At 64.5% G+C, this 55254-nt stretch carries 58 protein-coding genes (1 of these 58 cut by a window edge); 24 read left to right on the top strand and 34 right to left on the bottom strand.

Annotation, left to right across the window (positions count from 1 at the left end; genetic code table 11):
- From fliP to SKA58_RS02790, 13 genes are all read right to left on the bottom strand, one after another.
- On the bottom strand, positions 1–618 hold the 5' portion of the coding sequence (gene fliP, locus SKA58_RS02850; RefSeq protein ID WP_009820837.1) for a flagellar type III secretion system pore protein FliP. It extends 150 nt beyond the left edge of the window; 618 of the gene's 768 nt are visible here — the first part of the coding sequence; it begins with the start codon at positions 616–618; its stop codon lies beyond the left edge, outside the window.
- A gap of 97 nt (positions 619–715) precedes the next feature.
- The gene (locus tag SKA58_RS02845; RefSeq protein WP_009820836.1) at positions 716–982 is read right to left on the bottom strand and encodes a FliO/MopB family protein; all 267 of its coding nucleotides are present in this window, start codon (positions 980–982) and stop codon (positions 716–718) included.
- Positions 983–1069: 87 nt separating this feature from the next.
- Positions 1070–1405, bottom strand: a complete 336-nt coding sequence (fliN, locus tag SKA58_RS02840) for a flagellar motor switch protein FliN (RefSeq protein WP_009820835.1) — start codon at positions 1403–1405, stop codon at positions 1070–1072.
- Positions 1402–2289, bottom strand: a complete 888-nt coding sequence (locus SKA58_RS02835; protein ID WP_009820834.1) for a flagellar motor switch protein FliM — start codon at positions 2287–2289, stop codon at positions 1402–1404. The genes fliN and SKA58_RS02835 overlap by 4 nt, the downstream gene beginning before the upstream one ends.
- Before the next feature lie 55 nt (positions 2290–2344).
- Positions 2345–2965 carry a flagellar basal body-associated FliL family protein gene (locus SKA58_RS02830; RefSeq protein ID WP_009820833.1) on the bottom strand — a complete coding sequence of 207 codons (621 nt, stop codon included), beginning with the start codon at positions 2963–2965 and terminating at the stop codon, positions 2345–2347.
- Positions 2966–2993: 28 nt separating this feature from the next.
- Entirely contained in the window at positions 2994–5888 is a 2895-nt protein-coding gene (locus SKA58_RS19085; protein ID WP_009820832.1) for a flagellar hook-length control protein FliK, read from the bottom strand.
- 3 nt (positions 5889–5891) lie between these two features.
- Positions 5892–6317, bottom strand: a complete 426-nt coding sequence (locus tag SKA58_RS02820; RefSeq protein WP_009820831.1) for a hypothetical protein — start codon at positions 6315–6317, stop codon at positions 5892–5894.
- Positions 6314–7642: a FliI/YscN family ATPase gene (locus SKA58_RS02815; RefSeq protein WP_009820830.1), complete on the bottom strand. Its 1329-nt coding sequence runs from the start codon at positions 7640–7642 to the stop codon at positions 6314–6316. The genes SKA58_RS02820 and SKA58_RS02815 overlap by 4 nt, the downstream gene beginning before the upstream one ends.
- Positions 7639–8277 (bottom strand): FliH/SctL family protein, encoded by a 639-nt coding sequence (locus SKA58_RS02810; protein WP_009820829.1) that lies wholly within the window; start codon positions 8275–8277, stop codon positions 7639–7641. Before SKA58_RS02810 ends, SKA58_RS02815 begins: the two co-directional genes overlap by 4 nt.
- The gene (gene fliG / locus SKA58_RS02805) at positions 8270–9286 is read right to left on the bottom strand and encodes a flagellar motor switch protein FliG (RefSeq protein WP_009820828.1); all 1017 of its coding nucleotides are present in this window, start codon (positions 9284–9286) and stop codon (positions 8270–8272) included. Before fliG ends, SKA58_RS02810 begins: the two co-directional genes overlap by 8 nt.
- Entirely contained in the window at positions 9279–11039 is a 1761-nt protein-coding gene (gene fliF, locus SKA58_RS02800; RefSeq protein WP_009820827.1) for a flagellar basal-body MS-ring/collar protein FliF, read from the bottom strand. Before fliF ends, fliG begins: the two co-directional genes overlap by 8 nt.
- Positions 11040–11042: 3 nt before the next feature.
- Positions 11043–11402, bottom strand: a complete 360-nt coding sequence (gene fliE, locus SKA58_RS02795; RefSeq protein WP_037542053.1) for a flagellar hook-basal body complex protein FliE — start codon at positions 11400–11402, stop codon at positions 11043–11045.
- Positions 11403–11416: 14 nt separating this feature from the next.
- Entirely contained in the window at positions 11417–12685 is a 1269-nt protein-coding gene (locus SKA58_RS02790; protein ID WP_009820825.1) for a sigma 54-interacting transcriptional regulator, read from the bottom strand.
- Between the two features lie 316 nt (positions 12686–13001).
- Between SKA58_RS02790 and SKA58_RS02785 the strand changes: the two genes are divergently transcribed.
- The 3 genes from SKA58_RS02785 to mdoH all read left to right on the top strand — a co-directional run bounded on the left by SKA58_RS02785 (position 13002) and on the right by mdoH (position 17473).
- The gene (locus SKA58_RS02785; RefSeq protein ID WP_037542052.1) at positions 13002–13817 is read left to right on the top strand and encodes a flagellin N-terminal helical domain-containing protein; all 816 of its coding nucleotides are present in this window, start codon (positions 13002–13004) and stop codon (positions 13815–13817) included.
- Positions 13818–14028: 211 nt separating this feature from the next.
- On the top strand, positions 14029–15528 hold the full coding sequence (locus SKA58_RS02780) for a glucan biosynthesis protein (RefSeq protein WP_037542479.1): 1500 nt from the start codon (positions 14029–14031) through the stop codon (positions 15526–15528).
- 64 nt (positions 15529–15592) lie between these two features.
- Complete coding sequence (gene mdoH / locus SKA58_RS02775) at positions 15593–17473, top strand: glucans biosynthesis glucosyltransferase MdoH (protein ID WP_009820822.1); 1881 nt, start codon at positions 15593–15595, stop codon at positions 17471–17473.
- Positions 17474–17516: 43 nt separating this feature from the next.
- Here mdoH and SKA58_RS02770 read toward each other — a convergent pair whose 3' ends face one another.
- From SKA58_RS02770 to SKA58_RS02735, 8 genes are all read right to left on the bottom strand, one after another.
- Positions 17517–18248: a sigma-70 family RNA polymerase sigma factor gene (locus SKA58_RS02770; RefSeq protein ID WP_009820821.1), complete on the bottom strand. Its 732-nt coding sequence runs from the start codon at positions 18246–18248 to the stop codon at positions 17517–17519.
- A gap of 18 nt (positions 18249–18266) precedes the next feature.
- Positions 18267–20399, bottom strand: coding sequence for a flagellar biosynthesis protein FlhA (flhA, locus tag SKA58_RS02765; RefSeq protein WP_009820820.1), 2133 nt, complete (start codon positions 20397–20399; stop codon positions 18267–18269).
- Positions 20400–20408: 9 nt separating this feature from the next.
- On the bottom strand, positions 20409–21242 hold the full coding sequence (locus SKA58_RS02760) for a flagellar protein FlgJ (protein ID WP_037542050.1): 834 nt from the start codon (positions 21240–21242) through the stop codon (positions 20409–20411).
- A gap of 145 nt (positions 21243–21387) precedes the next feature.
- Entirely contained in the window at positions 21388–21696 is a 309-nt protein-coding gene (locus tag SKA58_RS02755) for a hypothetical protein (protein WP_009820817.1), read from the bottom strand.
- A gap of 12 nt (positions 21697–21708) precedes the next feature.
- Positions 21709–21984: a flagellar biosynthesis anti-sigma factor FlgM gene (gene flgM, locus SKA58_RS02750; RefSeq protein ID WP_009820816.1), complete on the bottom strand. Its 276-nt coding sequence runs from the start codon at positions 21982–21984 to the stop codon at positions 21709–21711.
- 45 nt (positions 21985–22029) lie between these two features.
- Positions 22030–22611 (bottom strand): flagella basal body P-ring formation protein FlgA, encoded by a 582-nt coding sequence (locus tag SKA58_RS02745; RefSeq protein ID WP_009820815.1) that lies wholly within the window; start codon positions 22609–22611, stop codon positions 22030–22032.
- 63 nt (positions 22612–22674) lie between these two features.
- Positions 22675–23169: a flagellar motor protein MotB gene (locus SKA58_RS02740; protein ID WP_009820814.1), complete on the bottom strand. Its 495-nt coding sequence runs from the start codon at positions 23167–23169 to the stop codon at positions 22675–22677.
- Positions 23166–23834, bottom strand: coding sequence for a MotA/TolQ/ExbB proton channel family protein (locus SKA58_RS02735; RefSeq protein ID WP_037542048.1), 669 nt, complete (start codon positions 23832–23834; stop codon positions 23166–23168). Before SKA58_RS02735 ends, SKA58_RS02740 begins: the two co-directional genes overlap by 4 nt.
- Positions 23835–24078: 244 nt before the next feature.
- Here SKA58_RS02735 and flgB point away from each other — a divergent pair, with 244 nt between their 5' ends.
- The 14 genes from flgB (at position 24079) to SKA58_RS02665 (ending at position 35181) form a co-directional block, all read left to right on the top strand.
- Positions 24079–24450 (top strand): flagellar basal body rod protein FlgB, encoded by a 372-nt coding sequence (flgB, locus tag SKA58_RS02730; protein ID WP_009820812.1) that lies wholly within the window; start codon positions 24079–24081, stop codon positions 24448–24450.
- A gap of 2 nt (positions 24451–24452) precedes the next feature.
- Entirely contained in the window at positions 24453–24863 is a 411-nt protein-coding gene (gene flgC / locus SKA58_RS02725) for a flagellar basal body rod protein FlgC (RefSeq protein WP_021228793.1), read from the top strand.
- The gene (locus SKA58_RS02720; RefSeq protein WP_009820810.1) at positions 24860–25519 is read left to right on the top strand and encodes a flagellar hook assembly protein FlgD; all 660 of its coding nucleotides are present in this window, start codon (positions 24860–24862) and stop codon (positions 25517–25519) included. Before flgC ends, SKA58_RS02720 begins: the two co-directional genes overlap by 4 nt.
- A 37-nt stretch (positions 25520–25556) precedes the next feature.
- Positions 25557–26402, top strand: a complete 846-nt coding sequence (locus SKA58_RS02715; protein ID WP_009820809.1) for a flagellar hook-basal body complex protein — start codon at positions 25557–25559, stop codon at positions 26400–26402.
- 33 nt (positions 26403–26435) lie between these two features.
- Positions 26436–27179 carry a flagellar basal body rod protein FlgF gene (locus tag SKA58_RS02710; protein WP_009820808.1) on the top strand — a complete coding sequence of 248 codons (744 nt, stop codon included), beginning with the start codon at positions 26436–26438 and terminating at the stop codon, positions 27177–27179.
- A 116-nt stretch (positions 27180–27295) separates the two neighbouring features.
- Positions 27296–28084 (top strand): flagellar basal-body rod protein FlgG, encoded by a 789-nt coding sequence (gene flgG / locus SKA58_RS02705; protein WP_009820807.1) that lies wholly within the window; start codon positions 27296–27298, stop codon positions 28082–28084.
- 9 nt (positions 28085–28093) lie between these two features.
- Complete coding sequence (locus tag SKA58_RS02700) at positions 28094–28774, top strand: flagellar basal body L-ring protein FlgH (RefSeq protein ID WP_009820806.1); 681 nt, start codon at positions 28094–28096, stop codon at positions 28772–28774.
- Between the two features lie 38 nt (positions 28775–28812).
- The gene (locus tag SKA58_RS02695; RefSeq protein ID WP_009820805.1) at positions 28813–29895 is read left to right on the top strand and encodes a flagellar basal body P-ring protein FlgI; all 1083 of its coding nucleotides are present in this window, start codon (positions 28813–28815) and stop codon (positions 29893–29895) included.
- On the top strand, positions 29895–30227 hold the full coding sequence (locus SKA58_RS02690) for a rod-binding protein (RefSeq protein ID WP_009820804.1): 333 nt from the start codon (positions 29895–29897) through the stop codon (positions 30225–30227). Before SKA58_RS02695 ends, SKA58_RS02690 begins: the two co-directional genes overlap by 1 nt.
- Positions 30224–31561, top strand: a complete 1338-nt coding sequence (flgK, locus tag SKA58_RS02685) for a flagellar hook-associated protein FlgK (protein ID WP_009820803.1) — start codon at positions 30224–30226, stop codon at positions 31559–31561. Before SKA58_RS02690 ends, flgK begins: the two co-directional genes overlap by 4 nt.
- Positions 31562–31579: 18 nt before the next feature.
- Positions 31580–32425 carry a flagellin gene (locus tag SKA58_RS02680; RefSeq protein ID WP_009820802.1) on the top strand — a complete coding sequence of 282 codons (846 nt, stop codon included), beginning with the start codon at positions 31580–31582 and terminating at the stop codon, positions 32423–32425.
- Between the two features lie 125 nt (positions 32426–32550).
- Positions 32551–33414 (top strand): flagellar motor stator protein MotA, encoded by an 864-nt coding sequence (gene motA / locus SKA58_RS02675; RefSeq protein WP_009820801.1) that lies wholly within the window; start codon positions 32551–32553, stop codon positions 33412–33414.
- Between the two features lie 3 nt (positions 33415–33417).
- On the top strand, positions 33418–34470 hold the full coding sequence (locus SKA58_RS02670) for a flagellar motor protein MotB (RefSeq protein ID WP_009820800.1): 1053 nt from the start codon (positions 33418–33420) through the stop codon (positions 34468–34470).
- A 276-nt stretch (positions 34471–34746) separates the two neighbouring features.
- Positions 34747–35181 (top strand): DUF7684 family protein, encoded by a 435-nt coding sequence (locus tag SKA58_RS02665; RefSeq protein ID WP_009820799.1) that lies wholly within the window; start codon positions 34747–34749, stop codon positions 35179–35181.
- An 80-nt stretch (positions 35182–35261) separates the two neighbouring features.
- On the opposite strand, the gene SKA58_RS02660 is transcribed toward SKA58_RS02665, so the two are convergent.
- From SKA58_RS02660 to SKA58_RS02645, 4 genes are all read right to left on the bottom strand, one after another.
- Positions 35262–35465: a hypothetical protein gene (locus tag SKA58_RS02660; RefSeq protein WP_009820798.1), complete on the bottom strand. Its 204-nt coding sequence runs from the start codon at positions 35463–35465 to the stop codon at positions 35262–35264.
- A gap of 351 nt (positions 35466–35816) precedes the next feature.
- Positions 35817–36620, bottom strand: coding sequence for a LytR/AlgR family response regulator transcription factor (locus SKA58_RS02655; RefSeq protein WP_009820797.1), 804 nt, complete (start codon positions 36618–36620; stop codon positions 35817–35819).
- On the bottom strand, positions 36617–37723 hold the full coding sequence (locus SKA58_RS02650; RefSeq protein WP_009820796.1) for a sensor histidine kinase: 1107 nt from the start codon (positions 37721–37723) through the stop codon (positions 36617–36619). The genes SKA58_RS02655 and SKA58_RS02650 overlap by 4 nt, the downstream gene beginning before the upstream one ends.
- Positions 37724–37766: 43 nt before the next feature.
- Positions 37767–38249, bottom strand: a complete 483-nt coding sequence (locus tag SKA58_RS02645) for a winged helix-turn-helix transcriptional regulator (protein ID WP_009820795.1) — start codon at positions 38247–38249, stop codon at positions 37767–37769.
- A 110-nt stretch (positions 38250–38359) separates the two neighbouring features.
- Here SKA58_RS02645 and SKA58_RS02640 point away from each other — a divergent pair, with 110 nt between their 5' ends.
- The 5 genes from SKA58_RS02640 to SKA58_RS02620 all read left to right on the top strand — a co-directional run bounded on the left by SKA58_RS02640 (position 38360) and on the right by SKA58_RS02620 (position 45762).
- Positions 38360–40465: a RelA/SpoT family protein gene (locus SKA58_RS02640; protein WP_009820794.1), complete on the top strand. Its 2106-nt coding sequence runs from the start codon at positions 38360–38362 to the stop codon at positions 40463–40465.
- A 335-nt stretch (positions 40466–40800) separates the two neighbouring features.
- Positions 40801–43020 carry a hypothetical protein gene (locus SKA58_RS02635; protein WP_009820793.1) on the top strand — a complete coding sequence of 740 codons (2220 nt, stop codon included), beginning with the start codon at positions 40801–40803 and terminating at the stop codon, positions 43018–43020.
- Positions 43021–43732: 712 nt separating this feature from the next.
- Positions 43733–44248: a 50S ribosomal protein L10 gene (gene rplJ / locus SKA58_RS02630; RefSeq protein WP_037542042.1), complete on the top strand. Its 516-nt coding sequence runs from the start codon at positions 43733–43735 to the stop codon at positions 44246–44248.
- A 69-nt stretch (positions 44249–44317) separates the two neighbouring features.
- Entirely contained in the window at positions 44318–44695 is a 378-nt protein-coding gene (rplL, locus tag SKA58_RS02625) for a 50S ribosomal protein L7/L12 (protein ID WP_009820791.1), read from the top strand.
- 170 nt (positions 44696–44865) lie between these two features.
- On the top strand, positions 44866–45762 hold the full coding sequence (locus SKA58_RS02620; protein ID WP_037542475.1) for a tyrosine recombinase XerC: 897 nt from the start codon (positions 44866–44868) through the stop codon (positions 45760–45762).
- A gap of 5 nt (positions 45763–45767) precedes the next feature.
- Here SKA58_RS02620 and SKA58_RS02615 read toward each other — a convergent pair whose 3' ends face one another.
- From SKA58_RS02615 to rsmI, 4 genes are all read right to left on the bottom strand, one after another.
- Positions 45768–46367, bottom strand: coding sequence for a DedA family protein (locus SKA58_RS02615; RefSeq protein WP_009820789.1), 600 nt, complete (start codon positions 46365–46367; stop codon positions 45768–45770).
- Between the two features lie 61 nt (positions 46368–46428).
- Positions 46429–47403 carry a glutathione synthase gene (gshB, locus tag SKA58_RS02610; protein ID WP_009820788.1) on the bottom strand — a complete coding sequence of 325 codons (975 nt, stop codon included), beginning with the start codon at positions 47401–47403 and terminating at the stop codon, positions 46429–46431.
- A 46-nt stretch (positions 47404–47449) separates the two neighbouring features.
- Positions 47450–47803 carry a YraN family protein gene (locus SKA58_RS02605; protein WP_009820787.1) on the bottom strand — a complete coding sequence of 118 codons (354 nt, stop codon included), beginning with the start codon at positions 47801–47803 and terminating at the stop codon, positions 47450–47452.
- Positions 47800–48642, bottom strand: a complete 843-nt coding sequence (gene rsmI / locus SKA58_RS02600; RefSeq protein ID WP_009820786.1) for a 16S rRNA (cytidine(1402)-2'-O)-methyltransferase — start codon at positions 48640–48642, stop codon at positions 47800–47802. Before rsmI ends, SKA58_RS02605 begins: the two co-directional genes overlap by 4 nt.
- Positions 48643–48653: 11 nt before the next feature.
- Between rsmI and SKA58_RS02595 the strand changes: the two genes are divergently transcribed.
- A complete protein-coding gene (locus SKA58_RS02595; RefSeq protein ID WP_009820785.1) occupies positions 48654–49859 on the top strand; it encodes a penicillin-binding protein activator in 1206 nt (401 codons plus the stop codon).
- 75 nt (positions 49860–49934) lie between these two features.
- Entirely contained in the window at positions 49935–51161 is a 1227-nt protein-coding gene (locus SKA58_RS02590; RefSeq protein ID WP_009820784.1) for a dicarboxylate/amino acid:cation symporter, read from the top strand.
- Between the two features lie 10 nt (positions 51162–51171).
- On the opposite strand, the gene SKA58_RS02585 is transcribed toward SKA58_RS02590, so the two are convergent.
- From SKA58_RS02585 to SKA58_RS20210, 5 genes are all read right to left on the bottom strand, one after another.
- Positions 51172–51780 (bottom strand): peptidylprolyl isomerase, encoded by a 609-nt coding sequence (locus SKA58_RS02585; RefSeq protein WP_009820783.1) that lies wholly within the window; start codon positions 51778–51780, stop codon positions 51172–51174.
- Positions 51781–51822: 42 nt separating this feature from the next.
- Positions 51823–53223, bottom strand: coding sequence for a chromosomal replication initiator protein DnaA (gene dnaA, locus SKA58_RS02580; protein ID WP_009820782.1), 1401 nt, complete (start codon positions 53221–53223; stop codon positions 51823–51825).
- A gap of 408 nt (positions 53224–53631) precedes the next feature.
- Positions 53632–53895, bottom strand: coding sequence for a 30S ribosomal protein S20 (gene rpsT / locus SKA58_RS02575; RefSeq protein WP_009820781.1), 264 nt, complete (start codon positions 53893–53895; stop codon positions 53632–53634).
- A gap of 117 nt (positions 53896–54012) precedes the next feature.
- On the bottom strand, positions 54013–54825 hold the full coding sequence (gene mutM / locus SKA58_RS02570) for a bifunctional DNA-formamidopyrimidine glycosylase/DNA-(apurinic or apyrimidinic site) lyase (protein ID WP_009820780.1): 813 nt from the start codon (positions 54823–54825) through the stop codon (positions 54013–54015).
- A gap of 17 nt (positions 54826–54842) precedes the next feature.
- Positions 54843–55254: trehalase family glycosidase (locus SKA58_RS20210; RefSeq protein ID WP_269572083.1), on the bottom strand; the 412-nt coding region annotated here is incomplete at its 5' end.

The following is a 55254-nucleotide window of genomic DNA, read 5'->3' as shown; positions in this document are numbered from 1 at the left end:
GATGATGAGGAAGGGCAGGAAGATCATGAAACCGATCTGAAACGCGGTCTTCAATTCGCTGGTAACGAAGGCCGGCAGCAGGATCGAAAAGGGAATGTCGGCGGGCGTTCGGAAGGCGGGGGCCTGCGCCAGATTGGCAAACAGCTTCAAATCGCTTTCGCGCGTCTGCTTGCTCATGAAGCCGTGCAGCACCTTGGCCGATCGGCCAACCGCTTCCTCGATGCTGATCTGCCCCTTGCCATAGGGATCGAAGGCCTGCGCGTTAATGGTGTCGATCGCGGGCCGCATAACGAACAGCGACAGGAACAGCGCCAGCCCCACCAGCACCTGATTGGGCGGCGTCTGCTGCAAGCCCAGCGCCTGGCGCAGCAGCGAGAGGACGATGATGATGCGGGTGAAGCTGGTCATCATGAGCACGAGCGACGGCAGCACCGTCAGCAGGCTCATGAGGATCAGGATTTGCAGGGATAGCGAGAGCGACCGGCCATCGCCCGACACCTGCCCCAGCGCACGGGTCAGCGCGCCGCCATTGTCGACCGGCGGCGCTGCCGCGGGAGCGGCCTGGGCGAAGGCGGGAACGGCGAAGAGGAACAGGGCCAGAAACACAAAGACCGTCATTCCCGCGAAAGCGGCAATCCATTTTGGGCCATTATATCCGGCCGCCACCGTCGGAAGATGGGTCCCTGCTTTCGCGGGGATGATGGGTAAGGGCTGGTCAGCGCAAACGGGCATGATCGCCTTCCGCGATCTTTTCGATGCGGCCGCGCGTTACCGCGACGAGGATCTTCTTGCCCTCAAATTCCACCACGGCGAGCTTGCCGAACGTGCCCATCGGCAGCGCTTCGAGCAGCTTGAGCGAGCGATCGCCCTGCCCCGCGCCGATCATGCCGGGCTGATATTTGCGCCACAGCCACAATGCGCCGAACGCCATGCCGCCCACCAGCGGCAGCAGGATCAGCAACTTGACGAAATACCAGACCATATCGAGCCGCCCGCTATCATGGTTAACCCCGCCAGTGCGATCCGCAGTTTCGCGGGCAAAGGCAAGGGCAAATTGGCCAGCGTGCGATCAGCCGCGCCGTTCGATCCCGGCAAGCCGGTTTTCGGTCGCCGCAATATCGACGATGCGGATGCCATAGCGCCCGTTCACCGTCACCACCTCGCCCTTGGCGATCAGCGCGCCGTTGACCATGATGTCGAGCAGGTCGTCGGCCTGGCGATCCAGTTCCACGATGGAGCCTTCGGCCAGGTCCATGACTTCGGCCAGGCGCAGCGATGTCGACCCCACCTCCACCGACATGCGCACCGGAATGTCGGCCAGCAGCTTGAACTGGCGGTTATTGGTCATCTTGCTCACCGGGTCTTCGGGCCGCTCCATCCGGGGGGCTTCGCTCATGTCGCTCATTGGTCGGTTTCCTGTGCAAGCTTTTCGATCTGGAAGGCGGCGCGGCCATCCTGTTCACCGATCGTGCCATGGGCAACGATGCGGTTTCCAACGATCAGCGGCAGCGCGCGGCCGATCGTCACGGGGATTACATCACCAACCTTGAGTTCCATCAGGTCGGCGAGCGAGAGATTGGGGCGGGCCAGCACCGTGCGGGCCGGCAGGCGGATGTCGCGCATGCGCCGCGCGATGCGTCCCTGCCACACCGGATCGGCCTGGTCATCATCGGCGGGAACCTTGGCGCCGGTCAGCGCCTCGACCGCGCGCAGGGCGGACAGGGGGAACAGCAGGTCGATCGGCCATTCCTGATCGCGCGTCAGCGTGACGACGAAGCGTTGCAGCACCATCTGGTCGGCAGGTTGGGCGGCGGCGGCATAGCCCACACCCGTTTCGCGCAGGATCAGCGACGCGTCGAGCGGCAGGACATCGGCCCAGCTTTCGACCATCCGCACCATCAATGTTTCGGAAATCCGCGCGATCAGGCGGTCTTCGGTCGGCGTGAATTCACCGCGCACGGGCAGCGGACGGTTGCCGATGCCGCCATAGAAGCAATCGACCAGCGTCGATATCATGCCTGCGTCCAGCCGCAGCAGCATCTGCCCCTTGAGCGGCAGGATGCGATAGAGCGAAATGCTGGTAAAGGAGGGGACTTGCGCGCTCCAGGCGGCGAAGTCCAATACGCGGGCGTCTTGCGCCTGCACATTGGGGCGCACGCCCGCAATCGGTTCGATCAGCGCGCGAATGCGCCGGCCGAGCTTGTCGCCCAGCCGGTCCAGCCCGGACAGCATCACGGGCGCCTGCAATTCCCCGCGCCCGAAGGCGAAGGATTGAACGTCGGTCGTCATCTTGGTCCCCTGCCCGCATCAGGTCAGGGGACATCCCGACCCTCTTCAGGCGCCCCTATTGAATAACGAAATTGGTAAAATAAACGTTATCAACGCCGCCATAGCCGGTTTTCTGCTTCAAAATATCGTTGATGATCGTCCTGATCTTGCCTTGCAGCATCTGCTTGCCCTTGGGGGTGTCCAACACCTCCTGCGGCTGCTGGGCGAGCATCATCAGCACCTGGCTGCGGATCGCCATTTCATGCGTCTTGATCGCATCGATGACGCGCATGTCATAATAGGTCGATACCGCGACCGAAATCTGGGCGAAGGCGTCGGTATCGCTCATGTTGGAGGTGAAGGGCGCCTGCAACTGGAAATAGGTCGCCTGATAGGCGGCCGGATTGGCCGGGGTAGGCAGGTCGATGCCCTTGCCATGCGGCATGGCGTGGAGAGCACCGGCTTCCCCATGCGGGGCGGCATGGGCCTTGGCAATGTCTTCCGCGCTTTCGCCGGCCAGCACCAGCACGGGCTTGTTGGGGTCCTCCTTGGGGCCTTCCTCCTTCGCGCCGAAGAAGCCGGCAGCATAAAGACCGCCCGCCGCGCCCGCACCGCCGACGATGACGCCGACGACCAGCAGCAGGATCATCTTCATGCCCCCGCCCTTTTTCTTCTTCGCCTTGGGTTCGTCGCTCATGCTCTAGGTCCCCTGGGATGGGCGCGGATCACGCATAGCGCGCGCGCACTGTGTCGCGGGCGCTGTTGCCCGCCTCCTCAGAGTCCATAACGACCGGACCGTCCCCATTTTTATGCAGCTGCGCGATATTTTCGCGACCCTGCCGGCCCTGCATCTGCGATTGGCCCGATCCCTGCCCCTGGGCCTGCCAATGGCCGGCGGACGGCTGCTGCTGTGGATCGGATTGCGAACCATTCTGGTTCGCGGCGTTATCGGCACGAGCCGGTTCGGTGATATGCGCGGACCGCTCCACCCGCACGTCATGAATGCGCCCGGCGGCAAAGGCGGGGTCCCGTTTCAACTGGTCGCTATCCTGGCGCAACGCCAGTTCAGCCGCTTCGCTGGCGACGGTCAAGCTCACCGCCACGCCGTCCGCGCCCTGGCGAATGTCGACCTGAACGGGGCCAAGCTGGTCAGCGTTGATCTGGAACCGGCCCTGCGCGCCATTGGCCGATAGGCCGGCAATGTCACGCGCCAGCCCGTCGATCCATTGGCCCGAAACGCCCATATCGACCATCTGCGCGCCAAGGCTGGCGGACAGGTCGCTGACGGGCATGGCGAGCGGTGCGATCTGAGCCGTCGCTTGCGGCGCGGGAGTCAGAAGCGGTGCGGTCGCGGCGCTCGCCGGCACAGACGCTGCCGCTGGCGCGGCGGATGGGGCATCGGTCATCGGCGCGGCCGCGCTGTCGCCCCGTGGCTCGGCAACCTGCGGGGCGCGGCCGATCATCTGGTCGCGCACCAGCTGGAGCAAGGAAACGGCCTCCGCCCGAACCCGCTGGACCATGGGCCGCGCGACGTCGGACACCATGTCCGGCGGCGTTACGACCGCATCATCCTGGGCCGCGGCGGGCTGATCGGCCGCTGCCTGCGCCGCCATGGCCGGGGTCGTCGGGAAACCCGTCACGACGGCACCGCGCCCGGCACTAGCTGGAGTTGCCGGTTCCGCTGGCACGGGTGGACTAACGATCTCACTCGGCGCAAGGACCGGAGGCGGCTCCCGCACTGCGGATGGGGTGGATGCCTCGGCCGGCGTTGCAGGGGCCGACACGGATGGTGCGGCACTCCGAGCTACAGCAGCCCCGGATCCAGCCGCATGAAGGGCCGGCGCTGGCGGGGCCTCGGCTGGCGGGATGTCTGAGGGCGGCGTCCTTATCGCGACGGATGGCGCGGCCGGCCCATCGGCCGAAGCGGCCATCATGGCGGGCCGTGGCATGACGGAACCGACGGAAGGCGCAGCGGACGCGTCCTTAATCGCGCGCTCGTCCGCACCCTCGCGCGCGACAGGCATCGGCGCCGCGGCCAAGGCCGGGTCAAAAGCTGACGCGGCCGTGGCGTGCCCGACCGGCGCGCGCGCGGTCGGAGCGGCCGTCACAGGCTCGCTCCTGTTCGGTGTTTGCGCGACGGCGGGATGTGGCTGATCGACCGGCAGCATCGGGTCTGTGACAAGGGCTTCGGCACCTGCGGACACAGAAGGCCGAATCTGAGGCGCTACGCCGGCCAACGGTATTGGCTGGACCGCATGGGTGGCCTTGGCCGGTTGCGGGACCGGCGATGGCGGGTATGCCGCGTCGGCAGGGGCGACGCTGCGTGCGCCCGCATCGACAGGAGCGCTGATCGCGGCCGCCTGCGGTTCAGCCGAAGGGGGTGCCATTGGTGGCGCTGGGACAGCCCTGTTTTCGACCGGCACCGTTGACGACGCGACAGGCGCATGATCGGACGCCACGGGATGATCGGCCATCGGCACGGCCGGGTCGATGGGCGCGGCAATGGGCTGCGGCGGGAGGCCCGCGCTCTGGGGTGACATAGTCGTGGCGATGTTCGGGGCACCCGCATCGACCGGCGCGGCATCGGGCTGCGGCGGGGACGGATGCGATGGCATGGCGGGCTGCAACAGGCTGGTGGCAGGCGCGACCGGCGCAGCGGCAACAGGCGAAGGCGCGCTGTCAGCGACGGGGGCCGGGGACACCGGCACGGGAATCGGCATCGCCAAGGCGGAAACCGAAATCGGGGCGTCTTCGGCCCGATCCGCGCGCGTCTTCGCTTTCGGAGCGTCCGGTTGCGCCGCTTGTTCGTCTTCGCCGCCTTCCGCAGGAACCACCGGCGTCTCCGCACGCTCCGCTTCGTTCGGCACGACGGGCTTCGCGACGCTGTTGTCCATCGGGGCCAGCATGGCAGCTTCGGGCGCGGCGGACGCGACCGCCATGGCTTGGCCCTCCTGGGTCAGGTTCGCAACCGGCGGCTCCGACGGTCCCATGTCGGCCGGTGCCGCGATCGCTGGAGAAGGCGATGGCCCATCCCGATCCGCGACAGGCTGCAACGGGTCAGCCACGTCCTCCCCCGGCCCGGCGAGGGACGGACCCGGTCGGCCCAGCGCGACGGTTGGCGATTCGTCCTGACCTGCCGTGGGGAGCCGCACAACCGCAGGCGATCCTTCCGGCACGTCAGTGGACGCATGGGGCCGTTTCAGCAGCTCTGGATCAGCGCCGTCCGCATCCGGGACGCGCGAGGGCTGAGCCGTTGCCGGGCCGGCTGTCGGCGCCGCCTCGATCGGTGCGGGCACTGCCCCCTGCCCCGGCATCGGCTCGAGCGCCGGTTGCGCCCCGGCGTCGCCTTGTACCAAGGGAGCAGGCACGGCGGAGCCCGCCGGCGCCATCGCCTTATCGCCACCATGCGAATATTCTTGTCCGACGAGGGTTGCCGACGTCCGGGCGGCAAAGGCTGCGACATCGTCCGCCGCCGGAGGGCTGGCAGGCTTATCTGCCTGCGCTGCGCCCAGAAATTGCGCAAAATCCGCGCTGCGTTCGGCCGGCAGGGCGATGGCTTGCGCTCCGCCAGGCGCGACCGTGGGAAACAGCAGAGCCTTGAGGCTGGTCAACATGGTCATGGCTCACTGTCCCTCGTTGCGCTGCATCCGCCGATAGCGCGGCAAAGCGGCAAGCTTGTTCTCCTGCCACTCCTCCATGGTCGCGCGGGCGCGGTCCTTGAGGCGGCTGGCAATTTCCTTCTCGCGGTTCGCTGCAAGAGTCATGCCTTCTTTGGCCTCGACATTGCGGCGCGCGTCATAGAGCGCGCCATCGAGCTGGCGACTGGCCTGTTCCAGGCGCGTCGCAAGTTCCTGCATCGCGGCGAAGGACGCGCCATTGGCCATCCCCTGCGTGTCGAACAATTCGTCGCGTACGGCACGCAGCCGCTCCAGATTATGGGCGATGCCATTGGCCTCGTCCCGCGCCCGCGCGGTTTCGGCGACCGCCATCGAATGCTGGACCGCACGCACGCGCAGCACGCGATGGCGGCGATTGACCAGCCCCTTCACGCGCCAAAGCCGGCGATGAGCGCAGCGGCGCTGGTGTCGAGGTCGATGCGGCTTTTCTGATCCTGCCGGATGAAGTCGAGGATTTCCTGCCGGCGCTTGACCGCTTCGTCGATCACCGGGTCATTGCCGGGACGATAGGCGCCCATCAGGATAAGATCGCGATTTTCCTCATAGGCGGCCCACAGACGGCGATAGCCGGCGGCGGCCTGGCGATGGTCGTCGGGGACGACGTCCGCCATGACGCGCGACAGGGACTTGCCGATGTCGATGGCGGGGAAGATCGCCTGTTCCGACAATTGGCGCGACAGCACGAAATGCCCGTCGACAATGGCGCGGGCGGCATCGACGATTGGATCGTCGGTGTCGTCGCCATCGGCCAGTACGGTGTAGAGCGCGGTGATCGACCCGCCGGTGCGCGCGTCGACGCCGGCGCGCTCGACAAGCCGGGGAATGAGCGCGAGCGCCGAGGGCGGATAGCCCTTCATCGCCGGCGGCTCACCCAGCGCCAGCCCGATTTCGCGCTGGGCATGGGCGCAGCGGGTCAGGCTGTCGATCAGCAGCAGCACCTTCTTGCCACGGGCGCGGAAATATTCGGCGATGGCGGTCGCGCGGGCGGCAGCGCGCAGCCGCAGCACCGGCGGATGATCGGCCGGCACGGCGACGACGATCGACTTGTGCATCGCGTTCTTGAGCTTGGTTTCCAGGAAGTCGCTGACTTCGCGCCCGCGTTCGCCAATCAGGCCCGTGACGACGATGTCGGCTTCCGCGCCGGCGATCATCTGGCCCATCAGCACCGACTTGCCGACGCCAGACCCGGCGATGATGGCGATGCGCTGGCCGCGCCCGGCGGTGAGCAAGGCGTTGACCGCGCGCACGCCCAGGTCAAAGGGTTCGGTGACGCGGCCGCGATCGAGGACATTGCCCTTGACGCCATTGAGCGGCCAGGTGCCGCCCGTGATGATCGGCCCCTTGCGGTCCAGCGGCTGGCCCATGGCGTCGATGACGCGGCCGATCAGTCCGTCGCCAACCTGCACCATATTCGCCTGGCTGTCCGGTTCGACGCGAATGCCGTTTTCCAGCGGCGCGTCGGCGTCGAGCGGCACCAGCAGGGTGCGATCGCCGCGAAAGCCGACGACTTCGGCGCGGCAGACCGACCCATCGCTCGCCAGCACCCGCGCGCCCGACCCGATCGGGCGGCGGAAACCGGTGACTTCCAGCATGCCCGCATCATGGCTGACCAACCGGCCGACATGGCGCGGGGCGCGGTTCTGCACCTGCAAATGATCGAACAGATGTTCCGCCTGACGCAGCGCTGCCTGGATCATGATTTGCCTTCCATGTCATCCATCAGCGCGCGCAGGCGCGACAGGCGCACGTCCGGGCCATCCTCGACCCAGCCGTCCGCGGTTTCCAGCCGCACGCAACCGCGCTGCATGCTCTTGTCGGCGACCATCGGCACGCCGATCGTCTCGCCTTCCAGCAGCGAAACGTCGTCAGGATGCAGGTGCAGCGCGCTTTTGTCCTGATTGCTTTCGATGAAGGCCGCGACCGTGTCGCACCGGTCGACCAGCCGCTCCAGATCGATCTCCACCTCGCCGACAATCTGTTCGACGAGGCGCACGACGGTTGCGGACAACATGGTCGACAACATGCCGCTGGGCGCGGGCGCGAGCAGGTCCAGCGCCTCGGCCAGGCGCGCGCGCGCATCGGCATCGGCGGCATTGGCCTCGGCGGTGACGCGGCAGCCTTCGTCGAAGCCCAGCGTGAAAGCCTCCATACGAGCTTCCTCGACCAGGTCGATTTCCGGCTCTACCTCGACCACCGCGCCGCGCATCGCGGCGGTCAGCTGGCCCGCAGGCGCGGTGTAAAGGCTGCGAAAGCCGCCTTCGGCCGGGCGGAAGCCGGCGACCGTGACCGGCGCGACGTCCCGAATTGCGTCGGCACCCCAAATCCTAGACAAAATCGTTGCCCTTTCCACCGAGCATGATGGTGCCAGCGTCCGCCATGCGGCGTGCGGTCGCGATGATGAGTTTCTGCGCGTCGATCACTTCGGCCAGGCGGATGGGGCCGCGTTCCTCGATCTCGTCGGCGATCGCCTGCGCCGCGCGGGCGGACATGCAGCTGAAAATCTTGCCCTTGAGCAGGTCGTTCGCACCCTTGAGCGCGACCACCAGCACCGTGCTGTCGATGGTGCGCATCAGCGTGCCCAGATTCTTGTCGTCCATGTCGATGAGGTTGTCGAAGACGAACATCTCCTCCTCGATCGTTTGGGCGATCATCTTGTCACGCTTGGCGACGGCCTTCATGATCCGCTGTTCATTATCCTTGCGAACATTGTTCATGATCGCGGCTGCTTCGACCGTGCCACCGCGCTGCGACGCCGCGCCCTGCTTGGAGGCCGGGCCGCGCAGCAGCAGCTGCTCCAGATCTTCCAGCGCCTCGTTCGACACGGGGCCGAGCGTGGCGATACGATAGACGATTTCCTCCTGATATTCGGACGGCAGCAATTGCAGCACGTCGGCCGCGACCGGCGCCTCCAGATGCGCCAGCACGATCGCCATGATCTGGGGATGCTCCATTTCGATGAGCACCGCGATTTCCTTGGCGTCCATCCATTTGAGCATTTCCAGCTGGGTGGAGCGGGTCGGCGGCGTAATGCGCGCCAGGATGGTTTCCGCGCGCTCCTCGCCCAGCGCCTTGGTCATCGCGCCGCGGATATGGCGAGTCGCGCCATAGCCGATGGTGGTGCGCTTCTTGGCCTTGGTGACGAAATGGTCCAGCGCCTCGTTCACTTCCTCCGGGTCGACATCCTGCACGTCATACATGGCATAGCCAAGCTGGCGCACTTCGTCGGGTTCCAGGCGGGAAAGGATCTGCGCGGCTTCATCCTCGTTGAACAGCATCAGCAGGACGGCGGCGGCGGCGCTGCCCTTGAGCGCCTCGGGACGGCCGGGGACGATCTCAGGCATTTTCCTTTTCCTTCTTCGCGTCCTTCAGCAGATCGCGCACCACCAGGGCGGCGCGATCCGGGTCCTGCTTCACGAAGTTGCGAATGAGGTCGGCGCGCTGCGCATAGTCATAGGTGGACGAAATCATGTCGAGCGTCACCGGGGCGGACGGGTCGGCCGGATTGGCGACCGCCTGCTTGGTGAGTTCGGTCGAGATCGCCTGGCCGATCACCTGCTTCTGTTCGGCGCGTTCCGCAGCCGCAGCCTCCTGCGCGGCGGCGCGGCGTTTGAGCAGCGGGCGGCCGATGCCGAAGATCACCAGCAGCGCAACCAGCAAGGCCGACACGTTGCGCGCCAGCGGCGCGATCCAGTCCGCTTCATACCAAGGCGTTTCAGCGGTCGCTTCCTTGACGAAGCTGCGCGAGGAGAGCGCGACCACGTCGCCACGGGTCTGGTCGAAACCGACCGCGCCCTTCACCAATGCTTCCAGCGCGGCGATTTCCTGCGGCGAACGGGGCTTGCCGTCCGGGCCATTGTCCAGCGCGACCGCGACCGACAGCCGCTTGACCGTGCCGGTGGCGTCGCGGACGACGGACACTTCGCGGCCCAATTCGAAATTGCGGTTGAATGTTTCCTCGGTCTTCATCAGCGGATCGGCGGGCGTGCCGGGACCCTGCGCCTGCGCCGTCTGGCCCTGCGTCACCGCCTGGCCATTGGGGTTGGTCTGCGTGACCGTGGGGTCGACGGGCGCCTGGTTGCTGAGCGCGCCGGGGATGCCGCTCGCCTCGCCCTTGCCCTGCCCGCGCGGGTCGGACGCCCAGCTGCCCGCTTCGCTGCGCAGCCGCGCTTCGTCCTGCGGATAGGTTTCGCGGGTCGCCTGGCGTTCGGCGAAATTCAGTTCGGCATGGACTTCGGTTGAAAAATTGCCGTCGCCCAAAATGGGCGTCAGCAGCGCGATCACCGACTGGCGATAGCGATCCTCGATCTTGCCCTGCATCGCCAGCTGGCGGTCATCGCCCGCATTGCCGTCATTGTCGGTCAGCAACCGGCCATTCTGGTCGACCAGCGAAATATCGTCCGGGCTGAGTTCAGGGATGGAGGACGCGACCAGATGGACGATCGCGCTCACCTGCTGCTGGGTCAGTTGCCGGCCCTGCGCCAGGCGCAGCATCACCGATGCCGACGGCTTGGTGCGTTCGCGCAGGAACACGCTGGGTGGTTCGACGGCCAGATGCACCTTGGCGGTTTCGACGCTGTCGATCGCCTCGATCGTGCGAGCGAGGTCCATTTCGCGGGCCGAGCGCAGCTTTTCGCCCTCGACCGCGCGGCTGGCGCCCATCGGCAGGCTGTCGATCATGCTGTTGCCGTCGGGCGCACTCTTGGGCAGGCCCTGGGCGGCGAGCATCATCTTCGCCTTGAAATAATCATCTTCCGCGACCGTCATCGCGCCCGAATTGTCGAAGTCGTAGCGCACGCCATTCTGGTCCAGAACCTGCGCGACGGCCGACTTGTCGGAATCGGGCAGGCCCCGGAACAGGTCGCGCTGCGGCGGCTCGCGGAGCGCGAGCCAGGCCGCGCCGGCGACCGCGACGGTGCCAATGAGGCCCAGCAGCGGCAGGCTTTTCGCCACGGCAGGCTGTTTCATGAAGCCGGTGACGCGCGCCTTGATCGCGTCCATACCCTTGGCGCCATTGCCGCCAAAGCCGGTGGTCGCCCCTGCGGGCAGAGCGGGCGCTGCGGCGCCGACGGCGGTGGAAAGTGCGTTCTCGCTCATCGATTATACCGGCATGCTCATAATGTCCTTGTAGGCGGACAGGAGTTTGTTGCGGACTTGCAGGGTCGCTTCGAAGCTGACCGACGCCTGTTGCTTGGCCAGCATGACGCCGGCGATGTCGGTGGTTTCGCCACGCTCGAACGAGGCGGCGGCCTCACCGGCCTGCGTTTGCAAGCCATTGACCTGTTGCAGCGCGCTGCTCAGCGCCTCGGTAAAGGCGCCGGGCTTGCTATCCTGAACGCCGCCAGCCGCGCCCGCGCCCGTAGCAGGGCCGGTCTGGGCGATATCGCGCAGCGCGGCGTTCTTTTGCAGGATGGCGTTGCGGATCGCCATCACGCTGTCCGTGGGGGAAATGCCGTTCATGTCACGCGCTCCTGTCAGGCGGCGGCAAGGTCACGCATCTCGGCGAGCCGATAGCGCAGGGTGCGTTCCGAAATGCCCAGCTTGCGCGCGGCGGCGGCACGGTGGCCGTCGGTTTCGCGCAGCGCCAGCCGCACCGCTTCCAGCTTGGAATGGCGGGTCAGGTCGCGCAGCAGGATCGGTTCGGCAGCGCTCATCGGCGCGGCAGTGCCGGCAACGACGCGCAGCGGCTGCGGCGCGCCGGCCATGTGCAGGTCGTCGGCGTCGATCCGATCGCCCTCGCGCAGCACCAGCGCGCGCTGGAGCACATTGCCCAGTTCACGGGCATTGCCGGGCCAGCCATGGGCGGCCAGTTTGTCGAGCGCGGCGGCGGTCGGCCAGACGAAGCCAGCCTTTGCGCCGTCCTGCTGGCGCAACAGCATGGCGGCGGCGATCGCGGCGATGTCGCCCCGGCGTTCGGCCAGCGGGCGCAGTTCCAGCGCCATGACATTGAGGCGCCAGTAAAGATCTTCGCGGAAGCGCCCGGCGGCGACTTCGGCGGCGAGGTTGCGGTTGCATGCGGCGATGATGCGGACATTGACCGGCACCGGATGCGTCGCGCCCACGGGCAACACTTCGCCTTCCTGCAAGGCGCGCAGCAGCTTGGCCTGGAGCGCCAGCGGCAGCTCGGCGATTTCATCGAGGAACAGCGTGCCGCCATCGGCCGCCAGGAACAGGCCTTCGGACGATTGGGCCGCGCCGGTGAAGCTGCCCTTCTTGTGCCCGAACAGCATCGCTTCCATCATGGTTTCGGGCAACGCCGCGCAGTTGACGGCGATGAAGTCATGCGCGGTGCGGCCGGACCGGGCATGAAGGAAGCGCGCCATGCCTTCCTTGCCGGTGCCGGTGTCGCCCTGGATGAGCACGGTGGCGTCGCTGCGCGCGACCCGGGCGGCGAGCGACATGAGATGCGCGCTGGCGGCATCGCCCACGGCCGGAACCGATACGGGCCGCGCGAGTTCAGCGATCAGGGCAAAGGCAAAGCCCATGTCCTCAAGGCCGAAGGCGACACGCGCCGGCAAGCCATTGGCGGCAGCTACCAGCGATGGCGCGCCGTCGATCAGGCTGATCAGGATGTCGCGATGCGTTGCGTGACCGATCTCGGTCGCCAGCAGCACCCGGCGGCTGTCCTTTTCACGCGGGCTTTGCGCATCGACGATACGGACGCTGTAGAAAGCATTTTCGAGCCAGTGCTGCAGCCCGGGAACGAGCGCGCAGACCCCACGGCTCACGTCAAGCGATGACATGAACTTTTCCCACCTATTTGTCTGGCTTGTGCCCCCGCACGCCCCAGTCCCTTCGATGGTTAACTTTTACCCGTTCCGTGGTTATCAGATGGTTAACACGGCAAGTTTGTTGCCGCTTGCCGGCAAATAATTTCCGCCGCTGCCGCCGCTTGCAGGCTCTAGATTATCGCGCGCGCGTAAAAAGCCCTGAAAACCGGCCGATTCCAGAAAAATCGCATATAGCCCTAAAAGCCTCCGAAGCCCTGCCGTTATCCCCTTTCGAGGCCGCAAGCAGCCTGATGGCAGCGACCTGATCGACACACGGAAAGGGAATATCATGACTGTTATCGGAACCAACACCGCAGCGCTGCGCTCGGCCAACGCTTCCTCGATGGCCAGCAAGTCGCTGAGCACCGCCATGGAGCGCCTGTCGACCGGCAAGCGCATCAACAGCGCCAAGGACGACGCCGCCGGCCTCGCCATCGCTTCGTCGATGACCGCACAGATCAAGGGCATGACCCAGGGCGTGCGCAACGCCAATGACGGCATCAGCCTGGCGCAGACGGCCGAAGGCGGCCTGGGCGAAGTCAGCAACATGCTGCAGCGTATGCGTGAACTGACGGTTCAGGCGCTGAACGGCACCAACGACGCCGACGCCAAGAGCAACATCCAAGCGGAAATTTCGCAGCTCGCCACCCAGATCACCGACACGCTGGCGAACACCGAATTCAACGGCACCAAGCTGTTCGACGGTTCGACCGCCACGGTCAGCATCCAGGCTGGCGCGAACGCCGCCGACACGGTCGACATCGACCTGGACGACGTCGCTGGCAACGCCGACGTGACCGCAGCGCTCGCCGTCGATGCCACCACGGCGACGACCGCTGACCTCGCCACCTTCGACGATGCGCTCAAGGCGATCGCGACGACCCGTGCGAACCTGGGTGCGGTGCAGAACCGCCTCGAATCGACGGTCAACAACCTGACCAACAACATTACCAGCCTGACCGATGCGAAGAGCCGCATCGAAGACGCCGACTTCTCGGCCGAAACGACCGCTCTCGCCAAGCAGCAGATCCTGAGCCAGGCGTCGACCGCGATGCTGGCCCAGGCAAACCAGAGCCAGCAGGGCGTGCTCAAGCTGATCGGCTAAGACTGACGAAATTGGACGGCTGAGGCCTTGGTCACCGCCAGCCGTCCAATGGAGCTTCCGGCGCATCAACAGTCCCCACCGCGCCGGCGGCGACACCTTCGATCGAACGACCTCCCTGTTTGAAGCCTCCGTCCCCCCGGGCGGAGGCTTCTTCGTTTCGGGATGGATACAAGTCTTGGCTTGATCGTTTTGCCGCTCGATGAGCCAGACCATGACCCAGATCGACCGGCGCGCGATGATCGCGGCCTCGGGCGCTGCCCTCCTCCTGCCCTCGACGCTTCACGCGCAAGGCCTGACCGGCAATCGCCCCACGCCCTTTTCCTGGGACCGGCTGGTGGCGCACGCGCAGCAGTTGACCCGCACCCCCTTCAAGGAAACCCCCGCCCATCCGGGTGCGGCCAAGGTCGACTATATCGCCCAGCATGAAGCGCGCTTTCGCGACGACCGCACCTTGTGGGGCGACCTGCCCGGTGACACTGGCATCCGCTTCTTCCCGCTGTCGCAATATTCGACCCAGCCGGTCAGCATCGCCACGGTCGAAAATGGCAGAGCGACGCCGCTGCGCTATGATGCCGACATGTTCGACGCGCCGGCGGGCAATGCGGTAAAGGCGCTTGGCCCCAATGCGGGCTTTGCCGGTTTTCGCATCATGAACGCGGCACGTGACGGCGACTGGCTGTCCTTCCTGGGCGCCAGCTATTTCCGCGCGCCCAGCCCGCAAAAGCAGTTCGGCCTGTCCGCCCGCGCCATCGCGATCAACACGAGCCTGGGCAAGGAGGAATTTCCCCGCTTCACCCATTTCTGGCTGGAGCGAACGGGCAAGAGCAGCGTCACAATTTATGCCTTGCTCGACGGCGCGTCGATTACCGGCGCCTATCGCTTCGTCAGCCGATTGGGGGCCGATGGCGTCACGCAGGATGTGACCGCCGCCCTGTTCCCGCGCCGGCCGATCGAGGAACTGGGGCTGATGGCGATGACCAGCATGTTCTGGTATGATCAGGCGAACCGGGGCAAGGGCACCGACTGGCGGCCCGAAATCCACGACAGCGACATATTGTCGATCGCCAGCGCCGACGGCACCGCCCATGCCCGTCCGATCATCAACCCGCCCACCCCGCTGGTGAGCGCCTTTGCCGAGCGCGATCCCAAGGGCTTCGGCTTGGTCCAGCGCGACCGCGATTTCGACCATTATCAGGATGACGGGGTCTATTATGATCGCCGCCCGACGCTGTGGGCGGCCCCGTCCGCGCCGCTGGGCGCAGGCGAGGTGCGGCTCTACAGCTTCCCGACCGACAGTGAATATACCGACAATGTCGTCGCCTACTGGACGCCCGCCACGCCGGGTCGGCGGATCGACGCCAGCTATCACGTGGACTGGAGCGCAGCGTGCGCACCCGCGTCGGAAGCGCTGGAGAACAAGGTCGCGATCGTCCAGAATGTCTGGCGCGGGCGCGGCGATGAAGAAGGCAGCGACCGGCTGGTTATTGATTTTGCCGGCGTCGCCGATGGCGCAAAGCCCGAAATCTGGACCGACATCAGCGCGGGCACGATGATCAAGACGGCGGGCTATCCTGTGCTCGGCCAGCCTGGCCTGTATCGCATGGTGCTCGACCTCAAGCGCGAAGGGGCCGGGCTGACCGATATTCGGGCGCAGTTGCGGCTGGGCGATCGTGCAATCAGCGAATATGTGCACTATCCTGTAGGCCCCTGAGCGGAACCGTTACGGACCCGAACGGTTCTGACGCTTTGGGTCAACAGGGAACGGGGCCAAAATCATGGACGAGCACGTCGTGCCGACGACCGACCCGCCGGCCGGGGACAAGCCCCTGCCCCGCGCCTTTGAACAGGTGCCCGCGCAAAGTCCGCTCGCCATGCCGGAGCAGGATTTCGACACGACGCCGCCGCTGATCGCGCGGCGCCGCTTCAATATCGACCTGTGGGCGCGCCGCCTGCTGGTGATCGCGCTGACGCTGATCCCTGCCGCGCTGGCCGCCCATGAAATGCGCCGGTCCATCGGGCTGGATGGCATCAGCGCGTTGGAGGGTGTCTATCTCGCCCTCTTCATCTCCCTTTTCGCCTGGATCGCCTTCGGCTTTGCGACCGCCGCCATCGGGTTCCTGCTGCTGACCGTGGGCAAGGGGCGCAGCGTCACCCCCCGCCCCCTGCGCGCGTCCGAACCGCTGCGCGGCAAGACCGCGATCCTGCTGCCGGTGTGCAATGAGGATTTTCTGGGCGTACTTGGCCGCCTGTCGATCATGGAGCGCAGCCTGGCGCAGGTGATGGGCCGGGAGCGGTTCGAATTCTTCATCCTGTCCGATTCAAACGTGGAAAGCGGCGAAACCGAAAAGCGCGCCTATCTGGAAATGCGCGACTCTTTTTCGCGCCCGGTCCATTATCGCCGCCGCGCGCTCAATATCGGGCGCAAGCCCGGCAATATCGCCGAATGGGTAACGCGTTTTGGTGGCGGCTATGATCATATGATCGTGCTGGACGCCGACAGCATCATGAGCGGGCAGACCATGGCGCGGCTGGCCGCCGATATGGAGCGGCACCCGCATGTCGGCCTTATCCAGACCGTGCCCACCGTCATGGGCGCGGCGACCCTGTTCGCGCGCTGGCAGCAATTTGCCAGCCGCCTGTTCGGCCCGATTTCCGCCGCTGGCATGATCTGGTGGGCGGGCAGCGAAGGCATGTTCTGGGGCCATAACGCCATCGTGCGCGTGCGCGCCTTCGCCGAAAGCTGCGGCCTGCCCGAACTGCCCGGTCGCGCACCCTTTGGCGGCCATATATTAAGCCACGACATGCTGGAAGCCGCGCTGTTGCGCCGGCGCGGCTGGGACGTGCATATGGTGACAGCGGACGACAGTTTCGAAGAATTTCCGCCGTCCATGCCCGACCTGTTCACCCGCGACCGCCGCTGGTGCCAGGGCAATATCCAGCATGTGCCGCTGCTGATCCGCATTGCGGGCCTGCACCCTCTAAGCCGGTTCCAGTTGCTGGTCGGGGCGACCGCCTATTGCACATCCCCCATGTGGCTGGCGCTGATGCTGGTGGTGCTGGGCGGCGCGGCCAGCGGCATCTGGCCGCCGGCGGAGGTGCTGCCATCGGGCGCCCTGCTGGGCGTTACGGCGCTGCTGTTGTTCGGCCCGAAAATCCTCGCGATATTCTGGGCGATGGCGGACCCGGCGCGGCGCATCGGCTTTGGCGGCGCAGTGCGCATGACGCGCGGCGTGCTGGTCGACATCATCCTGTCCATCCTGATGGCGCCGGTCGCGATGCTGACCCAGACGATCAACCTTGTCACCATATTGATGGGTCGCAAGGCCAGCTGGAACGGCCAGACCCGCGACCGCGACGGCATGGCGATCGGCAGCGCGATCTGGCTGTTCAAATGGCATATTTTGTTGGGCGTCGGCCTGACCTGGCTGGCGGTGGAGGCGGGCGCGGTCGGCTGGACCCTGCCAGTGGTCGCTGGCCTGTTTGCAGCCCCCTTGCTTGCGGCGATTACCGCGCGCAAGGATTTGGGCGCACGGGCGGAAAGAAGCGGTCTGTTCCAGGTCGCCGACCCATGGTGGCGAACGCAAAGCTATCGCCCTCTGCGTTTCCGCTGGCCAAATGGGGAAAAGCGCCGCGCGATCGCGGCCAACGACGAATAGTCAAAAAACGCGCCCCGACTGATAGCGGGCTACGCTGCGCCCGTCACTCGTCCCAATCGCGCAATTTCTCGCGCAGCTTGTCGAGCGCGGCCTTCTTGATCTGGCACACGCGCGCCGCGCCGATGTCCAGCGTCTGGCCGATTTCCTCCAGGTTCATTTCCTCGACGAAATAGAGTTGCAGCACCATCGCCTCGCGCTGGGGCAGTTCGCTGATGCAGGCAGCCATTGCCTTCTTGAGTGATTCGCGCTCCAGCACCTGGTCGGCGCGGTCCTCGACATCAGCGAACCACATGGACTGGTCGGAATAGACTTCGTCCATGCTGGTATGCTGGACCATTTCGACGCTGTCGGCGGCCTCGCGATAGGCGGCCGGCTCCAGCCCCATCTCGCTCGACATTTCCGCCTCGGTCGGCAACCGGCCCAGCTGCTGCTCCAGCCGATTGCGGACCCCGGCAATTTCTTTCCGCCTCGCCATTGCCGACCGGCAAAGCGTTGCCTGCCGCCGCAGATGGTCTATCATCGCGCCGCGCACGCGCAGTTGCGCATAGGCGGCAAAGCCAAGCCCGCGATCCTCGAAACTGTTGGCAGCCTCTACCAGCGCGACCATGCCGATCTGGAGGAGATCCTCCACCTCGATGGCGGTCGATACCCGCCCATGGACATGCCAGGCGATCTTGCGGACCAATGGCATATATTGGCGGGCCAGCCGCTCGGGGCTATGCTCGCCCGGCTTGCCATAAGTGTGGGCGCCAACCGCGATCTTGTTCATATACATGACCTAGTCCCAGTTTCCTCAAGCCACGCGTTCGCGCATCTGATCCGGCCTTGGCAGCGGATCATGACGGGGCGTTGGCCGCGACTCATTGCCTACCACCGCAACCACTTCCACACCCTTACCGTCGGGAATTTCTAGGAAGGACAGGACCGGCGTTTCGGGCAGATGCGGCTTGAACAGACGCGCGAGCGCCCGCCGCGCGACGGGCGAGGTGACGATGGCGAAATTGCGTGCCTGGCCCAGCATCGGGCGGGCGGCGTTCACCACCTGCTCGACGATACGGTTGGCAAGGCTCGGCTCGATCGGATGGCGGGCATCGCCTGCGACGCGCATCGCCTGCGCCAGCATCGCTTCCAGCTCGCCGTCCAGCGTAATGACCGGCAGCGGCATCTTCACCGGCACCAGCCCCTGGATGATGAGCGCGCCGATCCGCTGGCGCACCGATTCGACCAGCTGTTCGTGGCTCATGTCGGGGCGACCGCCATCGACCATCGCCTCGCAGATGCGGCGGAAATCCTTGAGCGCGATGCCTTCGCTCAACAGCGCGCGGCAAAGCGCGCTGATCTGCGTGAGGTTCAGCAGGCCCGGCGTCAGCCCGTCGACCAGTTGCGGCGCGACGTCCTTGAGATTGTCGAGCAGCTTGCGCGCTTCGTCCAGGCCGAACATTTCGGCCGCGTTCATCGCGATCAACTGGTTGAGATGCGTCGCGACCACCGTCGGCGGATCGACCACAGTATAGCCCGCGACCACCGCCTCGCTGCGCTTGGCCTGCGAAATCCACACCGCGTCGAGGCCAAAGGTCGGGTCCTTGGCCGGGCGGCCGGTGACGGTGCCTTCCAGCGCGCCACTGTCGAGCGCCAGCAGGTCATCGGGCCAGATTTCGTCCTCGCCCACGACGACGCCGGCGATGGTGATGCGATACTGGTTCGGCTCCAGCGCCAGATTGTCCTTCACGCGGACCATCGGCACGACGAAGCCCAGTTCCTTGGACAGCTGGCGGCGGATGCCGGTGATGCGGGCCATCAGCGGAGCGCCCTTGCGCTCGTCGACCAGAGAGATGAGGCCATAGCCAATCTCCAGCCCCAGGATCGCGCCGTCCGACACGTCGTCCCATTCGATCAGGGCGGGATTGGGCGCGGGCGGCGGCGGCGCGGGTTCGGCGGCCTTTTTCTGGCTGGCCTTGCGCAGCTGCCACGCGATACCGCCGGCAACCGCGGCAGCCGGCAGGATGATCATGTGCGGCATGCCCGGCAAGATGCCCAGAAAGCCCAGGATCGCGGCAACCGGCACCCAGGCGCGGCCCGAGCCGAACTGGCTGGCGACCTGACCCGACAGATCCTGCTCGCTCTTGACGCGGGTGACGATGGACGCCGCCGCGATCGAGAGCAGCAGCGCGGGAATCTGCGCCACCAGCGCGTCGCCGATCGCCAGGATGATGTAGGTCTGCGCAGCCTCGCCAATGGCCAGGCCATGGCTGACCACGCCCAATATGATGCCGCCGATGATGTTGATGACCAGGATCAGGATGCCCGCGACCGCGTCACCCTTCACGAACTTGCTGGCGCCGTCCATCGACCCGTAGAAATCCGCCTCGGTCGCGACTTCGACGCGGCGGATCTTGGCCTCTTCCGGGGTCAGCAGGCCCGCATTCAGGTCCGCGTCGATCGCCATCTGCTTGCCCGGCAGGGCGTCCAGGGTGAAGCGGGCCGACACTTCGGACACGCGGCCCGCGCCCTTGGTGATGACGACCAGGTTGATGATCATCAGGATGGCGAAGACGAAGATGCCCACGACATAGTCGCCGCCGATCAGGAAATGGCCGAACGCCTCGATCACCTGCCCCGCCGCATCCGCGCCCTCATGCCCCGACACCAGCACCACGCGGGTCGAGGCGACGTTGAGCGCCAGGCGCAGCAAAGTCGCGAACAGAAGGACGGTGGGAAAGCTGGAGAAATCGAGCGGCTTGGCAGCGTTCAGCGCCACCATCAGCACGGCGAGCGAAATCATGATGTTGGTGATGAAGCCGATGTCCAGCATGACCGCCGGGACCGGCACCATCATGAACAGGACCACCATCAGGGTCGCGAAGGGCAGCACCGCGCCCTTGACGGCGCTCATCCAGATCTTCGCTTTGACTTGGGCAGGGGACATGGTCGGCCGTTACCTTCCGAGGGTGGCAAGCATGAGATAGGCAAGACGCGCCGTCTGCGGCTGCGGCCGGACGCTGACGTCGGGCTGCTGGCTGAGGCGCTGGGTTTCGATCCGCACATAATCGGCGGGCTGGACGGTCCGTGCGCCACTCGGCAGGTTGGCGGCGGCGCCGGAGGCGTCGGCATATTGGACCGGGCCGCCCAGGCTGTCGGAGCTTTTCTGCAACTTGGCGGCGAAACGGTCGCGAATTTCCGAAAAGCTGCGCGCATTGCCGGACCGGTCGTAAAAGATAGACCGGTTGGCGCGCGCGGCGGACGGGAAGAGCGAGGCGGCGCTCGCGCCGGGCGCGCGGTCATGGACCGACAGGAATTTGGTCGCGCCGCCCACCCCCAGGAAATGCGCGAGATAGAGATCGACCGGCTCGGCCTCCCGGCCCAGCTTCGACTCCAGATAGGCCTTGTTGTCGGCGGCATGCTGCGCCGCCATCACCGAGGCGGTTTCGGGATGCTTGCGCAGATCGAGAATCTGCTGGCGCAATTGCGGGTCGGACACATGATAGCGGCCGTTGCTGCCCTGGCTGATCGCGTCCGACGCCCAGCCCAGCCCATATTCGCTGCCATGCTTGTCGATGACGGCAAGCCAGCTCTGGTCGATGAACTGATAAAGGCCGGTGGCGGAGGAGGTGGTGGCGCGCGCGGTCGGATTGAGGCTCGATTCGATCTTCGCCTGCCCCAGCAGATAGCTGAAGTCGACACCCGTGCGCCGGCTCGCCATGGCGATCGCGTTGGTGACGCGATTGCCGGTCGATCCGGAAGTTGCCGAAATGTCTGCGAATGCCGACACGATGCTCTAAATCCCCAATTGCTAGCGAGGACATTAGAGCAAGGCTTGTGCCAAGATTTGGTTAACGCGCAGGCAGGAATTTGTCCGCCCCGCAACGAAAAACGGCGCCCGAAGGCGCCGCTTTAGGTTTAACGCAGAAAATTTTTCAGCGGCCGTAGGTCAGTGGCGCGGCGCGCGCGCCGTGCGACGCCAGGATGGACAGGCGCTGGCTCGCATGATCGGCCAGCAGATTGACGCGCACCCGCGCGCTTTCGATCAGCGGCAGCATCGCGCTGATCCGCTCCACCACCGCCGGGTCGGACCGCCAGGCGCCAATGGCGCGCACCCCGGCGGCGGCGCGGCTGACCCGGTCGCTCGCCTGCTCGATCGCCGACACGTCACTGCCGGTCAGCGCGTCGCGCAGGCCGTCAAATGCTGCGAACAGATCATCAAGGGCGGCAAGGCCGAGCGGCATGGCGGCAAATCCTTATTTCTGGGGCAGATCGAGTTCGAGCATGCGTTCGGCGATCGCATCCGCGTTCACCGGATAATTGCCCGACGCGATCGCGCTCTTGATCGCGGCAATCTTGTCCATGTCCACCGGCGCGCCTTCGGCCGCCATGCGGGCAGCGGGGCTGGCGACGTCCGCCGCCGCTGACGCCGGCACGGAACCGGTTGGCGCGGCAGCGCGCGTCTTGCCGCTTTCCCGCAGGCTGGTCGCGCCGATCGCATTGCCGATGCTCTGTCCAACAGAGTTGATCATGATCTTAATCCTTCACTCGTCCTTTGACCCTTATAACGGACAAGTTCAAAAATCATTAAATCCTGGAATGCGCACCACGCCCATATCGACGATCTGGGCAAAAACCGGCGGACTTTTGCGGTCTTCGCGCACGCGGATCGTATCGCCGACCGCTCCGCCTTCGTCCGCGATCATCATGCGCGACACGCTGAAACTGGCATTGCCGGCCATCAGTTGCACCGGATCGCCCTTGCGCACCACATCTTCCTTGGGCGCGGCGGCGACAGCGGCGCGGGTAAAGCCGTTCGACGGCGCAGCGCGTGCACTGGAACCGGGCACGGGGCCATAGCTGGCGGCGGCGACGCCCTTGACCAGCGGCACGCGGATGCGCCAGCCCAGCGCTTCGCACTTGACCATCGCCGCGCCGAAAACGGGACCTTCGACCGTGGGGGTGCTGGGGCAGGACGCCAGGCGCAGCCGGCGATCGACAGGTGCGGCCGGACCGCCCGGCTCACCCATATTGGCGCCGACGGTCATCGCGACAAGGCTGTCGATGCGATCGAGATTTTCGAACGTCTGCTGCGCCAGCGCGGGCTGCACGGTGGCGAGCGCGGCGATGGCGGAGAGGAGGAACGAAAGGCGAAGCACGGCAGTCTCCTGTAAGGACTAAAGTTTCTGCCAGTCGAATACGCAATTTTCGTGCCAGTCGGTTCAACCCGCGGCTTTGCTGCCGGGGGCGACGCGGATCCATTGCCCCTGCCCCGCCTGCCCGTCCGCCTGGTCCAGGCCCCGGATCAGCAGCCGGTCGCGGACCAGCCCGCGCGCCTGCAACGCCCGCGCAACCGCGCCCAGTCGCGCGGCGGCCAGATCCCATTCGTCGAACCGCTCGTGGCGGGCGTCCGCACCATGGCTGCGGATTTCCACCGCCGGCGCATTGGCGAAGCGGCGCGCAAGGGCGGCAATCTGCGCCTCCCCTCGCGCGCTCAGCAGCGCTTCGCCCGGCATGAACAGGTCAGCGGCGCGGATCTCCACGCCATCGGCCATCGGCCGGCCGCCAAATTGCCGGCTGACCTGCGCCAGCATCGCATCGCGCCGCGATCCGCTCGCCTGCAACAGCACGAAGAAGGCAAGCAGCAACAGCAGCAGATCGGCAAAGCTGATCGCCCAGCGATTGCGGCGCGCAAGAGGGGTTGGAACCGCGCTCATGCCACTTCGCGCATGGCCGCGCGGCGCAGTGGCGCATTTTCGCGCCGCGCGATCACCAGCATCCGGTCCGCCGCCTCCCGCTGCCAGGCCAGTTCACGGTCCGACAGGTCGGCAAGGCGCGCGGCGATGGGCGCGGCGATGATGTTGGCGATGACGACGCCATAGAAGGTGGTGAGCAGCGCCAGCGCCATCGACGGCCCCAGCGCGGCGGGATCATTCATCGCCGCGAACATGCCGATCAGGCCCAATATCGTGCCCGCCATGCCCAGCGCTGGCGCGGCATCCGCCACCGACAGCCAGACGCGATGCGCCGCGCCATGACGCTGCGCCCGGTCAGCGAGCGCCTGCGTCGCCCACAGCGCGAATTGTTCGGTGCGGTCGCAATTGGCCAGCTTGTGCGCGGCCTGCGTCAGGAAGGGATGAGCGGTCTTCACCCGGTCGGTGCAGGACAGTCCGCGCAGCTGCGCGACATGGTCGATCTGAAGCAGGGCGGCGCGCGCGGCGTCCTGATCGCGCAGCGGATTGGCGCGCAGCAACGGCGCCAGTGCTCCGATCGCGCGCCCACAAGCGGCAAGGCCGTTCTGGAACAGCGCCACCAGGGCAATCCCGCCCAGCATCGCCAGCAGCGTTGCCGGATCGAACAAATGGCTGAAAATCGCGAGCATGCGCCGTGTCGTCCCCATCGTTCATCGGCGGCCGGCAACGCCCTGCCGCCGACCGGCAAAAACTTGCCGCCCTTGCCGTCTCGCCTGCGAAAAGCCCGTATTCCCCAGCTTTGCCGCCTTGCCGATGCGTCACCCACGCAAATTGGCACGGCTCTTGCTGATCACAGGCTGGATCACCCGCAGGCGATGCCATCAGGCTTCAGAACGGCGGGTGAAGGATAAACTTTAGAGCGAATTTTTGAGCATGTCGGTCGAAGACAATCTGTTCGGGATCCATGGAAAGGCGCTGGCGCTTCGCTCGCAGCGCCTGTCCCTGCTCGCGTCCAACATCGCCAATGCCTCCACGCCCGGTTACAAGGCGCGCGACATCGACTTTGAAGCCGCGCTCAAGGAAGCGACGGCGCAATCGTCGGGCGCGACCTCCACCGACATGGGCAAGGCGGTCGAAGACGCCATGGGCTATCGCGTGCCGCTTCAGCCCAGCCTTGACGGCAATACGGTCGAACTCAGCACCGAACAGACGCTGTTTGCCGAAAACGCCGTCAAATATCGCACGACCCTCTCCTTCCTCGAGGGCCGGATCAACACCATCAACCGTGCGCTGAAGGGAGAATGAGCATGAGCGGCAATGGCGCCATGAACATCTTCGACATCGCCGGCCGCGCCATGAGCGCGCAGCTGGTGCGTCTCAACACCACCGCGTCCAACATGGCGAATGCCGGCAATGTCACCGGCAGCGCGCAGGACGCCTATCGCGCGATCAAGCCAGTCTTCACGTCCGTCACGGACAGCCCCGGCGTGTCGACGGTCAAGGTTTCGGACGTCGTCACCACCAAGGCCGAGCCGACCAAGCGCCACGACCCCAATCATCCGCTGGCCGACGCCAATGGCGATGTGTGGGAAGCGGCGGTCGACAGCAATGCCGAGCTGGTCGACATGATCGAGACCGCCCGCATGTACCAGAATAATGTCCAGGTACTCAACACCGCCAAATCCCTGATGCTCGAAACCATAAGGATCGGCAAATGACGAGCGTTTCCACCGTCACCGACAGCGCGGGGCTTTCGGTCTATAATCCCAATGCGACCGTTGGCACCGGCAGCGCGACGATGGATCAGGCCAGCTTCCTCAAGCTCCTGACCGCGCAGATGCAATATCAGGACCCGTTCGAACCCGTCGACAATGCCGAGATGGTGTCGCAGATGGCGACCATCACCAATTCGAGCGGCATCGCCGAGATGAACGCCAACCTGGCGTCGATCAAGCAGGAGCTGACCGGCACGCGCCTGGGCGATGCGGCAAGCTGGATCGGCAAGTCGATGCTGGTCCAAAGCAATGTCGCCGTGCCCGACGCCAGCGGCTATTATGCCGGGCAGGTCAGCTTCGCCGACGCCACCAACGGCGCGACCGTCGACCTGGTCGATGGCAGCGGCAATGTCGTCAAGACCATTGACTTAGGGTCGCAGCAGGCGGGCGACGTCACCTTCTACTGGGATGGCAAGGACGACATGGGCGAAACCGTGTCCACCGACGCCCTGCAGGTGAAGGTCAACGGCGCCACCCCCAGCAAGGTCGCGACCTGGGCCACCATCGCCGCCGTCCAGTCACCCGCGGACGGTTCCTCTTCCAAACTGATCACCGCGCTCGGCAGCTACAGCCCGTCCGACGCGCTGAGCCTGATGTAATTCTTAACCCCATCCTTTTCACCCAAGGAGCAACGCCATGTCCTTCTATGTTTCGCTTTCCGGTCTCAAGGGCGCGCAGGCTGACCTGTCCGCCATTTCCAACAATGTCGCCAACGTGAACTCGACTGCCTTCAAGAAGAGCAAGGCGCAGTTCGGCGACATCTTCGCTGCCTCGCCGATGCAGACGACGCATCAGGTCGCGGGTCAGGGCGTGCGCGTGCAGGGCATCACCCAGCAGTTCACGCAGGGCACGATTGAAACCACCGACAAGACGCTGGACCTTGCCATCACTGGCGAAGGCTTCTTCACCGTGAAGGGCGAGGATGGCACGATCAGCTACACCCGCAACGGCGCCTTTTCGGTCGATAATGACCGCTTCGCCGTCGACACCACCGGTTCGCGCATTCAGGTGTTCGCCGTCGATCCTGAAACCGGCGACCTCACCACCCCGCCGACGAGCGCCACGGGTCCGGGCGACCTCACCGATCTGCAAATCCCGACCACCTATAATAACGAAGCCGACGGCGCGCAGCTGACCAGCGTCGGCGTGTCGAAGGAAGGGCTTGTTTCGGCCATTTACGCCGATGGCAGCACCGTTTACCTGGGCCAGGTCGCGATGGCGTCCTTCAACAGCCTGGAAGGGCTGCGCCAGCAGGGCGACGCGCACTGGACCTCCACCGTGGAGAGCGGCAACCCGATCCTGGGCACCGCCAATCAGGGCATGTTCGGTTCGGTCAATTCCGGCTCGCTGGAACGCTCCAACGTCGACATCACCGACGAACTGGTCCAGCTGATCGCTGCCCAGCGCAATTTCCAGGCGAACAGCAAGGCGATCGAGGCGGCCAATACGCTGACCACCACCATCGTCAACATCCGCACCTAAGCGGTTTAGGCGCGGGATCAGGAGGAACAGCCCATGGACCGGCTCGTCAACACGGCACTGACGGCGATGCGCGGCGCGATGGCGCGGCAGGCGTCGATCGCGAACAACCTTGCCAATGCCAACACCGTTGGCTTTCGCGCGGAAATCGCCAATGCCGAAACGCGCTGGATCCAGGGCGAAAGCTTCGACACCCGCGCCCAGGCCTCCGAACAGGTGATCGCCGCCGACATGGCGCAAGGCGCGGTCACCGAAACGGGCAATCCGCTCGACGTGGCGCTGGACGGGGACGCACTGCTCACCGTCCAGGCCACCGACGGCAGCGAAGCCTATACGCGCCGCGGCGACCTCAAGGTTTCCGACAGCGGCCTGCTGACCACCGGCGACGGCCTGCCCGTGCTGGGCGAAGGCGGCCCGGTCATCCTGCCGCAGATGGACAGCGTCTCCATCGCCAAGGATGGCAGCATCTGGGGCGTGCCGCAGGGCGGCGATCCGGCCAACCCGCAGCAGGTCGACAAGCTCAAGCTGGTCAATGCGGCCGGCTCCAGCATCGCCAAGGGCAATGACGGCCTGTTCCGCGAAGTCAATGGCGGCGCCCTGCCCTCCGATCCGCTCGCCACCGTGACATCGGGATCGCTGGAAGGATCGAACGTCAATTCGACCCAGGCGCTGATCGACATGATCGAGGCCAGCCGCGCCTGGGAGACGCAGGTCAAGATGATCGACACCGCCAAACAGCTGGACGATGGCGGCGCGTCGCTGATGCGCCTCGACGGCTAAACCCTATGGTTAATATTGGCACGCCTCTTGCTTTGATGCGTGCATGAGCGGTCCGAGTGAGGATCGCATAACCGACTGAGCGGTCCGCGCGAGGATCGCGCCACGGAGAATGCACGATGAGCAACGCCGCCCTTCATGTCGCCCGCACCGGCCTTGACGCGCAGAACACGAAGATGCGCGTCATCGCCAACAACCTGGCGAACGTCAACACGACCGGTTTCAAGAAGGACCGCGCCGATTTCGAGACGCTGGCCTATCAGCAGATCGTGCAGGCCGGCGCCAATTCCGACGCGGAAAACAAGTTCGCCACCGGGCTGAACCTGGGATCGGGCGTGGCGCTTCAGGGCACCAGCAAGATCAATTCGCAGGGCACGCTGACCCAGACCAGCAATGCGCTGGACATGGCGATCGAAGGGTCGGGCTATTTCCAGGTGCAGCAGCCTGACGGTTCCATCGCCTATTCTCGCGCGGGCAATTTCAGCGTCACCGCCGAAGGCACGATCGTCACCGGCGACGGCCTGCCGCTGATCCCCCAGATCACCGTGCCGCAGGGCGCGACATCGGTGTCGATCGGCAATGACGGCACCGTGTCCGCGACCTTGCAGGGCGAAAGCGAACCAAGCCAGCTTGGCCAGATCGAACTGGCCAGCTTCATGAATCCGTCGGGCCTGCAATCGATCGGCGGCAATCTGCTGGTCGAAACCGCCGCCAGCGGCACGCCGCAGGTCGGCGTCGCTGGGCTGGAAGGGCGCGGGGTCATCCGGTCGGGCTATCTGGAAACGTCCAACGTCAACATCGTCGAGGAACTGGTCGACATGATCGAGACGCAGCGCGCCTATGAGGTGAACAGCAAGATGATCAAGGCGACCGACGAAATGCTCCAGTACGTCAACCAGAATATCTGAGCTGTGACGATGCGCATCTCCTTCACCCTTGTCGCCGCCGTTTCCGTGCTTGCCCTTGCCGCATCGCCCGCCGATGCGCGCAAGAAGAAGCGCGAGGTGGAGCGCGAATATTTCGCGCCGACCGTCATCGCCCAGCCGGCCGCGCCTGCGGCCAACGGCTCCATCTTCCAGACGTCGGTCGGCTATACGCCGCTGACCAGCGGCGCGCGCGCCACCACCGTCGGCGACATCATCACCATCGTCCTGGTCGAACGCACCCAGGCGTCCAAGAGCAACAGCGCCGACACCAGCCGCAGCGGCTCCTTCGGGCTGACGCCGCCAAGCACCGGCGTGCTTTCCAAGCTCTTTTCGCCCAGCGATGTCGCGATGGGCGGCAATAACGGTTTCACCGGCAAGGGCGCGGCGACCCAGTCGAACGCGCTGTCGGGCGAAATCACCGTCACCATCGCGCAGGTCTATCCCAATGGCACCATGCTGGTGAAGGGTGAGAAGGCGTTGACGCTCAATCGCGGCGACGAATTCATCCAGATCAGCGGCCTCGTCCGCCAGGCCGACATCAGCCCGGACAACCGCATCGCCTCCACCCGCGTCGCCGACGCCAAGATCATCTACAAGGGCAAGGGCGAGATCGCCAATGCCAGCCGCCAGGGCTGGCTCCAGCGTTTCTTCTCCGCCATCAGCCCCTTCTGATGGAGAGCCAAGTGAGCGTTTTCCACCGCCTCTTTCCGATGGTCGCGCTGTTCGCCGCCTTCGTCCTCGTTACCCCGGCCCATGCCGAGCGGATCAAGGATCTGGGCACGTTCCAGGGCGTGCGCCCCAACCAGCTGACCGGATACGGCATTGTGGTGGGCCTGGCTGGCACGGGCGACGACAGCATCGAATATGCGACGCAGGGCATGAAGGGCGTCGTGTCGCGCTTTGGCCTGACGCTGCCGCAGGGCGTCAATCCGGCGCTCAAGAACGCCGCCGCCGTGCTGGTGACGGCCGACCTGCCCGCCTTTTCCAAGCCCGGCCAGCGGCTGGACGTCACCGTATCGGCGCTGGGCAAGGCTAAGTCGCTGCGCGGCGGCACGCTGATCATGACCCCGCTGCGCGGCGCGGACAATGAAATCTACGCCATGGCGCAGGGCAACCTCGCCGTCGGCGGCCTCGGCGTATCGGGTGCCGACGGCAGCCAGGTGTCGGTCAACATCCCCTCGGCCGGCCGCATCCCCAGCGGGGCGACAGTCGAGCGCGCGGTTGCGACCGGTTTCGACACCGCTCCCACCCTGACCTTCAACCTTGCCGAAGCGGACCTGACCACCGCTCTGCGCGTGGCCGATGGCATCAACCGTGCCTTTGGCGACAATCGGGCGAGCGCGGTCGACGCTGTTTCGGTGACGATCGCCGCCGCGCCGGGCGCGGAGCAGCGCATCATGATGATGGGCATGATCGAAAATATCGAGGTCGCGCCCGCCGACGCCCCGGCCCGCGTCATTGTCAACGCGCGCACCGGCACGGTCGTCATCAACGGCGCGGTCAAGATCCATCCGGCCGCCGTCGCCCACGGAAAACTGACGGTCAGCGTCAATGAATCGCCGCGCGTCGTCCAGCCCGCGCCCTTCAGCCAGGGGCGCACCGCGGTCGAACCGTCGAGCAACATCAGCATCGACGAACAGAAAAAACCGATGGTCAATTTTAAAGGTGGGGCGTCGCTGGCCGATATAGTGAAGGCGGTCAACGCCATCGGGGCATCCCCGGCGGACATGGTCGCGATCCTCGAGGCCTTGAAACAGGCGGGCGCGATGAAAGCCGATCTGGTGGTGCTGTGATGCAGGTGACGACAACTTCCCCGACGGCAGAGGCCGGGTCCGGCGCAGGCGGCGCGAACCGCGCCGCGCTGGACAAGGTCGCACAGCAGTTCGAAGCGGTGTTCCTGCGCCAGATGATCGGCGCGATGCGCTCGGCCAGCTTGGCCGACGGCATCACCGATTCCAGCGCCACCCAGCAATTTCAGGACATGGCCGACGCGCGCACCGCCGACGCCATGGCGAGCAAGGGCGCAATGGGTATCGCCGACCTGCTGATCAAGCAGTTCGGCGCGCGCATCGCCCCCACACCTGCCGCTGCGACTGACGGCGCGGCCGGGACGCCGGGCGCATGAGCGACCTTTTCATCATCGGGTCGTCGGGGACCAAGGCCTATCGCACCGCGATGGCCGCCATTTCGGAAAATATCGCCAATGCCGGCACCGACGGCTATGCCCGGCGCACGGTGACGACGGCGGAATCGGGCGCATCGACCTCCACGATGTCGCTCTACATCGCCAAGGCCAATTTCGGCGGCACGCAGGTGATGGGCGTCGATCGCGCTAGCGATCCCTATCTCGACGCGACTGTACGCACGACCGGCATGAACCTGGGCAGCGCGACGGCGCGGCTGCGCTGGCTGACTGACGCAGAAACCGCGATGAACGACAGCAGCACTGGCGTAGGCCAGCTGATGACCAGCATGTTCCAGAATATGGAAAAGCTGGCCGCTAGCCCTGGCGACACGTCACTGCGCGTCACCACGCTCGACAGCATCAGTCGCGTGGCGCAATCGTTCAACCAGACTGCGGCCGACCTTACAAATGTGTCGGACGGCATCGCGACCGAAGCCACCGCCTCGGTCCAGACGATCAACCGTTCGCTGTCCGCGCTCGCCAATATCAACAACAGCCTGCTGCGCGCGCAGCCGGGCACATCCGCTTATGCGCAGTTGCTCGACAGCCGCGACGCCGCCTTGCAGGACCTGTCGGAAAATCTGAACGTCACGATCAGCTTCGGCGCGCATGACAGCGCCGAAATCAGCTTCGCCGGGCAGACGTTGGTCAGCGGCAACAGCGCCGCCAGCCTGTCGGTCGCGACCAATGGCGATGGCTCGCTGGCGCTCAGCCTGAGCGACGGCACCGCGCTCAGCGCGCCCGCCAACGGCACGCTGGGCGGCCTGTTTTCCGCCGCGCAGACCGTCACCGAACGCCGCGCCAGCCTCGACACGCTGGCAGAACAGTTTGTGACCGACGTCAATGCCTGGCATGCGCAGGGCCTGACCGATGCGGGCGACGCGGGCGTTCCGCTGCTATCCTATGGCGGCGGCGCGGCCAATGTCGCGGCACTCGTCACCGATCCCGCGCTGCTGGCGCTCAAATCCGCCGACGGCACGCTCAACGGCAATCTTTTGACCGTCACCTCCACCCTGCGCGGCAATGGCAGCGTCGAACAGGCCTGGACCTCGCTGGTCGCCACCCACGCCAACCTGCTGGGCGCGACCCAGGCGGAATTTGACACCGCCACCAACCGCAGCGACCAGGCCGTCGCCGCGCGAGAAGCGGTAAGCGGCGTCGATCTCGACATGGAAGCGGCCGACCTGCTGCGCCTGCAACAGGCCTATTCGGGCTGCGCCAAAATCCTGCAGATCGCCAAGGAAACCATCGATTCCATCCTCAACATCATCTGACCGGCAAAGGGCTGACTCATGGTAGGCATCACCAACAAGATCATGCTCGCTGAAATGCGCCGGCAGCAGAAATTGTCGCAAAGCATCGTCGACGGGCAGACCGCCATTTCGACCGGCATCACGCTTAACAAGCCGTCCGACAATGCGCTCGCCTGGGTGCAGGTGTCCGACATCGGCCGCGCGCAGGCGCAGCAGGCCGCCTGGCAGGCCAATGTCAACTATGGCACGACCCGCGCCGCCACCGCCGAATCCAACCTGTCGGAAATCAACAGTCTCCTCACCCGCGCGCAGGAACTGGTGACATCGGCCCGTAACGGCTCGCTCAACGACACCAGCCGCGCCGCCATCGTCGAGGAACTGGGCACGATCCGCACCACCATCGACGAAATGCTCAACCAGACCGACTATCAGGGCACGCCGGTGTTCGATGATGGGCAAAGCACGCTTGTCCCGGTCAGCCGGGGCCTCAACCTCGCCGTCGTCGGCACGAGGCAGGAAGTGTCCGAAGGCATCGACGTCAACGGCGCGCCCATGTCGATCAACGATGTCCTCTCCGCCAGCATCAGCGCGATCCAAAGCGGCGTCGACGCCGACATCGCCACCTCGCTCGACGGGGTCAAGGCGGCGCAGGCGCACATCACCGTCGAGCAGGCGAAGCAGGGCGTGCGCAGCGACCGGCTGGAAGTCATCGGCGACCGGCTGACCGATGTCGACATCGACCTCACCGAACGGCGGGCGGACCTGGAATCCACCGATCTTCAGCAAGTCATCTCGCGCCTTCAATCCCAGCTTCTGCAACTGGAAGCGGCGCAGTCCGCCTATGCGCGGATCAACCAGAAGACGCTGTTCGACATCATTGGCTGACGGCCGGGTAAAAAGCAGCCCTTGTCCTAAAGCGGATGCTAACCAGTCCGTATTAACCAGAAAGGGACCGGCGCACCGGCGCTGACGCAGCCACCGCCACACAGGCGCTACTTTCGGGGATAGTCATGTTCGCAATCATCGGCCTTGTCGTGCTTCTGGGCATGGTGTTCGGCGGCTTCATCTTCACCGGCGGCGATATCGGCCCGGTGCTCCACGCGCTTCCGCACGAAATGCTGATTATCGGCGGCGCGGCGGTCGGCGCGCTCATCATCGGCAATTCGGGCGCGGACTTGAAAGCGCTGGGCGGCGGCCTTGCCAAGGTGTTCAAGGGGCCGGCCTACAAGAAACAGGATTTCCTCGACTGCATCTTCCTCGTCAGCAAGCTGATGAAGACGCTGCGGGTCGAAGGGCCGGTGGCGCTCGAACCCCACATCGAGGATCCGGGCACCTCCCCCATTTTCGCCGAATATCCCAAGCTGATGAAGGACAAGACGCTCATCCACCTGATCAGCGACACGCTGCGCCTCGTCGTCGTCTCGTCGGGCACGCTTGATCCCCACGCGGTGGAGGAGGTGATGGACAACAGCCTCAAGACCCACCACCACGAGGCTCTCAAGCCCGCCGACAATCTTCAGGGCCTGGCCGACGCGCTGCCGGCGCTGGGCATCGTCGCGGCGGTGCTGGGCGTGGTCAAGACCATGGGCTCGATCGACCAGCCGCCTTCGGTGCTGGGCGCGATGATCGGCTCGGCGCTGGTCGGCACTTTCCTGGGCGTGCTGCTCGCCTATGGCATGGTCAACCCCTTCGCCAATCGCTGCCGCACGGTGATCGAGCAGGACGGGGCGATCTATCATGTGGTGAAGCAGATCATCATCGCCTCGCTGCACGGCCACCCGCAACCGCTGGTGATCGAAGCCGCGCGCTCCAGCCTCATCCACGCCAACCAGCCTGGCTTTGCCGAGGTGTTCGACGGCATGCGGAACAAATAAGCCATGGCCGAGAAAAAGCGCGGCGCGAACGAGCCTGAACCAAGGCCGGTCATCGTCAAGAAAATCATCGTCGAAGGACATGGCGGTCATCATGGCGGCGCGTGGAAGGTCGCCTATGCCGACTTCGTGACGGCGATGATGGCCTTCTTCCTGCTGATGTGGCTGCTGGGCGCGACCACCGAAAAACAGCGCAAGGCGCTGGCCGATTATTTCACGCCGACGCTGGTGGAACTCAAAATGGCATCGGCCGGGTCGACCGGGCTGATGGGCGGCGACAGCCTGACGGGGAAGGATAATTATCCGACCACCGGGGGCGTGGGCAATCTGTCCATCACCATTCCGCGCGACGCCACCGGCACCAAGGACCAGGGCGGCAAGGCGATGCGCGCGGCCGACCGGCAGAAGTTCGAATCGATCAAGAAGGATCTGGAAGCGCGGATGAACCGCAAGGGTCTGTCGCGCCTGCGCAAGAATGTCCGCTTCACCGAAACCCGCGAGGGGCTGCGCATTGACCTCATCGACGAAGCCGATTTCGCGATGTTCGCCATGGGCACCGACCGGCTCGTCCCCGAAGCGCGCGCGCTGGTGGGCGAAGTGGCGAGCGTACTCAAGACCATGCCCAATGACCTCATCGTGCGCGGCCATACCGATGCCCTGCCCTATGCGTCGGGCAAGGCGATGAACAATTGGCGCCTGTCTTCGGCCCGCGCGGAATCGACGCGCCAGGCGCTGGCGGACAGCGGCATCGGCAACCCGCGCTTCGCCCGGATCGAAGGCGTCGCCGACCGCGAACCCTTCGTGAAGGACAATCGCTACGACCCGCGCAACCGGCGCATGTCGATCATCCTGGGCTGGAGCCGCGGCGGTGGCGGGGATAGCGCCGACGAGGACACCGACGCGCAAACCCGCGCGGCGATCAGGGAACGCGACGATCCCCGCCGCGTCGCGCAGGAACAGGCGCGCAAGCTCGACATGGGCGGCACCGCCCTCCCCGCCGGCGTCGACCTGCTCAACCCCGCCGCGCCCGGCACATCGAGCAAGCCGGGCAAGCATTGAGGCACGGGAAACGGAACTTGCGCGCGTGACGCACCGGTCAGGTCAGTTTGAACCGGGCAGCGCGTGATCATCGGATGGGTTGCGAACAATCTCTCGCCATCGTCACCCCCGCATCCATCGTCATCCCCGCGAACGCGGGGATCCATCTCCCGGCACTGCACACGGCATGACATCGGGAGATGGGCTCCCGCCGTCGCGGGAATGACGGGGATGGGTGGAGAGCGGACTGTCGGCTTTTGAGTTGAGGATGCGACAATGCGGACATAGGTTCGCGTGATGCCTCTGGACTATCTGCACCTCTCGCCTGACCGGCCCATGCCCCAGATGCCCTCTAAGCCTTACCGAGCAGTCTTGGTTGCCGAACAGGCCGTGAGCCAGGTTTGGCGTGATGAAGTAGTCAAATGGCTCGTAGGCAGCGGTTGCCTATACTTTGTCGCTTGGGGCATAGCTTGCGAGGAATGGCACGATGCCGTTGATTGGGCCGTCTTAGAGGCCTTCGACTTTGGAAAGATACCGGACGACAAGTTTGTTATGACGACGTGGCATGACAAGGAACCTCTGTCAGAGGCGCTATGGTTTGCTGGGAACTGTGCTTCTCATCCCGATGTGGACCTTGCAGACACGGTGGTCGTGCATGTCTCGCCCAGCGAACGTAGAGCGGCCATGTTAGAGCTTTACCGCGACAGCCAAGACATAGAACGCGACACCTAACCAACGCCCTGTTTCTGGCGTCATCGGCCAAGACTTAAACGACCGCAATTGGTCGTCTTCCGCTTCACCTCGGTTACGGCCTAGTCGTTGATTTCGACACGAATGCATGCTCGAAAGACGCCAGTTGCACCCTCCTCACGGTGCCAGACCTCAACCACATTGTAGTAGTTAAAATATCCTCCCGCGTCCTTGGAGATGTATTCCCCTATCCGGGGCAAAAAAGAGAAATCGCCTTGAAAGAGGGGCGTCATCTCATCTTTCTCGAACACTTCAACGGACGGCATGGTGATCTCCTTGCCCCGCTTTAGCCTTATCGCTTGATGTCCGCTATTAGGAAGCCGCTAAAGCGTATCAACCGGCAAGAAATGGTCGATATACGACCTTTAATTTTACCAAAGAAGAGCAATCGGGCGCAGGCGAGACAAGACATGCCGCTGGCTTATACTGGCTGGCTCACACCTCCGCTAGTCCGGCAGCCTCCGCACATAAGGGGGTAGAAACCCTACCCACCCAATGCGCCACCCAGCCCGTCATGCCGGGCTTGACCCGGCATCCCGCTCTTCCTCGCACAGATGCACGCAAACAAAAGGACCCACGCGGTCACGGACATACCGCGCCGCCCAGCGCGTCCTCGCTCAATGCACGAAGCGCGCCACCACGTCGCGATAGGAGCGGCTGACCTTCACCTGCGCGCCGCTTTCCAGCACCAGGAAACATTCGCCATTGGTGTGGGGCTTGACCTGCCGTACCTGGCTCAGATTGACGATGGTGGAGCGGTGGACACGCTGGAAATTGCGCGGGTCGAGCCGTTTTTCCAGGTCCTTCATCGTTTCGCGCAGAATCAGCGAATTGTCGGCGGTGTAGATGCACATATAGTCGCCGGCCGCGTCGATGCGCTCGATCGAATCCACATCGACGCGGAAAATCTGGCCGCGATCCTTGATGTTGATGAGCTTTTCAAAGCGATTGGACGCAGGCGCGCCATCCTCGCTCGCGGCGAAATCGGTCATCGCCTGGGGCGCGACCTCAGCCAGCACCTCACGCAGCTTTTCGACCTCCTGCCCCTGCCGCTTTTCGGTCAGGCGCTGGCGCACGCGGTCGAGCGCGTCAGCCAGGCGCCCTTCCTCCACCGGCTTCATCAGATAATCGACCGCCTGCGCCTCGAACGCGCGGATCGCATGGTCGCTATAGGCGGTGACGAAGATGAACAGGGGCGGCTCCACCTCCATCATGCCCTGAACGACGGAAAAGCCGTCAAAGCCGGGCATCTGGATATCGAGGAACACAAGGTCGGGTTTATGCGTCTTGATGGCGCGGATGGCTTCGCGGCCGTTGGTGCAGGTTTCGACGATTTCGACATCCTCATGCGCTTGCAGACGCAGGGCCAGCCCCTGAATGGCCAGGCTTTCGTCGTCGACGAGGATTGTTCTGATGGTCATGCGGCGACTTTCGATCTTTCATCCATGTTAAGCGGAATTTCGATGATGACCGAAAATCCGCCCGGCGTGGAACGCGTTTCAAAGCGCTGTCGTTCCCCGAAGGCCTGAATTAACCGGTCCCGGATGTTCGGCAGGCCAACACCTGTTCCCTCGCTCATGGGAATGTGCGGCTTGATGGCGCCATCGTTCAATCCCGGCCCGGTGTCCGATACGATGATCCGGACATTATCCCCGGCAGGTTGCGCCGTGACCGTGATATCGGCCCCTTCCTCCTTGGGCGTGACCGCATATTTGATCGCGTTTTCGACCAGCGGCTGCAGCAGCAGCGATGGCAGGCGCGCATGCGACACGGCGGGATCGATCACGAAGGCCGGGCGCAGCCGCTCCTCAAAGCGCATCTTCTCGATCTCCAGATACAGCTTGAGCGTTTCCACTTCCTGCGCGATCGTCACCTGCGCGGTCGGTTCGTTGATCAGCGTGTAGCGCAGGAAAGACGACAGGCGCGACAGCATCGCATTGGCCCTGTCGGTTTGCTTCAGAAGCACCAGCGTCGATATGCTGTTGAGCGTGTTGAACAGGAAATGGGGATTGAGCTGATAGCGCAGCATCGCCAGCTGCGCGCTCGACGCCTGGGTTTCCAGGCGCGTAAGCTGGTCCGCCTGCTCCTCCACCGTCAGATAGAAATTGATCGCATAATAAAGCGCTGACCATGCGCCGATCAGCGTCACCGACAGATAGAAGGCGCCCAGGAACAGCTGCACGCCCGCCGTGTCGCCGCTGCGGTTCTGCGTGGAAAAGACCCAGGCGTCGATGAACGCCACCAGCGCCGCGGCCAGCACCACGGTCAGGATCGACACGCCCCAGGTGACGATCGGCCGTTGCTTGAGCAGATAACGGAACGCCACCGCTATCAGCAGCGTCACAGAATAGCCTGTGACCGTGGAGATCAGCACCGGGATCAGGCTGGAAAAGGATTGCCCGTTCGCGATGGTCGACGAACCACGCAGCAGAAATGCGCCGGCCCATCCCAGCGATTGCAGGTTCCAGAAGGCGCGGTTCTTGTCAGCGAAAAAGGGCTGGGGCTGGATGCGGGTCACGGACATGGGACCCATGCCTATGCCATTATCGCCTGGTCGGGAAGCCGGCTCACGCAGCGGCGGCCGGTTCCTCAGCCATGGGCGTCACTTCGTCGGGACACAGCCACACCAGGTCGGCCAGTTCCAGTGTGCGTCCGTCCTGCGCCTGAATCGCGATGGGGCGGATCGGCTGCCCGTCGCGCTTGTCGGCCAGCACCTGGCACGCCTGCGTCCCGCAGCCCCAGCGTTCGCCCCATTGGCGCAGCGCCACCATGGCGGGGGCCAGATCCTGCCCCTTTGGCGTCAGGCGATATTCCACCTTGCGCCGGTCGCATTGCATCGGCTGGCGCACCAATATGCCGTTTTCCACCAGCCGGGCGAGCCGGTTGGCCAGGATGTTGCGGGCGATGCCCAGAGTCGACTGGAATTCCTCGAAATGGCGGATGCCCGACAGCGCGCCGCGCAGGATGAGGAAGGACCAGCGCTCTCCCATCATCTCCAGCGCGCTGGGCAGCGCGCATTGTTCCAGATCCTGTGCCAGATTATGTTTCATCTGTCCCACATATAGCGCAAAGCAACACCCGTTGCAAAATCGCCACCTTATTATCGCAACATGGCGTTTTTTTGTTGCACGACAAGAGGGTTCCAACACAATCGGCGGCGATGCTGCGTCAATATGAACTTGTCGAACGGGTAAAGCGCTACGATCCGGAAGCGGATGAGGCGATGATCAACCGCGCCTATGTCTTTTCGGTCCAGAAACATGGCTCGCAGAAGCGCGCCAGCGGCGACCCCTATTTCAGTCACCCGATCGAAGTCGCCGGCATCCTCACCGATTTCAACCTCGACGATCAGACCATCGTCACCGCCCTCCTCCACGACACGATCGAGGATACGCTCGTCACCTATGACGAGATAGAGAGCGCCTTTGGCCCCGACGTCGCCCGCATGGTCGATGGCGTGACCAAGCTCTCCAAGATCGAGGCGATGTCCGAAAATGAGCGGGCGGCCGAAAATCTGCGCAAGTTCCTGCTCGCCATGTCCGACGATATTCGCGTGCTGCTGGTCAAGCTTGCCGATCGCCTGCACAATATGCGCACGCTGCACTTCATCAAGAATGAGGCCAAGCGCCGCCGCATCGCGCGCGAAACCATGGATATCTACGCCCCGCTGGCCGAGCGGATCGGCATGTACGACTTCATGCGCGAAATGCAGCTGCTCGCCTTTCGCGAGCTGGAGCCCGAAGCCTATGACAGCATCACCCGCCGCCTCGAACATCTGAAGGAAGGCGGCCATGACAAGGTCGATCGCATCGGCGCGGAGCTGCAATTGCTGCTGGGCGGCAACGACCTGTCCGTCACCGTGTCGGGCCGCGAGAAACACCCCTATTCCATCTGGCGCAAGATGCAGGAGCGCCACATCAGCTTTGAACAGCTGACCGATGTCATGGCGTTCCGCGTCATCACCGACAGCCCGGCCGATTGCTACCGCGCGCTCGGCATCATCCACCAGACCTTCAAGATGGTGCCCGGCCGGTTCAAGGATTATATCTCCACGCCCAAGCGCAACGGCTATCGCTCGCTCCACACCACCGTCATCCATCAGGACAATGCCCGCATAGAGGTGCAGATTCGCAGCCGCGCGATGCACAGCGACGCCGAACTCGGCCTTGCCGCCCACTGGGCCTACAAGCAGAAGGGCGACGCGACCGATCATCACGCCGCCTGGCTGCGCGACCTGGTCGAGATTCTTGAACAGAGCCAGGATGCGGACGAGCTGCTCGAACATACCCGCATGGCGATGTATCAGGACCGCATCTTCGCCTTCACCCCCAAGGGCGAGCTGCACCAGCTGCCCAAGGGCTCCACCCCGGTCGATTTCGCCTATGCCGTCCACACCAGCCTTGGCAACCAGACCGTGGGGGCCAAGGTCAACGGCCGCGTCGTGCCGCTGCGCACCTCGCTCGACAATGGCGACCAGGTCGAAATATTGAAGTCGGAGGGGCAGGAGCCGCAGCCCGGCTGGCTCTCCTTCGCCATCACGGGCAAGGCGCGCGCCGCCATTCGCCGCTTCATCCGCCAGAAACAGCGCGGGGAAGAAATCAAGCTGGGTGAGAAACTCTATGAGGAAATCATCGGCCGCTTCCCTGCCGATCTTGCCAGTGAACTGGGCGACAAGGCGCTCAATGCCGCGCTCAAGCGGTTGAAGCTGGAGGACCGCGCGGCGCTGATGGTCGCCATCGCCACCCACCGCGTGCTCGACCATGAAGTGATGGAGGCGCTGGTCCCCGGCTCCACCAGCGCGCAGGGGATGGAGGAAGCCCATCCGCGCCAGCATGAACCCGTGTCGATCCGCGGCCTCACCCCCGGCATCGCCTATAATCTGGGCGATTGCTGCCACCCCGTGCCCGGCGACCGCATCGTGGGCGTGCGCCGCACCGGCGAACCGATCGAGGTCCACACCATCGACTGCCGCTCGCTGGAGGTGGAGCAGGATGACGACTGGGTCGATTTGAGCTGGGACAGCAAGTCCAAGGGCGGCACCGCCCGCCTCTCCGTCATCGTCAAGAACCAGCCCGGCGCGCTCGCCGCCGTCGCCAATGTCTTCGGCGCGACCAAGGCGAACATCCTCAACCTCCAGCTCGTCAACCGCGAAGGCCCCTTCCACACCGACGTCATCGACCTGGAAGTGGCCGACGCCCAGCATCTGATGCGGATATTGTCGGCGCTACGGGCGATCGATGTGGTGGTGCAGGCGGATCGGGTTTGAGGGGGGGGGCTGCTTTGCGTCCATTCCTACAGAGCAATTGAGATTTCCGGATGCTCCGAAGTGGACGTTCGCGGCAGGAGCTATACTAACGGACTGGGACCCTCTGCTAGGTCCGCTTTGGAGCAACGACAGCTAGATAGCTGACATCCCAGCTGCGAGGTAATATGTTCTCACGCCGCCCTAACCACAAGGTAGGTGGATGTTCTATCGGGTGCAGCAGACGGAACGGCGATCGTAGCGGGGAATAAGAGATGCCGAAATCGCGGGGGCGAAAGCCCAAAAGGGGAGTTGCAGCCCGGACATCTAGTAATCCGAATAAGATAGTCTTTCAGAAGATGAATTTCAGCATCGGGGAGCGACACGAGGAGTTTAAGCAGGCCGTCCTTAAATCCGCCCTCGAGGATGTTGAGAAATATCCGGCCCTTCTTGATCAACTGTTTGGTGTCCTGAAAGAGCGCATGCCGGAAAGCGTCGTATCGACGTTCGCCTTTTACGGCACTCGCGCGGCGATAAACAACAAAGGCGAAACCCGGACGCTAACCAAAGGTATCGAGCAACATCACATCGAGCTGCTTCAGGGCATGGCTCTCACCTTACCAGTCGTCCAATGGGGCAAAGCTCCTTCCACGGCCGACGTTTTGCAGACTTTGTTCGATAGCGTGCCGCAGATATCCGATACGATTTTCAAACGCCGCCTGATCGCTGAAGCAGACGAAGTGAATGACGGCCAAAAAGCCCTAATGGCGCTTCAGGAGAAAATCAGGCTGCACACACAGGCGGTCAGAAACTGGGGATATTTCAGCGAGGTCAAACAGATTTGCCGCGAGTTGTACGCGTCGCTGGACGCCAAACTAGAGGCGGCGGCGGGATATACCTTTAGTGATATTCTCGACGTGTCCGAGAGCGTCCTGACGACGATCGAGCAGCGCGGTGACGGGTACATGGATGCTTTGAAGCGGGTGCTCAGCGCGCGAGATGGCAAGACTATGATTGAGAGCTATTTCCGTGAGTTCCCTGATCTCGTCGGCACTCCAGAGGACTTGCTCGATGTGATACCAGAAGGAACTTCGCGAGAAGGTGTTATGGGCTTCTTGATGTCGCATGCGGACCTGCGGCATTCAGCGAATATGTCCGTTACCGCCGCTGAGATCGCCTCGATTACGGATAAGGAAGAAGAACGGGTCGAGCGCATTTTGCGGATGCTCTCAATCGAACCAGGAGAACTCGCAGACCATAAAATCGAACACATGTTTCTCTCAAATCCGGTCTGGGCCCGCCCAGGAATTTATCTGCGTGGCGAGTATATGTTCGTTATGCCGCAGGCGATCTTCAGCCACATTAATGAGATCATGTGGAATGTCGCGATCTCGGCGAAGATTGAAAGCGATCTGTCGGATCGTCGTGCAACCTATCTCGAAGACAAAACGGAATCAGTGATCCGGTCGGTCCTGCCTACGGCAGCAATCACAAAAAATGCAAAATGGATAGTCGGCGGTCAACAGTTCGAAACCGATATCATCGCCGTCGTCGACAAAACAGTGTTCATCGCAGAAGCGAAATCTCATCGATTGACGCCTCAGGGGCTGCGGGGCGCGCCCGACCGACTTAAGCGCCATTTGAACGACATGGTCGTCGCACCCTCCATTCAATCCGAGCGTTTGGCCAAGCACATCGTCGCGGCTCGCGCGGGCGATGCGGACAGCCTCAGAATTACGCAGTCTCTCAGTCTGGATGCAGAAAAGGTTGATCAGATCATTCGGATATCGCTGACGCTCGACGACCTGTCGGTTCTTAGTTCATCGGAAGAAGAGCTGGAGAAAGCCGGGCTCATTCCCGACGGGCACAATCTGGCTCCAGCGATGCATATCGCCGACCTGTGTTGCATCGCCGATATCCTCGAAGAGGAGATTCCGTTCCTCCATTATTTTTCAGAGCGCTTCCACTTCCAGAAGCATTTTGAAATTTTCGGAGACGAGCTGGATTTCCTAGGCGTCTATTTGTCCACAGGCTTCAATCTCGGGGCGGAGCAAGAAGATTTTCATCGTCTAATGGTGTCGGGGATGTCTGGCACAATCGATCGGTATTATAACGCGCGCGACGCCGGAATTCAGCTGAGGAAACCCGCGCCGACGATCCACCGAAGCTACAAAGAAATCATAGACAAGCTGGCGCGGACGAAGCCTGACGGATGGACCACTATGGGCATTTTCATCCTCAGCTCCGCAAGCCCCGAGGAGCAGCCGAAGGTCGAGCGTGGACTGAACAGGCTCAGGCAATCGGTCATGCGCAAAAAAACGAAATCGGGCCATGATTGCTTCATGGAGATCTTGCCGCCCCTCAATCGTAAGGCAACGGTCGGCTTCTATGTCCATCAGGCGGCGCATGCCAACCTGCGGCGCGAGCATATGGAGCATTTTGCGGCGGAAGCGCTGGAGCGCGACGATGCCGCGAGCTGTGTCCTGTTCGCCAAAAATACTGATAACTGGTCTTCGCCTTACGAAGCCGTGTTGCTCGTACAGCGGCGTGAGAGAGTCGAGCCGGAGATTAAAAGCTGACGAATCGCAAGCGCGGGGCCGAATGCCTCGCCGGAATCGTGTCCGAGCAGGTTGTGTGTCATGATGCTTCGACCGCATTAATGCAGCCGCATTCCTTACCAACCTCATCGAACCATCAGCTGAGTCGCCTATTCCCCTTCCAAAATAGGAGTTCCTCTGGTCTATCCTTGTCGATGGACCGGCCCGCCGCCTTGCCCCTTTTTCTCCCGCCGCGCGCGCCCGCATGTCTCGCAGACAGGTGTCGCTTCGTGGTCGCCTTGTGGTCGCTTCATGGTCGCGTCGCTTCCGGTTTTTCCCTGTTTTGCGTCGACAAAGCCCGACGACACTGTGAACTTCGTAGGAAAGATTTCGCCGCCCCCTTTCGGCCCACGCGTCCCACGCCCCGCCCCCGCGCCAGATTTGGCGTGACATTGCCGGCCGCTTTCGCTAAGGGCGCACCCGCAGGCCATGGCAGCGATGCCGTCGGCCTTCCGTCCGAGACAGTCGGTGAAGGGAATATGCCCTTCTTAATGCCCGGCCTAGACGGGGAAAAGCTCTTTACCGGACGGGCGCTCGCCCGATTCGGGTCTGCCTGTTCCTTTTGGGGGTCCAGGCCGGTTGATCTCTCCCCTTCGGACTTTGTGCCCCGTGCGCCCATCCGGCGTGCGGGTTTTGAGCCGTCCTGGCGCGGGCCTTCACCGGCGCTGCGCGGGACATGAAGTGGAGTAATGGCATGGATCGTAATCAGAAAGCTGAGGTCGTTTCCGCGCTGAACGCAGAGCTGGCAGAAGTTGGCGTGGTCGTCGTGACCCGCAACCTCGGCATGACCGTCGCCCAGTCGACCGTCCTGCGCCAGAAGATGCGCGACGCCGGTGCGTCCTACAAGGTTACGAAGAACCGCCTCGCCCGCATCGCCCTTGATGGCACCGCCTATACCGCGCTGAGCGACATGCTCACCGGTCCGGTCGGCCTCGCCACCTCGGTCGATCCGGTCGCCGCCGCCAAGGTTGCGATCGATTTCGCCAAGACCAACGACAAGCTTGAGATCGTTGGCGGTGCGATGGGCGAAGTGCTGCTCGATGCGGAGGGCGTCAAGGCGCTCGCATCGATGCCGTCGCTGGATGAACTGCGTGCAAAGCTGGTCGGCCTTCTGGTCGCGCCCGCTACCAAGCTCGCAACCGTCACCCAGGCGCCGGCCGCGCAGCTCGCGCGTGTCTTCAACGCCTATGCGGAGAAGGAAGCGGCATAAGCCGTTCGCCCTCCGATTTTTTGACCCAAATCTGACGGGGCGCATCGCCCCAAATAAGGAACTGAACACATGGCAGACATCAACGCTCTGGTCGACCAGCTTTCGGCCCTCACCGTCCTCGAAGCCGCCGAGCTGTCCAAGGCTCTGGAAGAAAAGTGGGGCGTTTCGGCCGCCGCTGCCGTCGCCGTTGCCGGCCCCGCCGCTGGCGCCCCGGCCGCTGCCGCTGAAGAAGTGAAGGACGAATTCGACGTCGTCCTGACCGGCGACGGTGGCAAGAAGATCAACGTCATCAAGGAAGTCCGCGCCATCACGGGCCTCGGCCTGACCGAAGCCAAGGCGCTGGTCGAAGGCGCGCCGAAGGCCGTCAAGGAAGGCGTGAACAAGGAAGAAGCCGAAAAGCTCAAGAAGCAGCTGGAAGAAGCCGGCGCGACCGTCGAGCTGAAGTAATCGGCCAGGCGTTCGCGAGGGGGCATTCCTCCTTGCGGACGCGCCGATCCGGCCTTTGCGCCGGAGCAGGAAGGGGCGGCGCCATCACGGCGCTGCCCTTTTCGCTTTCATGGGGGCACGCGATTCGCATGTTCCCTTCCCGCCCCGCCTCCCTTATCCTGGCGCGGCCCATGTCCGCCTCCTCCGCCCTCATCGACCGCTGGCGCGCCCATCTCGCCCTCGACCGCCGCCGCTCGGTCCACACCGTCCGTGCCTATCAGGCCACCGCCGAAAGGCTGGTCGCCTTCCTGGAACAGCATCGGGGCGAGGCGGTGACGCAGGCGATGCTGGCAAGCCTGGAACAGGCCGATCTGCGCGCCTTCCTCACCAGCCGGCGCATGGATGGCATCGGCAACCTCTCCGCCGCCCGCGAGCTTTCGGCGGTCCGCGGCTTCCTCCGGTTCGTCGGCGGTGAGGATGCCAGGCCGCCCCGGCTCAAGGGACCCAGGGTGAAGCGCGGCCTCCCCCGCCCCGTCTCCCCCGACGAAGCCATGGCGCTCGCTGCCGACATCGCCGAAACCGCCCGTGAAGGCTGGATCGGCGCCCGTGATTGGGCAGTGCTGCTGCTGCTCTACGGCGCGGGGCTGCGGATTGGCGAGGCCATGGGCCTCACTGGCGCCGTCTGGCCGCTGGGCGACACGCTGCGCGTCACCGGCAAGCGCGGCAAGACCCGGCTCGTCCCCCTGCTGCCGCAACTGCGCGCCGCCATCGAAAGCTACGTCGCTGCCTGCCCCTACCCGCTGGAGCGCGACGCCCCGCTGTTTCGCGGCGCGCGCGGCGGCCCGCTCTCCCCAGCATTGATCCGCCGCGCCGTACAAGGCGCGCGGGGACGCCTCGGCCTGTCGGAGCGCACCACGCCCCACGCCCTGCGCCACAGCTTCGCCACACATCTGCTGGGTCGCGGCGCGGATTTGCGCAGCCTGCAGGAACTGCTCGGCCACGCCAGCTTGTCGTCCACGCAAATTTACACCCAGGTCGATGCCGCCCACCTGCTCGACATCTACCGCAACGCCCATCCTCGCGCCTGACCCCGTCAGCCGCGCGGCCGCCAGGTCGCCAGACGCCAAAGATAGAAGATCACGGCACCGATCACGCATACCGTCGCCGCCGGCCCCAGATAGCGGTCGATATCCTGGAAATGCCGCCCCAGCGCAAAGCCGGCATAGGCTAGGATGATGTTCCAGATCAGCGCCCCACCCGCCGTCCACAACAGGAAGCGGATATGGCCCATGCGAAACAGGCCGGCGGGCAGGGATATCATCGTGCGGAACGCCGGCAGGAAGCGGAAGACGAAGACGACGACCTGGCCATATTTGCCGAACAGGCGATCCAGCGCCTCGACATCGCGCCATTCCAGCGTCGCCCAGCGGCCATAACGATCGACCAGCGGCTTCAACCGCTCGAACCCCAACATATGCCCGACCAGATACCAGAAATAATTGCCGATCGTCGTGCCAATCGTCCCGGCCAGCAGCAGCCACTCCATCGCCATCCGCCCCTGCCCGACGCGGATGCCACCAATGCCCATGATGAGTTCGGACGGAATGGGCGGGAAGACATTTTCCAGCACCATTAGCAAACCGATGCCCCAATAACCGCCCGCATCGATCAGGCGCAGAACCCAGTCGGTCATGTCAGCGGCTCATTGTCTGGAAAAGGATCACGGCGGCTTAACGCGCCAACCGCTGGTCCGTTCAGTCTGCCGCCCGCGCCGCCAGCCGCGCGTCGATCGCATCCCAGATCATGCCGCCGGTGTCGGTGCCGTCGAACGCCTCGATCGATACGATGCCGGTGGGCGAGGTGACGTTGATTTCGGTCAGCCACTCGCCCCCGATCACGTCGATGCCCACAAACAGCAGCCCGCGCGCCTTGAGCTCCGGCCCAAGAGCCGCGCAGATTTCCCGCTCCTTGTTCGTGAGTTCGGTCTTGGCCGCCGATCCCCCAACCGCCAGGTTCGACCGGATTTCGCCCTTGCCCGGTATGCGGTTGACCGCGCCCATCACCTCGCCATCGACCAGCACGATGCGCTTGTCCCCTTGCGCGACGCCTGGGATGAAGGCCTGCACCATGAAGGGTTCAACCCACTTTTCCTTGAACAGTTCGACCAGCGAGGACAGGTTTGCGCCATTCGCGCCGACATGGAATACGGCCACGCCGCCATTGCCGTAAAGCGGCTTCACCACGATCTCCCCATGTTCGGCCAGGAAGCTTTTTACTTCTGCCAAGTCCCGGGTGATCATGGTGGGTGGCATGAAGCGCGCATAATCGAGCACGAACAGCTTTTCGGGCGCATCGCGCACGCTGGCCGGATCATTGACCACCAGAGTTTCGGCCTGCACCCGCTCCAGCAAATGGGTCGCGGTGATGTAGCTCAGGTCAAAGGGAGGGTCCTGCCGCATCAGCACGACATCGACGTCGCGGCCCATATCCAGCGTTTCCCAGTCGCCCAACGCGAAATGATCCCCGGCAACCTTCTGCACCTTCACCGGACGCGCCTTCGCAAGCACCCGGCCGTCGCGATAGGTCAGGTCGGGCGCGAGATAGTGATAGAGTTTGTGCCCGCGCGCCTGCCCCGACAGCATGATGTGAAAGGTCGAATCGCCGGTGATGTTGATGCCTTCCATCGGGTCCATCTGCACCGCGACGGTCAGGGGGTTAAACTCAATCATTTCCGAACACCTTCCACTCAGGAGAACAGGACGCGCCGGGCGGCCGTCACCCCCCATGCCAGACATTGGCCAGATGGCGTGGCGGTCGGCCCGGCGCAAGAAGGATCACGTCTATTCGCATGTCGTCACCCGGCTTCGCCAAGTCGTGCCAGAGGATTTCGGCCGCCGCCGCCACCCGCGCCAGGCGGCGTTCGTCAATCGCCATGTCCAGTTCCGCAGCGGTCGCCCTCGCCTTCACCTCGACAAAGGCGAGCATCGCGCCGCGCCGCGCCACCAGATCCACTTCGCCCGCGCGCGTCCGCATACGGCGGCCGACGATCTGCCACCCTTTGAGCCGCAGCCACCAGGCGGCGATGCGCTCCCCCTGTCGCCCGCGCTGTTCGGCCTGGGCGCGGCTCATCCCTTGAGGTCCATCGCCCGATCATAGAGGGTCCGGCGATCCAGCCCGAACTTCTTCGCGACCTCGCCAGCGGCTTTCGACACGGGCAGGCGCGTCATTGCCTCCAGCAGGGCGGCGTCGGCATCCTCGGCACTGGCAGGCGGCGCATCCCCGGGCGGACCTACGATGACCACGATTTCGCCCTTGGGCGGCGCGTCGGCGTAGCGCATGGAGAGGGCGGTAAGCGTGCCCGTCGCCGTTTCTTCGAATGTCTTGCTGATTTCCCTACTGACGGCCGCATCCCGATCACCCAGATGCGCGGCCATGGCCGACAGGCTGTCGGACAGGCGTGGCCCGCTTTCATAGAAGACCAGCGTCGCGCGGAGCGCCGCCACTTCGTCCAGCGCGTCGCCGCGCGCCTTGGCCTTGGACGGGAGGAAGCCCATGAAAAGAAAGCGATCGGTCGGCAGTCCCGACAAGGTGAGGGCCGCGATCACCGCGCTGGGGCCGGGCAGCGTCGTCACCTTGCGTCCCGCCGCCCGCGCGTCCCGCACCAGCTTATACCCCGGATCGGAAATGAGCGGGGTCCCCGCATCCGACAGCAGCGCCACCGATTCGCTCGCCATCCGGTCGATCAGACGCTGGCGCACATGGTCGGCGCTGTGGTCGTGATAGGGCAGCATCGGCCGGTCGGACCCGGCATGACGCAGCAGGCGGGCGCTAACCCGCGTATCTTCGACCGCGACCACGTCAGCCCGCCGCAATATCTCGGCCGCGCGCGGGGTCAGGTCTCCAAGGTTGCCGATCGGCCCCGCGACGATGTAAAGCCCGGGCTCCAGCCCAGAAAGTTCAGTTTCCATAAGGACGCCAGATGACAGAGACGGATGCCCCCCGGCAAGCGAACATCTTCGCTTCGATGAAGCGCGGTGCGCGCGTCGCCTTCATGGGCGCGGCCCTGTTCCTGGCCGCCTGTCAGTCGATCGTGCCCAAGGGACCGGCCCCCACCGCGCCCACGGCGCCCACGCGGCCGACCACGCCCGAAGTCGTCCAGGGATTGCCCACCGACACCGCCCGCCACCGCGTGGCGCTGCTCGTGCCGATGAGTGGCGCCAATGCAGGAGTAGGGCAATCGATCGCCAACGCTACAACGCTGGCGTTGCTCGATACCAAGACCGACAAAGTGCGCATCACCACCTATGACACCGCGCTGGGCGCGGCGGCCGCGGTGAACAAGGCGCTGGCCGATGGCAACCGCCTGATCCTGGGGCCGTTGCTGGCGGAAGACGCGCGGGTCGTCGGGCCGATCGCGGCGCGGGCCAACGTGCCGGTCATCAGCTTTTCCAATGACAGCAGCGTCGCCGGCAATGGCGTCTATATCATGGGCTACAACCCCAACCAGTCGATCGAGCGGGTGGTCGACTTCGCCAAGTCAAAGGGCCTGAGTCAGTTCGGCGCGCTTGTGCCGCGCGGCACCTATGGCGAGCGAGCCGGCAACGCGATGCTGCGCGCGGTCGAGCAGGCGGGCGGCACCGTCGTGTCGATGCAGACTTTCGACCGGTCTGCGGGATCGATCGCCGCAGCGGTCAAGGCTTTGCAGGCCTCCTCCAGCTATGATGCGCTGCTGATCGCCGATTCCGGGCGCGTCGCGTTGCAGGTTGCGCCGATCCTGCGCAAGAATGGCGGCGGCAGCGCGCGATTGCTGGGCACGGAATTGTGGAATGCGGAGCCATCGCTCGCCAGCAATCCGGCGCTGCGCGGTGCATGGTTCGCCAGCGTGTCGGATGGCCTCTATCGCCAACTCGTCGCCAAATATCGCGCCCGTTACGGATCAGCTCCGTTCCGCCTGTCGTCGCTGGGCTATGATGCGGTGTTGCTGACCGTGCGAATTGCGCAGCAGTGGAACGCCGGCGCGCCCTTCCCCGCCGCCCGGCTGCGCGACGCGGGAGGATTTTCCGGTATCGACGGCGCATTCCGCTTCACCCGCACGGGGGTCGCCGAACGGGCGCTGGAAGTGTCGGAAGTCGGCGCGGGCAATTTCACTGTCATCGATCCGGCCCCGCGCAGCTTTGGCGAGTGAATTGCAGCTGGCGGCTTGCGCGCTTCCGATCCGCTTCCGGCTATATGCCAGCCCTGACCGGAAAGAGTTGACCCCATGTCGCTGACCGTCCGCATCCTCATTGCCCTGGTCGCCGGGCTGGTCTGTGGCATCGCCATCGCCGAATGGGGCGGCGCCTGGGACGCCGCGATCGTCGGCGTGGCGCAACCGATTGGCAAGGCGTGGCTTGGCGGATTGCAGATGCCGCTCATCCCGCTGATCTTCGCTCTGTTGGTGACAGGCATCGCGCAGGCGGCGACCACAGCGCGCAACAACGGCCTTGCTGGGCGGGCGATCGGCCTGTTTGCAATTCTGCTGGTCGGGGCGGCAAGCGTCGCAGCACTGACCGGGCCGCTTCTTCTGACGCTCTGGCCAGTCCCGGAAGGCGCGGTCGGCGCGCTGGTTGGCGCGGGACCAGTGAGCGAGGTCCCGGACGTGCGGCCGTCGGCCGAGTGGCTGCTGGGCTTCATTCCCGTCAATCCGCTCAAGTCGGCAGCCGATGGGCAAGTGGTGGCGATCGTGTTGTTCGCGTTGATATTCGGCTTTGCGGTGACCCGGATCGCGGCGGAACGGCGCGCGCAGCTGACTGGCTTTTTCCAGGCGCTGGCCGACGCGCTGCTCGTGGTGGTGAACTGGGTCTTGTGGCTCGCCCCGCTGGGCGTGTTCGCGCTGGCGCTGGTCGCGGGCGCGCGATCGGGCCTCGCCACCGCCGGAGCATTGTTGCACTATATCCTGTTCATCGTGGCCTTGTGCCTGCTGGTGACGCTGCTCGTCTATCCACTCGCGGTCCTGCTTGGCCGAATCGGCGTCGGCCGTTTCGCCCGCGCTGTGTTCCCAGCCCAAGCCATCGCCTTTTCCACGCAGAGCTCGATCGCGTCGCTGCCCGCGATGATTCAGGCAAGCGACGGCGCGCTGGCGGTGCGGGAAACGAGCCGGTCCATCGTCCTGCCGCTGGCGATTTCCCTGTTTCGTATCACCAGCCCGCCCGCCAATCTGGGCGTAGCCCTCTATGTCGCCGCCATGAATGGCGTCGATCTGGGCGCGACGCAGTTGGTCCTGGGCGTGCTCGTGGCGGCAGTGGTCAGCCTGGCGGCGGTTGGCTTGCCGAGCCAGATCACCTTCTTCACGACCACCGGCCCCATCTGCCTTGCCATGGGCGTGCCCGTCGAGGCACTGCCTCTCTTGCTGGCGGTCGAGACGGTGCCCGACATCTTCCGCACTGTCGGCAATGTCACCGCCGACATGGCCGTTGCACGCATCCTGGACCAGCGCGCTGCCGACTGACGGGCACTTGTCAGGGCGTGCGACGCACGCTGAGGATCTTGACGGGTGTTTCGAGCATCTGGCCTTTCATGACGCCTTCGCCTTTGGTCGGCGATTTAGGCGCGATGAGGATCGCCTTTATTACGTCCAGCCCCTCCACCACATGGGCGAAGACCGCAAATCCCTGATTGTCGCCGGACGCGTCTGGATGAGCGTCCATCGACGGCATCCGCCCCAACACGACGAAAAAGTCGCCGGTCGCGCTGCCCGGCGCATAACGCGCCATTGAGAGCGCCCCTTCATCATGGACCAGACCCGTCTGGGTGGTGGGTTCATGCGCAATCGGCGGCAATATGCGCTTGGGGTCATTCTGCGCGCCGCCTTGCACGAAACCATAATCGGCAGCCCCGACGCCGCGGTAGAAGGCTGTGCCGTCGAGCCGCTTCTGATCGACATATTTCAGGAAGTTGGCTGCGGTGACAGGCGCCTTTCCACTGTGCACTGCAATGACAACGGGCCCCTGCTCCGTCAGCATTGTTACCCGCACATCGGCGGGATCGGCTGGGGGCGCTGATGTCTGCGCGGACGCAGGCGCGATGGACAGGAGGGCGGCGAGGATCAGGGCAAGCTGGCGAATCATACCGATAGCCTAGCCGATCAGGCGCGACGCGCCAGAGGGGCTTTAGCCCTCCAGCAAACGCTGCAATGCACGGACATCGGCATCCATGTCCGGGCTGGTTTCGCGGAGCGCTTCAATCGTCCGCACCGCGTGGATCACGGTGCTGTGGTCACGCCCCCCGAAGATACGGCCGATTTCCGGCAGCGAACGCGGCGTCATCTTCTTGGCAAGATACATGGCCACCTGACGCGGACGGGCGACGGCCCGAGCGCGGCGCTTAGAGCGCATTTCCGCCGGATCGATCTTGAAATGCGCGGCGCAGGCCTTCTGGATTTCATCCACGGTGATGCGGCGGGCATTGGCGCGAACAGCATCGGCCAGCATCTGCTGGGCAAAATCGAGATCGACCGCGCGCCCGGTCAACTGGCCATAAGCGACCAGCTTGTTGAAGGCGCCTTCCAGTTCGCGCACGTTTGACCGGATCGAGCGGGCGAGGAAATCGATCACCATGTCGGGGACAATCATATCGCCGGCCAGAGCGCGTTTTGATTCGAGGATGGCGAGACGCAGGTCGAGATCGGCAGGGCGGATATCCGCCACCAGGCCACCGGCCAGGCGCGAGAGGATACGCGCGTCGATCGATTCGAGCATCTGCGGCGCACGGTCGGCGGTGACGACGATGCGCGCGCCGCTATCGATCAGGTCATTGATCGTGTGAAGAAATTCCTCCTGCGTCGATCCCTTGCCCGCGATGAATTGGATATCGTCGATCAGCAGCAGACGCGCGGCCCGTAGGCGCGCCTTGAACGCCATCGTTTCGTTGGCACGCATCGCATTCACAAATTCCATCATGAAGCGTTCGGCCGACATATAGAGAACCGGGGCCTTCGGCGAATGCGCGGAGAAAGCCGCGGCGATACCGTGCAACAAATGGGTCTTGCCCTGTCCCGTGCCGCCATGAATGAACAGCGGCGTGAAACGGGGTTGGGCCTCACCCGCCATCGCCTGTGCGGCGGACCAGGCCAGCCGGTTCGTATCGCCGACGACGAAATCGTCAAGCCGGTGGCGCGGCTGGAAGTTCGACGCCACGATCGCCTCTTCCATCACGGGTTCGGTTTGGATGGACGGCGCGACCTCCAGCAGGCGAGGCCCACAAGCGTCCGGCGCGCGGCGCACACGCACTTCGCGCACCCCGACCCCGGCGCTGCGCCAGGCCATGCGCAAGCGATCGCCAAACTGGCCCGACACGAAATTCGCGCTGAAGTCAGTGGCGACCAGCAGGTCGAGAGTCTGCGATTCGGGGCAATAGTCGCCAAGACGCGCCGGCTTTAGCCATTGGTCGAACAGGCGCGCGCCGACGTCACGGCGCAGACCGGTCCGGATCACGCTCCAGGCAGAATCCAGGCCGGTGCCATTCTCACTGTCCGTTGCCTGACGTTCCACCAAAGCTGCCCCGACTTTCATACGCTAAGCGACCCCCGAGATCAGTCAGAACGGCGCAGGAATAGCTATTCAGAAAAGCCATTACTTTTCCGACCATCATGCATCGTCTGACCTAATGACGACCGCCTCAAAAACGATTCGAGCGGCGGCCGGAGGAGCAAAATAGACAGGCGCGCTTCGCCGGATCAAGGCCGGAACACTTCAAAAAAATGAAATAAAGCCGTTGACTCGGCAAAGCCGCGGAAAAGGCCAACTTGGCATTTTATCACGATATTTCAGTTATTTATTTAGTCACAATCCTGCCGAATCCGGTCGAATCGCAGGATTTGCGCGTGTCTGGCCGATGACAACAATGTGACGTAAAAACGAAAGGCCCGCTCCGGCCATCCGGAGCGGGCTCTGATGTTCGTTATTCCCTTGCGGGGGGTGTCAGGCGATCGCGCTGACGGCCTTGGTCAGGCGGCCGAACTTGCGAGCGGCGGTGTTCTTGTGCAGCACGCCACGTGCAACGCCACGCGCCAGTTCAGGCTGAACGGTCTGCAGCGCAGTGGTGGCGGCGTCCTTGTCGCCAGCAACGATGGCGGCTTCCACCTTCTTCACCAGGGTGCGGATCCGGCTGATGCGGGCGCCATTGATTGCGGCGCGACGCTCGTTGCGACGGATGCGCTTCTTGGCTTGCGGCGTATTGGCCATTCTATTCCTCGGTTCTCGTCAAATCTCGGGAAGAGGCCCGCCGAAAATGCCGACATGCCTCGTGAAGGTGCGCCCCTTACAGAGTATCGGGGCAGGCGTCAACGGATTCGGACACGGCTATTTCTGGCATGTGGGGCAATAAAAGGTCGACCGACCGCCATCGACGCGCCGCCGGACCGTGCCGCCGCATGGGCAGGGTTCCCCTTCCCTGCCGTAGACGCGCCATTGCTTGGAAAAATAGCCCAGTTCTCCGTCAGGCCGCGCATAATCGCGCAAGGTCGACCCGCCAGCCGTAATGGCGGCGGTCAGCACGGTACGAATCGCCTCCACCAAAAGCGCCAGACGGGCCGCGCCGATTCGCCCTGCTGCCCGAGTGGGGGCGATGCCGGCCATGTTGAGCGCTTCACAAACATAGATGTTGCCGAGACCCGCCACGATGCGCTGGTCCAGCAGCGCCGCCTTGATCGAGGTTGCCCTGCCTTTCAACGCTGTGGCCAGCATTGCCGGCGAAAAATCATCACCCAGGGGCTCGGGTCCCATGCGGGTGAAAGGCGCATAGCCGGTCCAGGCGTCAGCGCGCACCAGATCAAGCGATCCGAACCGACGAGGATCGTTGAGCGAGAGAATCCGGCCCTGATCGGTTTCGACCAGCAGATGATCATGGGCGCCAATCTCCGCCGGATCGATCCGCCAACGCCCCGACATGCCGAGGTGAAAGATCATCATGTCACCCCGGTCGGTTTCGATAAGGCCATATTTGGCGCGCCGCGACAGGCCGGTCACAATGGCGCCCGTCATGCGTTGGCGCAAATCGACCGGAATGGGAAAGCGCAGGTCGGCGCGGCGCGGCTCGACGCGCGTGAGCCGGCTTCCCTGCAAGACTGAGCGCAGGCCCGCCACGGTGGTTTCTACTTCGGGAAGTTCAGGCATGAGCCGTTATGTAGGCGCTAGCGTCCCGCCGCAACAGAGGCATCCGGAGCAAGATCCGGCCAGCGGGCGATCAGGGCCGCGGTCACGCCATTGGTCCACCCGAAGCCGTCCTGCAGCGGATATTCGCCCCCGCCGCCCGGCTTGCGGTCTTCGACATCATATTTTTCCAGCATCTTGCCGGTCTCACGGAAGGCCGCGTCCACCGTCGATATCCAACGGCGGGCTATGTCTCTGGCAAGCGACGGATGGCCCGCGCGCGCCAGTCCGTCGATCGCCACCCATTGCAGGGGCGCCCAGCCATTGGGGCTGTCCCATTGCTGCCCTGTCGTAAGCCGGGTCGTACGCAGGCCGCCCTCCCCGACGAGCTGATCGCGCGTGAGCCGGGCAACGGCATCGGCCTGGGCTTTGGTGGACAGGCCGACGAACAGG

Source organism: Sphingomonas sp. SKA58 (assembly GCF_000153545.1).
GTDB classification, from domain to species: Bacteria; Pseudomonadota; Alphaproteobacteria; order Sphingomonadales; family Sphingomonadaceae; genus Sphingobium; species Sphingobium soli.
The sequence above is the reverse complement of the archived record's forward strand: the minus strand, read 5'-3'. Positions and strand labels throughout refer to the sequence as shown.

Excerpts from the sequence above, each read along its gene's own strand:
- SKA58_RS02845 (WP_009820836.1), bottom strand. The coding sequence starts at position 982 with ATGGTCTGGTATTTCGTCAAGTTGCTGATCCTGCTGCCGCTGGTGGGC.
- fliN (WP_009820835.1), bottom strand. The coding sequence starts at position 1,405 with ATGAGCGACATGAGCGAAGCCCCCCGGATGGAGCGGCCCGAAGACCCG.
- SKA58_RS02835 (WP_009820834.1), bottom strand. The coding sequence starts at position 2,289 with ATGACGACCGACGTTCAATCCTTCGCCTTCGGGCGCGGGGAATTGCAG.
- SKA58_RS02830 (WP_009820833.1), bottom strand. The coding sequence starts at position 2,965 with ATGAGCGACGAACCCAAGGCGAAGAAGAAAAAGGGCGGGGGCATGAAG.
- SKA58_RS19085 (WP_009820832.1), bottom strand. The coding sequence starts at position 5,888 with ATGACCATGTTGACCAGCCTCAAGGCTCTGCTGTTTCCCACGGTCGCG.
- SKA58_RS02815 (WP_009820830.1), bottom strand. The coding sequence starts at position 7,642 with ATGATCCAGGCAGCGCTGCGTCAGGCGGAACATCTGTTCGATCATTTG.
- fliG (WP_009820828.1), bottom strand. The coding sequence starts at position 9,286 with ATGCCTGAGATCGTCCCCGGCCGTCCCGAGGCGCTCAAGGGCAGCGCC.
- fliF (WP_009820827.1), bottom strand. The coding sequence starts at position 11,039 with ATGAGCGAGAACGCACTTTCCACCGCCGTCGGCGCCGCAGCGCCCGCT.
- fliE (WP_037542053.1), bottom strand. The coding sequence starts at position 11,402 with ATGAACGGCATTTCCCCCACGGACAGCGTGATGGCGATCCGCAACGCC.
- SKA58_RS02790 (WP_009820825.1), bottom strand. The coding sequence starts at position 12,685 with ATGTCATCGCTTGACGTGAGCCGTGGGGTCTGCGCGCTCGTTCCCGGG.
- SKA58_RS02785 (WP_037542052.1), top strand. The coding sequence starts at position 13,002 with ATGACTGTTATCGGAACCAACACCGCAGCGCTGCGCTCGGCCAACGCT.
- SKA58_RS02780 (WP_037542479.1), top strand. The coding sequence starts at position 14,029 with ATGACCCAGATCGACCGGCGCGCGATGATCGCGGCCTCGGGCGCTGCC.
- mdoH (WP_009820822.1), top strand. The coding sequence starts at position 15,593 with ATGGACGAGCACGTCGTGCCGACGACCGACCCGCCGGCCGGGGACAAG.
- SKA58_RS02770 (WP_009820821.1), bottom strand. The coding sequence starts at position 18,248 with ATGTATATGAACAAGATCGCGGTTGGCGCCCACACTTATGGCAAGCCG.
- flhA (WP_009820820.1), bottom strand. The coding sequence starts at position 20,399 with ATGTCCCCTGCCCAAGTCAAAGCGAAGATCTGGATGAGCGCCGTCAAG.
- SKA58_RS02755 (WP_009820817.1), bottom strand. The coding sequence starts at position 21,696 with ATGCCGCTCGGCCTTGCCGCCCTTGATGATCTGTTCGCAGCATTTGAC.
- flgM (WP_009820816.1), bottom strand. The coding sequence starts at position 21,984 with ATGATCAACTCTGTTGGACAGAGCATCGGCAATGCGATCGGCGCGACC.
- SKA58_RS02740 (WP_009820814.1), bottom strand. The coding sequence starts at position 23,169 with ATGAGCGCGGTTCCAACCCCTCTTGCGCGCCGCAATCGCTGGGCGATC.
- SKA58_RS02735 (WP_037542048.1), bottom strand. The coding sequence starts at position 23,834 with ATGCTCGCGATTTTCAGCCATTTGTTCGATCCGGCAACGCTGCTGGCG.
- flgB (WP_009820812.1), top strand. The coding sequence starts at position 24,079 with ATGTCGGTCGAAGACAATCTGTTCGGGATCCATGGAAAGGCGCTGGCG.
- flgC (WP_021228793.1), top strand. The coding sequence starts at position 24,453 with ATGAGCGGCAATGGCGCCATGAACATCTTCGACATCGCCGGCCGCGCC.
- SKA58_RS02720 (WP_009820810.1), top strand. The coding sequence starts at position 24,860 with ATGACGAGCGTTTCCACCGTCACCGACAGCGCGGGGCTTTCGGTCTAT.
- SKA58_RS02715 (WP_009820809.1), top strand. The coding sequence starts at position 25,557 with ATGTCCTTCTATGTTTCGCTTTCCGGTCTCAAGGGCGCGCAGGCTGAC.
- SKA58_RS02710 (WP_009820808.1), top strand. The coding sequence starts at position 26,436 with ATGGACCGGCTCGTCAACACGGCACTGACGGCGATGCGCGGCGCGATG.
- flgG (WP_009820807.1), top strand. The coding sequence starts at position 27,296 with ATGAGCAACGCCGCCCTTCATGTCGCCCGCACCGGCCTTGACGCGCAG.
- SKA58_RS02700 (WP_009820806.1), top strand. The coding sequence starts at position 28,094 with ATGCGCATCTCCTTCACCCTTGTCGCCGCCGTTTCCGTGCTTGCCCTT.
- SKA58_RS02695 (WP_009820805.1), top strand. The coding sequence starts at position 28,813 with ATGGTCGCGCTGTTCGCCGCCTTCGTCCTCGTTACCCCGGCCCATGCC.
- SKA58_RS02690 (WP_009820804.1), top strand. The coding sequence starts at position 29,895 with ATGCAGGTGACGACAACTTCCCCGACGGCAGAGGCCGGGTCCGGCGCA.
- flgK (WP_009820803.1), top strand. The coding sequence starts at position 30,224 with ATGAGCGACCTTTTCATCATCGGGTCGTCGGGGACCAAGGCCTATCGC.
- SKA58_RS02680 (WP_009820802.1), top strand. The coding sequence starts at position 31,580 with ATGGTAGGCATCACCAACAAGATCATGCTCGCTGAAATGCGCCGGCAG.
- motA (WP_009820801.1), top strand. The coding sequence starts at position 32,551 with ATGTTCGCAATCATCGGCCTTGTCGTGCTTCTGGGCATGGTGTTCGGC.
- SKA58_RS02670 (WP_009820800.1), top strand. The coding sequence starts at position 33,418 with ATGGCCGAGAAAAAGCGCGGCGCGAACGAGCCTGAACCAAGGCCGGTC.
- SKA58_RS02665 (WP_009820799.1), top strand. The coding sequence starts at position 34,747 with ATGCCTCTGGACTATCTGCACCTCTCGCCTGACCGGCCCATGCCCCAG.
- SKA58_RS02660 (WP_009820798.1), bottom strand. The coding sequence starts at position 35,465 with ATGCCGTCCGTTGAAGTGTTCGAGAAAGATGAGATGACGCCCCTCTTT.
- SKA58_RS02655 (WP_009820797.1), bottom strand. The coding sequence starts at position 36,620 with ATGACCATCAGAACAATCCTCGTCGACGACGAAAGCCTGGCCATTCAG.
- SKA58_RS02650 (WP_009820796.1), bottom strand. The coding sequence starts at position 37,723 with ATGTCCGTGACCCGCATCCAGCCCCAGCCCTTTTTCGCTGACAAGAAC.
- SKA58_RS02645 (WP_009820795.1), bottom strand. The coding sequence starts at position 38,249 with ATGAAACATAATCTGGCACAGGATCTGGAACAATGCGCGCTGCCCAGC.
- SKA58_RS02640 (WP_009820794.1), top strand. The coding sequence starts at position 38,360 with ATGCTGCGTCAATATGAACTTGTCGAACGGGTAAAGCGCTACGATCCG.
- SKA58_RS02635 (WP_009820793.1), top strand. The coding sequence starts at position 40,801 with ATGAATTTCAGCATCGGGGAGCGACACGAGGAGTTTAAGCAGGCCGTC.
- rplJ (WP_037542042.1), top strand. The coding sequence starts at position 43,733 with ATGGATCGTAATCAGAAAGCTGAGGTCGTTTCCGCGCTGAACGCAGAG.
- rplL (WP_009820791.1), top strand. The coding sequence starts at position 44,318 with ATGGCAGACATCAACGCTCTGGTCGACCAGCTTTCGGCCCTCACCGTC.
- SKA58_RS02620 (WP_037542475.1), top strand. The coding sequence starts at position 44,866 with ATGTCCGCCTCCTCCGCCCTCATCGACCGCTGGCGCGCCCATCTCGCC.
- SKA58_RS02615 (WP_009820789.1), bottom strand. The coding sequence starts at position 46,367 with ATGACCGACTGGGTTCTGCGCCTGATCGATGCGGGCGGTTATTGGGGC.
- gshB (WP_009820788.1), bottom strand. The coding sequence starts at position 47,403 with ATGATTGAGTTTAACCCCCTGACCGTCGCGGTGCAGATGGACCCGATG.
- SKA58_RS02605 (WP_009820787.1), bottom strand. The coding sequence starts at position 47,803 with ATGAGCCGCGCCCAGGCCGAACAGCGCGGGCGACAGGGGGAGCGCATC.
- rsmI (WP_009820786.1), bottom strand. The coding sequence starts at position 48,642 with ATGGAAACTGAACTTTCTGGGCTGGAGCCCGGGCTTTACATCGTCGCG.
- SKA58_RS02595 (WP_009820785.1), top strand. The coding sequence starts at position 48,654 with ATGACAGAGACGGATGCCCCCCGGCAAGCGAACATCTTCGCTTCGATG.
- SKA58_RS02590 (WP_009820784.1), top strand. The coding sequence starts at position 49,935 with ATGTCGCTGACCGTCCGCATCCTCATTGCCCTGGTCGCCGGGCTGGTC.
- SKA58_RS02585 (WP_009820783.1), bottom strand. The coding sequence starts at position 51,780 with ATGATTCGCCAGCTTGCCCTGATCCTCGCCGCCCTCCTGTCCATCGCG.
- dnaA (WP_009820782.1), bottom strand. The coding sequence starts at position 53,223 with ATGAAAGTCGGGGCAGCTTTGGTGGAACGTCAGGCAACGGACAGTGAG.
- rpsT (WP_009820781.1), bottom strand. The coding sequence starts at position 53,895 with ATGGCCAATACGCCGCAAGCCAAGAAGCGCATCCGTCGCAACGAGCGT.
- mutM (WP_009820780.1), bottom strand. The coding sequence starts at position 54,825 with ATGCCTGAACTTCCCGAAGTAGAAACCACCGTGGCGGGCCTGCGCTCA.